Origin of the sequence: Yersinia alsatica, from assembly GCF_025133195.1 — a bacterium.
GTDB classification, from domain to species: Bacteria; Pseudomonadota; Gammaproteobacteria; order Enterobacterales; family Enterobacteriaceae; genus Yersinia; species Yersinia alsatica.
This window is the reverse complement of record NZ_CP104006.1, coordinates 115,343-173,013: the sequence shown is the minus strand read 5'-3', so window position 1 is coordinate 173,013 and position 57,671 is coordinate 115,343. Positions and strand designations below refer to the sequence as shown.

Here is a 57,671-nt window from a genome sequence, read left to right as displayed (position 1 = left end):
TTCCGGCAGGAGCAAATAACATGTCTATTGCACAAAATCGTTTCTGTATTAATCGCAAAATAGCCCCCAACTTAAGTATTGAGAACTTTTTCCGGCTGGTTAAGAAGTGCGGGTTAAATAAGGTTGAACTGCGTAATGACATGGCAAGTGGCAAAGTCACTGATGAGTTAACGACAGAACAGTTGAATGCACTGGCCAACGAATATGAAATTGAAATTGTTACTATCAACGCGTTGCAATACTTTAATTTGCCAGAGTACCGTTCTGCGCTGCTGCAAGAGGCAGAAAGCATGCTAAAACAAGCGCAAGCAATTCATTGCCATGGCGTTATTCTATGCCCAAATTGTAGCGCCAGTGACCGGCGTTCAGCCGGGCAAAAAGAGCAAGACACACTAGATGCCTTGTTGTTGCTCGCCCCACTCTTTAAAAAATATCAGGTCACTGGGCTAGTGGAGCCTTTGGGCTTTGGTATCAGTTCATTACGCTCTCATCTACTCACACAATCCATCATTGGTAAATCGGCAGCCCCTTACAAAATGGTGCTAGATACCTTCCATTACTATTTGAGTGATATTGCTCAAGCCGAGTTTGATGCACACATTGACGTCAATACTATTGGTCTGGTGCATCTTTCTGGTGTCGAAGAAACACGGCTAAAATCCACACTCACTGATGAAGACCGCATCATGCTAAGTGAACAGGATAAGCTCAACAGTAAACAGCAAGTCATCAATCTTGAGCGGCTAGGCTATCAGGGAATATATGCTTTTGAACCATTCTCATCACAGTTAAATACCTGGTCAGAGGCTGATATTGAAAGAGAGATTCGCCACAGCATTGCTTACCTACAAAACTAACAGGCAAAGGTAGTCTCGATAGCAAATATCAACGGCCAAATTTAGTGTTCTGTATGGGAATTGAAAATGTGACATCGGGGTGCCTGGTTGTTAGGCATCCCGAAATATACTGGGTAACGTTTCTCTATGTATTACCGCTAAAAATCCTGTTATTGGATACTTCGACCGCGCCATCGAACAGCCAGACTTGCGGCGCCCGCTAGTGTAATCAGGGCAACAACACCGGCCCAGCCCATTTTTTCCAGCATCAGGCTGCCCAAGGCGGAGCCGGCAGCCATCCCAACAAACACGCCGGTAAATAACAGTGCATTGAGTCGGCTACGGGCTGCGGGTTCAAGGCTATAAATAATGGTTTGATGCGCGACTAATGTGGCCTGAACACCAAAATCAAAACCAACGGCGCTGACGACAATAAGCCCTATCTGAAGCTGGAATGGCAACAAAGGCAAAAGAAACAGCGCGGCAAACGATAATGTTGCCAGGCCTGCGCCAATTAAAGTAACCACTTGTGGTCCTCGGCGATCAGCCAATGATCCCGCTAATGGAGCAGCCAGCGCACCCGCAGCACCGGCAAGGCCAAACGCCCCTGCCACTGCGCTACCAAGGTGATAAGTATCCTGTAGCATCACTGCTAAAGTTGACCAAAATGCGCTGAATCCTACAGATAATAGTCCTTGTGATAATGCAGCCCGACGTAACTCTTTAAACTGTAGCCACAAATGGCTCATTGAGGTGAACAGAGCCGGATAACTCAGTGTTGAGGTTGCTGGCAACCGTGGTAAACCGCGCCAGATCACCAGAGTGATTAAAATTACTGACAGTGCGGCGCCCATATACAGTGACCGCCAACCGAAGTATTCAGCGACAAAACCACTCAATACCCGTGACAACAAAATGCCCAGCAGCAAACCCGTCATAACTGTTCCGACTGTTTTTCCGCGTTGGGCCGCCGAGACTAAGCTAGCGGAAGCCGGAACAATGTCCTGCGCCATAGTTGCCGCAATACCGATAACAAAACTGGTGACAAGTAACCCACTGATACCTGGGGCAAAGCCGCTAAATAACAATGCCATAGTCAGCAGAATACCTTTCAACAAAATGATAATCCGACGATCATGGCGATCCCCCAAGGGGGCCAGTAATAAAATGCCCAAGGCATAACCAATTTGTGTCAATGTCGGCACCATCCCTACCGCACCTACGCTGGCATGCAAATCACTACCCATAACGCCCAATAATGGCTGGCTATAATAAATTGATGCAACGCTAAGACCTGCGCCGGTTGCCAACATAAGAACTGTCCGTCCGGATAGGCTTTGCTCAATGCTTTCTGTGGGGCTTGATGTGGTTTGAATGACTGACATGATGGCTACCTGTAATGTGATTGAGGCTATATTTTTGCCTGCACAGACACATCGTGGTAGTCGCCCGAAGAGTAAAACTGTTATACGCTGTACGTATGACTGAAACTAATTTATCTGGCATTGACCGTATAGAGTTGATGCAAACATTTATTCGCATTGTCGAGGCGGGAAGTTTGTCCGGGGCAGCAGCACGTCTGGGCACAAGCCAACCAACAATTAGCCGCCGCTTGCAAACACTGGAACGTTTGCTGGGTTTGAAGTTATTGCAACGTACCACGCATATTATGAAGTTGACTGATGATGGCGAGCGTTGTTATTCCCACGCCAAAGAATTAGTTGCAAGCTGGAATGCCATGGAGGATGACCTACGTGCCGCGACAGATGAACCTAGGGGCTTATTGCGTGTATTGGTTCCGCACGCTTTTGGGCAAGATCAGTTAATCAAACCACTTAAAGACTATCTATATCGTTACCCGAAAATGTCGGTTGAATGGACGCTAAACGACCGTCGCCCAGATTTTATTGCTGAAGGTATTGATTGTGCCATTCAAGTTGGGGCAGTAACCGACCCTTCGGTTGTCGCCATTCTTCTCGCGGAAGTACCGCGCATCGTCGTGGCCGCACCGGAGTTATTAAACAACAAACCGCTGCCCACACATCCCGAACAATTGCTGGATTTTCATTGGATAGCATTAAATTCGTTTTACCGTAATGAAGTCGTTCTTAGTCATAAAACTAATGGCGAAATCCAGCGTTTTTCCATTGAACCACAGTTGAGTACCGACAGCCTGTATGCATTACGTAACGCTGCACTGGCAGGATTAGGAGCAGGGATTGCATCAACATGGGTAATCAGCGACGACCTGGCACAAGGACGATTAGTCCATCTGGCACCAGACTGGCACGGATTACCTTTACCCATCTATTTAGTTTACCCCCACGCCAGTTTTTACCCGGCCAGATTGCGCGCGTTTCTCGATATCATGCGCCAAGCCATGCCAAGTCTGGCGGGAACACAACTTCCGAGTAAGAAATCTAGAAGTACACCAAGGTAACGGTCATATTCAGATGAATCAGGGGCCAAATGCTCCCTGTTAAGATAATGCGTAATAAATAGTGTCAGGGTTCGCACGTTGAATAAAAATCACTAAAGTGTAGTAATTTCAAGCCGATAGTAACCAGTAAATTTCCTACTGGACGTATTTCTATGCATAAAATTTTGGCCTTTACACTGCTCGGTACGACGTTAATTTCTACGGGCTGCACTTCTCCTTTTCATTCAGCCCCGGTATATCAAGACCCCGTGGGAGAAGGGAATAATATCGCCCGCATTCGCTTTGTCAGTAACGTGACTGGCACATCAATCAAGGCAAAAGAAGACAACATCGATCGAGAACTAGTCCCGCATACTGCACTGGGGTTTTATAACGATACCCGCGATATAAGCATGCCCAAGCTGAGTTATCGCCAGCAGGATTATAAAAGTTATTATTTTGAAGTTCGCGTCAAAACCCAGCCAATAATCATCTCGATCACAACTGATGCAACCTTTCGGGGCCAGTGCCAAATGTCGGTATTGTTCACCCCAGAAGCAGGCAAGGATTACGACGTAAATTTTGATACAGGAGAACGAATTGGGAAGTGTATTTTTCATTTAAATCAAATTGTAACCGATCCTTCGACCAGTGTGGCGATTCTAAAACCAGTCCAATTTAAAAAGGTATCTACTTTTGTTGAAAATCCTTTTGAATAAGCGGGCTGCCTTCTTAGTTATTATCTTGCCTTTACTCCAGGGATGTCTCTTCGGTGAGGAACGCTCCCATGAGCAGGCTCTGGGAAATTACGACCAGGCGGCGCTGAAACATTGGTTAGTGCCAGGCAAGACAACAAAGAAGGACGTCCTAACACGCCTAGGGCCGCCGAAGGAACCCAGCAATTTTAGTCTTGCATTCACTTGGCACTATAGCTGGAATGAAAAAACCTCCACCTTGCTATTCCCCATACCAATTGTGATGAATCGTGGAACTCAACGCACTCTGGATCTGAGGTTTGCAGATAATAACACCCTAAGTTCTTTCACCGTCAACGAGGGTAAGCCTTAACTTAAGTAGAAGTTAACCACCCACTTAATGATGAAACCACTAAGACTGAGGCTACATCTCTACTTTCTCAGATTTCATCTCAGACAATAACCATAGTGAAAAATCCCGCATAGCCACTGTTTCTGTGCGGGATTGCAGACGAGTTAACCAATATCCGCCCAAGTTAATCGCCGTGCTAAAAGGTTGGATAATACGTTCGCTTAGTAACAGGTGTGCAAACATCGACGGTGGAGCCAGCGCAATACCTATCTCTGCTTGTGCCGCTTCCAGCATACTTACCGACGAGTCGAACATCATTATTTGCTGGGAGGGTGAAGGCACACATCCTCCAGCAGCAGCAAACCATGCCGACCATTCATCACGCCGATAAGAACGCAGTAAGGTAAATTTTTGCAGGTCATTAGGGTGGCGTAAACTCCCCGCCAATGTAGGAGCACACAGTGGAGCCAGTGGCGCATCGCACAAAAATTGCGACTCGGTATCATGCCAAGCTCCATTGCCATAACGAATAGCGTAATCCAGCCCTTCAGCCACGACATCAACACGATTGTTGTGCGTTGAAAGTAAAATATCGACATGTGGATAGCGCTGTTGAAAACTCTTCATACGCGACAATAGATAGCCGGTTGCAAAGGTTCCAACAACACCAACTCTGACTTTTTCGCGCATCACCCCAGCGGAAAAACGGTCGAGTGTGTCTGCGATACGATCAAAGGAATCATTAAGAATTGGTAGCAGATTTTCGCCTTCGGTTGTTAACACTAATCCACGAGAAATCCGAATAAAGAGCCGACAATTAAGGCGTTGTTCCAGCGCTTTGACCTGCTGGCTTATGGCTGCATGGGTAACATTTAATTCGATAGCAGCCTTAGTAAAACTTAACTGTCGGGCGGCGGCTTCGAAGGCACGAAGTGAATTTAAGGGAATATAACTGCGTACCATAGATTTATCTGTTAGTTTTTCTATTATTAAGTATCAAATATAATCGATTGTTATCCATAGTCAATCATCGCAGAATCGGCAGCGCAAAAGGAGCCACACTGCTTATCGCTTATTATAATTTATGGAAGATATCCCCATGTTAAAAAAGTCTATTATCAATACTTTGGTCTTTACCGCTATCGCAGCTTCCCCACTTTATACCTCGGCACAAACCATACTGACGGAACAGCAGGTTGCGGCTATCGTCAATAAAACTCTTAAGCCATTGATCGAACAACAGGAAATTCCCGGTATGGCCGTCGCCGTATTTTATGACGGCAAGCCGCAATTTTTTAACTATGGTGTAGCGGATATAAAAGCCGGTATTCCGGTGACTGAAAATACGCTGTTTGAACTGGGCTCGGTCAGTAAGACCTTTACCGGAATAGCTGGGGAATATGCCGCGCAAACCGGCATCATGAATCTTAATGATCCAGTGACTAAATACGCACCTGAGCTAACAGGACGTCAGTGGCAAGGTGTGAAAATGCTGCATCTGGCGACCTACACTGCAGGTGGGCTTCCTCTGCAGCTGCCTGATTCGGTTACAGACCAAAAATCACTGTGGCAATATTATCAGCAGTGGCAGCCAGAGTGGGCGCCTGGTGTAATGCGAAATTACTCTAATGCCAGCATTGGTTTATTCGGGGCGTTAGCGGTGAAAAATAGCCCATTAACCTTCGAAAACTACATGAAAGAGTCTGTGTTCCAGCCATTAAAACTGACACATACTTTTATCACTGTCCCTGAATCTATGCAGTCAAACTATGCTTGGGGATATAAGGATGGTCAGCCGGTACGCGTAACCTTGGGCATGCTGGGTGAGGAAGCCTATGGGGTAAAATCCACCACGAAAGATATGGTGAGATTTATGCAGGCCAATATGGAGCCAAACAATCTATCGGTCGAAAACGATAAGTTAAAGAAAGCGATAGTCGCAGCTCAATCTCGCTATTTTCAGGCTGGAGACTTGTTCCAAGGATTGGGTTGGGAAATGTATAACTGGCCTATCAATCCACAAACAGTCATTGCCGACAGTGGCAATGATATCGCCTTGAAACCACGTAAAGCCGAGGAATTGCTGCCACCACAGCTGGCAACACCGGCATCCTGGGTGCATAAAACTGGCGCGACCAATGGCTTTGGCGCCTATATCGTCTTCATCCCAGAGGAGAAGATCGGCATAGTGATGTTAGCTAACAAAAACTACCCGAATCCTGTCCGCGTGCAGGCAGCCTATAATATTCTTCAGGCACTGCGTTAAGGGTCATTCCGCACTGATTTCTTTATTGCCTCTTGCTCGGATATACCGGGCGAAGAGGCTTTATTGCACCATCGCAGTGGTTTTAGCGGGCTAATTTCATTGTGCCTGCTTCGCGGCCAATGCCTGCGCACAAGCCCAGGCCGAGCTCCAGGCCCATTGGAAGTTATAGCCACCTAACCAGCCAGTAACATCAACAACTTCGCCAATAAAGTACAATCCCGGCACTTTTTGGGCCTCCATTGTCTTAGAGGAGAGCTCTTGAGTGTCTACACCACCGATAGTGACTTCAGCGGTGCGATAACCTTCAGTTCCATTGGGCTGTACACGCCACTGCTGCAAGTTCGCCACTAACGTGGCTTGCTGCGGAGCATTTAATTGCTTTAGGGTCACATCTGGTAGCTGCTCCAGAGTCTGGAGACACTCTACTAACCGCTTCGGCAGCAGTTGAGCCAAGGTATTTTTCAATGTCTGATTCGGATGCGCCTGCCGCTCATTGTTCAAAAATGCATCTAAATCGGCATCAGGAAGTAAGTTAATGCTCACATACTCGCCAGCCTGCCAGTAGCTTGAAAGTTGCAAAATTGCCGGGCCAGAAAGTCCACGATGAGTGAATAAAATACTTTCCCGGAAACTGGTACCATTCTCTGCCGTGACCACTGCGGGCACTGAAACACCGGAGAGAGTTTGCAGATGCTCCAATAAAGGTTTGTGCAAGGTAAAAGGCACCAAAGCCGCGCGGGTCGGCAACACTTTCAAGCCAAACTGTTCGGCCAGCTTATAGCCGAATGGCGATGCGCCCAAACCAGGCATAGACAGCCCACCAGAAGCCACAACAAGTGAGTTAGCGCTCACTTTCATATCGTTGATATGGAGCAGGAAGCCACTCTCGTTTTTCTCGACCGACAGAACATCACTGCGCAGTCGAATGGTCACTTGCCCCAATTCACACTCTTTCAGCAGCAACTCAACCACTTGTTGTGCCGAGTCGTCGCAAAATAGCTGCCCTAATGTTTTTTCATGCCAGGCGATACCATAGCGATTCATCAGGTCGATAAAATCCCATTGGGTATAACGCGCCAAAGCAGATTTACAGAAATGAGGGTTTTGTGAAAGATAGGCGGCGGGTTCTACAAACATATTAGTAAAATTACAGCGGCCACCGCCAGACATCAGAATCTTGCGCCCAGCTTTTTTACCGTTATCCACTAATAGCACCCGGCATCCTGCTTGCCCGGCCTGAGCCGCACAGAATAGCCCCGCGGCACCTGCACCTATCACTACCACATCAAACTGTTCCACACTGAGCCTCATTGAGTCAGAAAATCATTGCTGCAAAATCGTCCGCTTTTAGTCGGTTTGCGTATTATTGAGTTCATTCGACCGACAAATTTGCGGCGAGAGATTGTAAGTCGCCCACCGACAGGAAGCCATAGTAAGAAAATGTCTCATACGGTAAAACTAAGTAACCTGCTGATATAACATGCATATGTTGTGCAAAAGGACGATCTAGTCCGCGGTCATGTCAAAAAAAGGTCATATTTTCCTTTTCCCCACCCCCCATTGTCACTGATAATGCGCCGCGTTCATGTCCACAAACTGGCGTAACGCTTATGCTACATCTTTTCGCTGGCCTGGATTTCCATACCGGCCTAATGTTAGTTCTTGCTTTGTTGTTCGTGCTGTTTTACGAAGCCATCAATGGTTTTCATGATACAGCCAATGCGGTCGCGACCGTAATTTATACCCGTGCCATGCGTTCCCAGGTGGCTGTCGTGATGGCAGGGGTGTTTAACTTCCTCGGCGTGATGCTGGGCGGTTTGAGCGTGGCGTATGCCATTGTTCACCTATTGCCTACTGATCTGCTGTTAAACGTCAGTTCGGCACATGGGTTGGCCATGGTCTTCTCTATGCTGCTGGCCGCGATTATCTGGAATTTGGGCACTTGGTATTTTGGTATCCCAGCGTCCAGTTCACATACGCTGATTGGTGCAATCATCGGTATTGGTTTAACCAATGCATTAATGACCAGTACATCTGTAGTAGATGCGCTGAACGTTCCTAAGATGATTCAAATCTTCCTGTCATTAATCCTGTCCCCGATTGTGGGTCTGGTTATTGCTGGGTTGATGGTGTTCCTGCTACGTCGTTACTGGAACGGAACCAAGAAGCAGCAACGTATTCACCTGACTCCCGCTGAACGTGAAAAGAAAGACGGTAAACGTAAACCGCCATTCTGGACCCGTACTGCACTGATCTTATCGGCTATTGGCGTGAGTTTCTCTCACGGCGCTAACGATGGTCAGAAAGGGATTGGCTTGATCATGCTGGTATTAATCGGTGTGGCTCCGGCTGGGTTTGTCGTGAATATGAGTGCTACCGGCTATGATATTGCCCGCACCCGCGATGCAGTGACTCATCTGCAACAATATTATCAGCAGCATATTGAGGCCTTACCTCATGCTGTCGCGCTGAAGCCATTGGTACCGACACCAGAAACATTGCCGAATACACCAGCACAGTTCCACTGTGATAGCTCACGCGCCATGATAGCCATTGACCAAGCACAAACACTGCTGGCTAATCTGCAAAGCTATGACGACCTGACGGTTGACCAACGCAGCCATATGCGTCGCTTGCTGATGTGTGTCGCCGAAACCGCAGGAATTGTGGCTAAACTGCCAGAAACCAGTGCTCAAGACCGTCGTTTCCTCAACAATCTACGCACAGATTTGTTGGAAACAGTGGAATATGCACCAACCTGGATTATCGTTGCCGTCGCTCTGGCCCTCTCTTTGGGTACCATGGTTGGCTGGAAACGTGTTGCAGTGACCATCGGTGAGAAAATCGGTAAGAAAGGCATGACCTATGCCCAAGGGGTTTCTGCCCAGATGACTGCTGCGGTCTCGATTGGTATTGCCAGTTACACCGGTATGCCAGTGTCGACAACCCAAGTGCTCTCTTCCGCTGTTGCCGGTACCATGTTGGTTGATGGTGGTGGTGTACAGAGTAAGACGGTGAAGAACATTATGTTGGCGTGGGTGTTAACCTTGCCAATCTCTATTCTTCTCTCCGGCGGGTTGTATTGGATTGCATTGAAGTTTATCTAAATCCAGCGAATGTATTACTGTCATAGTGCGCCTTAGCGCGAAACTGTGATGATACTGAACGGTAATAGCACCGTGCAGTAATGGTAAATAAAAGGCGGCCTTATTAGGTCGCCTTTTTAAATACTGTTATGCCAAGATTTCATACTAATACCACAACATTAGTCCCACCAGACTGACCACGACCAAACCACAAAGTGCACTGGTCAGTATAAATTGCCCACGTAATCTCTCACAGCGGCGGATAAACTCCGGATCATGGTGATCAAGATAGCGTTGAGCAAAGATATAACCGACTAATCTAATCTGTTTGCTCGGCTGGCCATGGGAGGTAAAAAATCCACCGCCATCAACATATTGATACAGCAACGGGTCGCAACCACGCAATACCACCAACAAAGCACGTAGTGATGAATAATAACGTGCCATATTAATCACACATACCACACACAGAGCCCAAAAAAGCGCGACGGTACTGATCATAATCATCCTCCCAGCGATATCACACGCATTAGGTCAGTGACCTGAACCTGCTACGCCATCGCTCACTCTAGCCGATATAAACACCCCCAGGGCCTCAAAAGCCACCCCCTATCGTTCGCTTTTTGACTGTGGTTCGATGCATTTTCGCACGACACACGATCCGAACGTGTAGGACTCCCTTAATGAGTGTAGGAAATGAAATGAAAAATAGCCTGATAATCGCTAAATTAAGCCAATTTTGGCCTTTGTTAAGTATCGATTAGTATTAACTTATATCGAATTTTTCTGGCTAGAGAATACAATTAGTCCGCACAAACCTTGCCTAAATATTAATCTTTCTTAACTAAATTATCTGAATTTCACCTCTGATATTCGTAAGCTACATTTGCATCACAAATATGAAATTCCGTCCCTCAGGATGCTTTTTCGGCGCTATACTTGACGTAATGATCTGCTTTAAATTCAATCAATATAGCAATGTGCCAAGGTAATCAGCGGTAGAATTTAGTCACCGCTTGGTGTAAAAAGACATACGCCTACTTTAGTGATCATCATCAAAACAGTGTGTTGTGATCCGTGAAACACTTCAGTTAAGGGTCATAATGCTACTATGTAGATATCGCGTTAGCACCCGTTCAACAGGTTGAATGTTTGCTTACCCATTAATTAACATTATGGAAGGAGTTTACTTATGGCTTACAAACACATTCTGATTGCGGTTGACCTATCTCCGGAAAGTAAGGTGTTGGTGGAAAAAGCGGTCTCCATGGCCAAACCGTACAATGCCAAAGTTTCCCTGATCCATGTTGATGTTAACTACTCAGATCTCTATACCGGTCTGATCGACGTTAATCTTGGCGATATGCAAAAACGCATTTCTGAAGAAACTCACCATGCATTGACCGAACTTTCGCAAAATGCAGGCTATCCGATCGAGCAAACCCTGAGTGGTAGTGGCGATTTGGGTCAGGTATTGGTTGATGCAATTAAGAAATATGATATGGACTTGGTATTATGCGGTCATCATCAGGATTTCTGGAGCAAGTTGATGTCTTCAGCACGCCAACTGATCAATACCGTCCATGTTGATATGCTCATCGTGCCACTGCGCGATGATGAAAATGGTGAAGACGATTAAGCATCAATAACGTCATCCCCCTCGCGCCCGCCTTTTGCGGGCGTTTTTTTTTGCATGTTTTAGAGTAAAGCCCCGCCCACCGCAGCTAACCACTCATTGATAACCCTGCTAAGTTTTTTGTCAAAATCCCTTGCTGTGTGAATATAAACCAATGATATAGTCAAGGATGCACAACATCGTCTCCTCACAGTTTTAATAATAATAATTCGTCAGGAGAGTCTTAATTGGTACAAGGAATTATTAGTGATGAATGGTTTAACCTCTCTGGAGTCGTTTTTAGAATCTTTACAACAACGTGATGCCAACCAACCAGAATATCTCCAAGCCGTCCGTGAAGTATTTACGTCACTTTGGCCCTTTCTGGAGCAAAACCCGCATTACCGTGAACAAAGCCTGCTGGAGCGTTTAGTCGAGCCAGAGCGCGTCATTCAATTCCGTGTGGCCTGGACTGATGATCAAGGTAAAGTTCAGGTTAACCGTGCTTGGCGTGTTCAATTTAACTCGGCGATCGGCCCTTATAAGGGCGGGATGCGTTTCCACCCTTCAGTAAACTTATCAATTCTTAAGTTCCTGGGTTTTGAACAGACATTCAAAAATGCCCTGACCACATTGCCAATGGGTGGCGGCAAAGGCGGCTCTGATTTTAATCCGAAAGGAAAAAGCCAGGCTGAAGTGATGCGTTTTTGCCAGGCACTGATGACCGAACTTTTCCGTCATCTTGGCCCAGATACTGATGTTCCTGCGGGTGATATTGGTGTTGGCGGCCGTGAAGTGGCCTTTATGTCCGGTATGATGAAGAAATTGTCCAATAACACCGCCTGTGTTTTCACTGGCAAAGGGCTTTCTTTCGGCGGCAGTTTGATTCGCCCAGAAGCAACCGGTTACGGTTTGGTTTATTTCACTGATGCCATGCTAAAACGTCATGGTTTAGGTTTTGAAGGTAGAAAAGTCTCTGTTTCCGGTGCCGGTAACGTTGCTCAATATACTATCGAAAAAGCCATGGAACTGGGTGCTCGCGTGATTACGGCTTCCGACTCAGGCGGTACCGTGGTGGATGAGGCCGGTTTCACACCAGAAAAATTAGCTCATCTGGCTGAGATTAAAAACAAACGTTATGGTCGCATTGAAGATTATGCCCGTGAACGTAATCTGGTCTATTTAGCTGATCAACAGCCGTGGAGCGTGCCGGTTGATATCGCTTTACCTTGTGCAACCCAGAACGAGCTGGATTTACCTGCCGCTCGCCAGCTGATTGCTAATGGGGTTAAAGCGGTTGCCGAAGGCGCGAATATGCCGACGACGATCCAAGCCACCGATGCTTTCCTGGAAGCTGGCGTGCTATTCGCTCCGGGCAAAGCAGCCAATGCCGGCGGTGTTGCCACATCTGGCCTGGAAATGGCACAGAATGCGGCTCGACTGAGCTGGAAGTCAGAAAAAGTTGATGTGCGCTTGCACCACATTATGCTGGATATTCACCAATCCTGTGTTGAATATGGCGGTGAAGGTAAGCAAACCCACTATGTACACGGCGCAAATATTGCGGCCTTTGTCAAAGTGGCGGATGCTATGCTGGCTCAAGGCGTGCTGTAAATAAATACCCACTCCCATATTCTTTGAGAAAGTAATAAAAAGAATATGGGATGTTTAATTCATTTAGATTAAATATGATTAATAAAATATCATAAAAAATCCACTGTATTATTTAAGAAAATACTCATTTAAATAATAAGCGCCATCAGTAAAATCATCCGCCTCATATTAATAACTTTAAAAGTGAATAATTTTCATTCATTAAGAGGTAATGATGGCCACCGAATCGCTCAGAAAAGCCCCCTCACCCATATATAAAAAGAATAATATAATATCTAAACATAAGTTAAAAAATGAAGAGATTGATACAGCAACCTCTGACGCTACATGGAGAGAAAGCAATAATAACGATACCACCATTTTATTTTATTCATTTAATCAAAGCTATTTACTCTGGAGCACTGATATCGAAAAGCAGCAAGGTGCGCCAATATTTGCATTCAATCAAGAACAAATTCGTCAAAGCAATATTGCAATGCAAAGCATTGCAGATGTCGCGAATATCCGATTTATTCAAGCCTCTCAAGATAGCTCCGCTAACCTACTATTTTTAAACTACGACCAGCGAGATACCGGTGATGCTGGATATGCCTATTATCCAAACCAAGGGGGGTTCAGCCCAATATGGATTAATTACGTGACACAGGATATTCAAAATCCAACCCAAGTAAATTTTGGCGGGTATGCTGTCATTCACGAACTCGGCCATGCTCTGGGCTTGATGCATACTCATTCCCATGGGCACACACGGCAAATCAGCGTCATGAGTTATTTATCTGAGCAAAACTCTGGGGCAGATTATGGCGGAAACTATCCATCAACACCGCAACTACTTGATATAGCGGCACTCCAAAACCTTTATGGTGCCAATATCAGCACCCGTACTGGCGATACTACCTACGGCTTCAATTCCAATAGCAACCGCCCGTATTTCACTGCAAAGAAAGCCAGCGATATATTAATATGCTGTGTATGGGATGCTGGCGGTATTGATACGTTTAATTTCTCCGGCTATGGGCAAAATCAAAATATTAATCTGGAGGAGCTGAGCTTCTCTGATGTTGGTGGATTAACAGGAAATATCTCAATTGCTGCTGGAGTTTGTATTGAAAATGCCATCGGTGGCAGTGGTGATGATAACATTTTGGGCAACAGTGCAAATAATAGGATAGCCGGTGGGCTTGGAGCTGACCAGCTTTGGGGGCGAGGAGGCAGTAATACCTTTGTCTATTACAGTGTTAGTGACTCTTTAACAACCTCGGCGGATACCATTCACGATTTTAAAGCCAATAAAGATAGCATCGATTTATCTGCTTTAGGATTAGACAAAAATAAAACCAGGCTAGTGAATAAATTCAGTAAAAATAGCGGAACAGAAATAATGCAGAAATATGATTCCGTGAGAAACATTACCCATTTGATGATTGACTTTGATAATAACCAATATGAAAGTGACATGTTGATACAATTTACCGGCAAACATCAGCTTTCATTAAATAATTTTATTTTTAGCCCACAAGCTATCGCATGATTATTATACTTCACACACATCAACTACAGAGTTCTCACCCATATAATCTCACTCTATATGTTTATTAAACTCACCATAACATTGATGAATAAAGACTAAGAGTGTGAACGCAATATGTAATACACAGGTTATATCAACAACATTAAAATTAATTAATTTATAAGAAGCCATTATGACTAAAGAAAGAAATAATCATGACATAAAAAGTGAGACTATTGAAAAAATAACCACATCCTACACATATAAAAACGTCAACAATAAGAAAGGAAAGACAATATTATACTATTCATTTGACCAAGAATATTCATTATGGAAAGCAGATAAAGAATATCAACAAGGTGCCTCAACATTTTTCTTCACCAAAAAGCAAAGGCGTCAAACCAAACATTCAATGAGATGCGTTTCGGATGTCGCCAATATCCGGTTCAAAGAGGCCACTGACGATAAGACGACTAACCTATTATTTTCAAACTTCGAAGATGATAATATAAGCATTAGCGGTTATGCATATTATCCAAATAAAAATAAATTTAGTCCGATATGGATTAATTACGCTACTGACAACTCTGAAAAAGCCATAAAATATAATGGAAAAACTATCCTTCACGAAATTGGTCATGCTTTAGGGCTGCAGCATACACATGACCATGGCCATACACAACAAACCAGTATTATGAGTTATTTGTCTGAGAAAAAGTCTGGCGCAGATTATGGTAGATACTATGCATCATCATTGCAAATGCTTGACATAGCAGCACTCCAACAAATCTATGGTGCTAATATGAAGACTCGCACCTGTAATACGACCTACGGTTTCAACACCACTCTTAAGCGGGCGACTTTCCGCGCAAAAGAAGCCAGTGATATATTAATATTCTGCATTTGGGATGCTGGTGGCATTGATACACTTGATTTCTCTGGCTATGGGCAAAATCAAAATATCAACCTGAATGAAGGCAGCTTTTCTGATGTTGGCGGATTAACTGGCAATATCTCAATTGCACTGGGGGTTTGTATTGAAAATGCCATTGGCGGTAGTGGCGATGATAAAATATGGGGCAACAGTGCAAATAATACACTCATTGGTGGTGGTGGTGCCGACCAGCTTTGGGGAGATGGCGGTAATAATACCTTTGGCTACCGCAGGATTAGCGATTCGTTAGTGACAGCTGCCGATACTATTCACGACTTTATATCAAGTAAAGATAAAATCGATCTCTCCCATATCCTATCTGATGGTCTTGGTATTAAACTGGTTGATCAGTTCAGCAATGGCAAACAGACGGAAATAATTCAGTCATATGATGATATAGACGACATTACATATTTGATAATTGAATTTAATAATGAAACCTATGGACACGAAGATATGTTGATACAACTTACCGGCAGACATCAACTTTCATTAAATAACTTTATTGTCAGCCAACCACTCGTGGCATGATTTTTATCTTTTTTATACTTTAGACCACTAAATTCAAAATCATTGGTATTGCTGGTAGGTTATGAACTAACTCATTCCTACCAGCAATAAACCAGCCCGCTTCCCTACAATTTCAAGGATGAAGGATATATATCAAAACGGTGACTTTTCGTCGTGACAGCAGCCTGTGTTGCTACTCCCGCCAGTGGTTCGGCATAATCAGGGCGTTTAACCACCACGCGCTTGGTGGCCAAAGCGCGGGCTGGTGCCAGTAAGCCATCGGCATCGTCATCAGCACCCACCAATGACTGGAACACCCGCATTTCCTTTTTAACCAGCGCACTTTTTTGCCGATGCGGATACATGGGGTCGAGATAAACCACGTCAGGCCGGGGTTCAATCTCGGCCAGTGCCGTTAAGCTGGAAGCATGCAATAAAGTTAATCTTTCGCGCAGCCAAGGGCCAATTTCAGCATCCTGATAACCTCGGCGCAAACCATCATCCAGCAATGCGGCGACCACCGGATTACGTTCCAACATTTGCACATGACAGCCCAGTGCAGCTAGCACAAAAGCATCTCGCCCTAAACCTGCGGTCGCATCGACAACCCGTGGCAGATAGCCTTTTTTGATGCCCACCGCTTTTGCTACCGCCTCACCGCGCCCACCACCAAATTTGCGACGATGAGCTTGCGTGCCAGAAACAAAATCAACATAGATGCCGCCGAGTTTTGGCTCATCCCGCTTGCGCAGTTCGAGACGTTCAGGTGTCAGTACCAACGCCATGATCGCCTGCTCGTCAGACAGCAAACCCCAGCGCTCAGCCAGAATAGACAAGGCGCCGGGATCGGCGCCTGCTTCAGACAATAAACAAATACTTACCTGTGACACATTCTAGCCCTTAATACCGTAATGGCGCAGCATAGCATCTAACTGCGGCTCACGACCACGGAAGCGCTTGAACAGGGTCATTGGTTCCTCGGAACCGCCACGGGACAGAATATTATCGAGGAAGGATTGGCCGGTCGCCGCATTGAAAATCCCTTCTTCTTCAAAGCGCGAGAAGGCATCAGCCGAGAGAACTTCTGCCCACAGGTAGCTGTAATAGCCTGCCGCATAGCCACCGGCAAAGATATGGCTAAAGGCATGTGGGAAGCGGCCCCATGTTGGTGACGGCACCACTGCGACTTGTTTTTTGACTTCATACAAGATAGGTAGAATTTGCGCCCCCGTCAGCGGGTCGAACTCATAATGCATGCGGAAATCGAACAGACCAAACTCCAGTTGGCGCAGAATAAACAGTGCTGCCTGATAGTTTTTCGCTGCCAGTAATTTATCCAGCATCTCCTGCGGCAATGGCTCATTGGTTTCGTAATGGCCCGAAATGAAAGCTAGCGCCTCTGGCTCCCAGCACCAGTTCTCCATAAACTGGCTTGGTAACTCGACTGCATCCCACGGCACACCATTGATACCAGAGACTCCCGCAGTATCAATTTTGGTCAGCATATGATGCAAACCGTGGCCAAACTCATGGAATAAGGTGGTGACTTCATTATGGGTAAACAGCGCCGGTTTACCGCCGACCGGTCCATTAAAGTTACAGGTTAAGTAAGCTACCGGCTTCTGCAATTGACCATTTGCCAGACGCAAACTCCCGACACAATCATCCATCCAGGCTCCGCCACGTTTGTGTTCACGGGCGTATAAGTCTAGATAGAAGCTGCCGCGCAGTTCACCATTAGCATCAAATAGCTCGAAGAAACGCACATCTGGATGCCAGGTATCTACATCGTGGCGCTCTTTGGCGGTAATGCCATAAATACGTTTCACTACCTCGAACAGCCCTTCGACTACGCGCTGCTCAGGGAAATAAGGTCGCAATTGTTCATCACTAATCGAGAACAGATGCTGTTTTTGTTTCTCGGAGTAATAAGTGATATCCCAAGCAGCCAACTCACTGACGCCATAATGTTTTTCAGCAAAAGCACGTAATTGGGCCAGCTCTTCTTCTGCTTGCGGGCGAGCGCGTTTCGCTAAATCATTCAAGAAACCCAGCACCTGTTGCGGGCTTTCGGCCATCTTGGTTGCCAGTGATTTATCCGCATAGCTGTTAAAACCCAGTAACTGAGCCAATTCATGACGTAACGTCAGAATCTCAGCCATGATTTCGCTGTTATCCCATTTGCCGGCATTCGGCCCCTGATCAGAGGCGCGAGTCGCAAAAGCGCGGTACATCTCTTCGCGCAATTGAGCATTATCGGCATACGTCAGCACCGGAAGATAACTTGGCATATCCAGCGTCAGCAGCCAGCCATCCTGCTCTTTGGCCTCTGCCATGGCTTTGGCGGCGGCCAATGCGCTTTCCGGCAACCCTTTAAGTTGCTCAACATCCGTAATCAGCTTGCTCCAACCCATAGTGGCGTCGAGCACGTTATTGCTGTACGTCGAACCCAATTCAGAGAGACGGGCAACAATTTCGCCATAACGTTTTTGCTGCTCGGGTTCCAGACCAATACCGGATAACTGGAAATCACGCAGCGCATTTTCTACCGCTTTGCGTTGTGGAGCCGTCAAGGCATCAAATCCCGGCCCCTCTTTTAGACTGACATAAGCCTGATACAGGCCTTTGTGTTGGCCCACCCACGTGCCGTACTCCGACAACAGCGGCAGACTTTGCTCATAAGCCGCACGTAACTCCGGGCTGTTCTTCACCGAGTTCAAATGGCCGACGGGCGACCAAATGCGCGATAAGCGGTCATCGGACTCAGCCAACGGCTGGCACAGGTTATCCCAGGTAAAAGGGCCTGGCTGGGCAACAACCCGCTCCACCGCTTGACGGCATTCATCCAGAGCGGATTTCACCGCCGGCACGATATCTTCAGGGCGAATAGCAGAAAATGGCGGCAGGGAGAACGGGGTCAACAGCGGGTTTGTCATAGAGTTGTCCTGATTATTTTTAAATTTCATTCACGTTGTGAATATCAGCGCCAGAACAGATCCGGCCGCAGAGAATAAATAATGTATGAACAATTAACATGAGGTCTGTCAGCATGAAAATCAATGGCTGACGGCTTAATCAAGCACCTCAACCAGCTTAAATTGCTCAAACACCAGCAACATATCAGGGGAAAAATCCCCTGCACGTTCAAAAAACTCCTGATGCCCTTGCTGCCAGTACGCCAGACTTTTATCGCCCTCGCCTTCTTTGGCGGCCATCTCGGCGCTGACATCGCAATAACGAATCAGTGTTAAGCTGACCGTCCTGATCACGCAAACCGGCTCATTTCGGCCATTGAGAATGACGTTGTAATCGCCAATGCTCGGCGAAACCTCAGACTTATAAGCATGATACGAGCAACATGAGGCCGTTTTAACCCCACGGATCACCAGTTGTGCCAGTTCATCCGCCATTTCAGGGCTATCGCCAAATGACCAATGCAGGGCGTCAGGGTAGCGTTCGGCGAGAGTCTTTTTATTCATTATTTTATCCATTCTTTTTTATACCCATGGCAGCAAGGTGAAGTATTCGCTACAAATTAATGCTTTTCACTTTTTATCCACCAGACAGTTTATACTAGTTGCCATAATGTGCTGACTGCAGTCTCTGACCAGGGTGTTTATGACATCCACAGAGAGAAAGCGCTGCCACAATCTACAGTATATATTCTCACTAAATCACTGATTTATATTAGAATATCAATTGGTTAAAATAAAATGTTAAGTTACCGCCATAGCTTTCACGCCGGCAACCATGCCGACGTTCTTAAACACACGGTTCAAAGTCTGATTATTGAGTCTTTGAAAGAAAAAGAGAAACCCTTACTTTATCTGGATACTCATGCCGGTGCCGGTCGCTACCAGTTAAGTGGTGAGCATGCTGAACGTACCGGTGAATACCTCGAAGGTATCGGCCAGCTGTGGCAACGCGATGACTTACCTGCTGACTTAGCCCCGTATATGAGTGTTATCAATTACTTTAACCGTGGTGATAAGTTGCGTTATTACCCTGGCTCACCTTTGATTGCACGCCATTTACTGCGTGAATACGACAAAATTCATCTGACGGAACTGCACCCAAGCGATTACCCGCTATTGCGCAATGAGTTCGCCAAAGATGAGCGAGCTAAAGTGCAACGAGCTGATGGTTATCAGCAACTTAAGTCGCAGTTACCGCCGCCATCGCGCCGTGGGCTTATTCTGATTGACCCGCCTTATGAAATGAAAACCGATTATCAAGATGTGGTGAAAGGCATTCAGGAAGGTTATAAGCGCTTTGCAACCGGTACATATGCATTATGGTATCCGGTGGTATTACGCCAACAGGTCAAACGCTTATTGCGTGATCTGGAAGCCACTGGCATCCGCCGTATTTTACAAATTGAATTAGCAGTACGCCCAGACAGCGACCAGCATGGTATGACCGCCTCTGGCATGATTGTTATCAATCCGCCGTGGAAACTGGAACAGCAAATGAACACCCTGCTGCCATGGCTACATAAAGCATTGGTGCCTTCAGGCCATGGTCATACATTAGTGAAGTGGGTAGTCCCTGAATAAATGGTGCGGTGCCTATGCCCAATAGATTTCGAGTTGCAGATAGGCGACAACTAAATAAACTCAATGACTTGGGTGCATGATGTTAGCCAACAATTCTGCGACTTGAAAGATGATGGGTATAAATCAATTGGTCACGTGAATCAGAGCAATTGATGCAACCTTTGCGACAAAACTCGAGCAAGGGGTAAACTCTTAGGCAATTTTTAAACGATTCTTGATGGAAACGACCCTGATGACTAAACATTACGATTATCTAGCAATTGGCGGTGGCAGTGGCGGGATTGCGTCGATCAACCGGGCAGCCATGTATGGCAAGAAATGTGCCCTGATCGAAGCTAAACAGCTTGGTGGTACCTGCGTGAATGTGGGTTGTGTGCCGAAAAAAGTGATGTGGCATGCCGCACAAATCGCGGAAGCTATTCATTTATATGGCCCGGATTACGGCTTTGACACCACAGTAAATAAGTTCGATTGGAAAAAGCTGATTGCCAATCGTACTGCTTACATCGATCGTATCCATCAGTCTTATGAACGCGGCTTAGGTAATAATAAAGTTGATGTTATCCATGGTTTTGCGCGTTTTGTTGATGCTCATACTGTGGAAGTTAACGGCGAGAAAATCACCGCAGATCACATCCTGATTGCCACCGGTGGCCGCCCAAGTCATCCAGATATTCCGGGTGCTGAATACGGTATCGACTCTGATGGTTTCTTTGAATTAGACGAGATGCCAAAACGGGTTGCCGTGGTGGGCGCCGGTTATATCGCGGTTGAAATCGCGGGTGTGCTCAATGGGTTAGGGACAGAAACGCATCTGTTTGTGCGCAAACACGCCCCACTGCGCACCTTTGATCCATTGATTGTTGAAACCCTGCTGGAAGTCATGAATACCGAAGGGCCGAAACTGCATACCGAATCAGTGCCAAAAGCGGTCATCAAAAACGCCGATGGTAGCCTGACACTGCAACTGGAAAACGGCACTGAAGTGACTGTCGACCAACTGATTTGGGCTATCGGCCGTGAACCGGCAACAGATAACCTCAATCTGCCTGCCAGTGGTGTCAAAACCAATGAAAAAGGCTATATCGAGGTTGATAAGTTCCAGAATACTAACGTCAAAGGTATTTATGCCGTTGGCGATAATACTGGCGCAGTTGAACTGACCCCAGTAGCGGTGGCAGCAGGTCGTCGTTTGTCTGAGCGCTTGTTCAATAACAAGCCGGATGAACATCTGGATTACAGCAATATCCCGACCGTGGTATTCAGCCATCCGCCAATCGGCACTATTGGTCTGACTGAGCCACAAGCGCGCGAGAAGTTTGGCGACGATCAGGTGAAAGTGTACAAATCTTCATTCACCGCCATGTACAGCGCGGTGACTCAGCACCGTCAACCATGCCGGATGAAGTTAGTCTGTGTGGGTGCGGAAGAGAAGATTGTCGGCATTCATGGGATTGGCTTCGGGATGGATGAAATCCTGCAAGGGTTCGCCGTTGCCGTGAAGATGGGCGCAACTAAGAAAGACTTCGACAACACAGTCGCTATCCACCCAACTGCCGCGGAAGAATTTGTGACGATGCGCTAAGGTCTAACCAACCGATCGATAAAGGCTATAAACCGCAGGGTTTATAGCCTTTTTTATCGTCAACTCGATACGCTGACTTAGAAACCGATCTTCACCCCTAGGTTTCCAGTGTAACCGTCCATTTTCCCGTCAAAAGCACGTTGGTATTTAATATCGCCATAGATATCAACGTTATTATTCACTTTAGCAGTGACACCAGCCCCACCTTGCCAGTAGGTTTTAGTAAACTCTGGGCGGAGGCTAGCAGTATCAATGGTAACCTGCGGATTCTGACCCAATTGATGGACAACATCAGCAGAGAAATAAGGCTTAATAACCTGCTGCTGGCTAGTTTCGCTAAATACCCGCATCCCAGCACGAGCCTGCCCGACAGAATATGACGTCCCGCTCACCCCAGAAACATCATCGCTGAAACTACTCAGATTCAGATATTGATATTTCAGTTGCCCTTGAGGTTCTATTTTCCAGTTTCCGATGAGGGGATATGACTGGCCCACTTCGGCAGAGATTGCCACACCATAACCATTCTGTTTGGCATCATGCTGACTTTGGTAGTTATTGCGGTACAACGTCCCCTGCCCGACAATATCAACATAGCCGCCTTGCTGCGTTTTCAGTGTGTAGTAGCCCCCCAGACCATAGGCATCGGTCTTAATTTTGCCGGTATCGACGGAGAGATCCGCACGCACGGCCCGAGCTTTATCTTGAGCATCAGTTTCCTGCTTACCCAGCGTAACCATCACACCGGCTGTCGCCTGAGTTCCGGCCGCATTTTCAGCCTGATAGAGGTCATGGCCTAATTGCGCAAACCAGATATCCGAATCGTAACTAAAACGCCCGGCCTCAAATTTATTATGTTGCCCACTGATTCGCCCCCAAGAGCCCTCATTAAAGCCATTCGCGGCCCCTTTTACGTCGCCCTGGCGCTCATGCAAGCTCCCCAGAGTCGTGAAACCATAGAAGGCATTTAACCAAGGTGCGGCAATATAGCCCGGCACTTCACGACGGTAAGCCGTTTCCGGGACTGGCCTCACTGGAGTAACCGAAATAATCTCACCCGGATCTGTTGGATCTGTTGGATCTGGAATTATCGGCGTTGGGGGGATAACCGCAGCCAGATTAGATTGTAAATTCCAGCTGTGCTCATCTAGCTGATATAGAAAATACTCATAAGCCCCTGCAACAACAGAGCCGTTCATCGTGAAGCTGCTGGTATTGCTATTCCCGTCAACAGTAATCAGGTTAATGCCGGTTCCGGTCGTCAATGCCCCCAGCCCGCCCTGATTAGTCACCTGAACAGTATGGCTGCCATCTGCATCCCCGGTCACATGCAGTTTATCTGCTGGTGAGCTGTCATCACCTAATTGGGCATTAAAGCTCAGCAGGCCACTGCCGGTTAAATTGCCATTTATGGTTAAGGTACTGAAGCTGTTACCCGGTGTGCGTGCATAAGGATTATTGCCAGCTGAAATAAAGTTCAGCTGGCCCAATATCTTCATAGACTCAACATCAGCATCTCCGGTTAAATTCCAAATACTGCTGGCATCAACATCAACACTTTTGGCGTTACGAGCAGCCCCGTTCCAAACTGAGCCGTTTTTCAGTGTTAGGTTAACATTGTTGTTTTCATCCGCCTGAATATCCCCCACCAGCACCGAGTGGTTATCGGCATTCAGATTGACGTTACTGACAAGGGGTGATGACGTGCCGGTATTGGTCGAAGCATTCACCAGTAACCCATTACCGCCGGTCAGTTGCGAGCCGTTGATCACATCAACATTAATGCTGGCACCATAGGCTCGAATACCCGCTCCCTGCTCACTGATAATCTGGCTGTTATCTAACGTGGCCTGGCTGTAATCTGTCGTCGAGCTGGTGGCATAAATACCCCCGGCATTGGTGCCAGTGGTCGTTACTTGGCTATTTGCCAGTGAAATGATGCTTTTTGTTTGTAGCCACAAAGCATAAGCACTGGCACCGGAGGACGTCCCGATAATATTTTTAGCATTGATTGATGAACTGGCGAACGTACCAAGCACCATACCAGAGTCCCCGGTGGTATTAATGCTCGCGCCATCCACATTCAACTGGCCCCCACGCGCAGCGCTAGCACCAAAACTGTTAACACCGGCAGTCGAGATAGTCATATTTGTGGCATCAAACATCGACTGTGAATAGATGCCATGGGAACTATTACCCATGGTGACAACCCGAGTATCATCGACAATAGCAGTCCCCCGGTTATCAATAGCCGTAGCACCATCACCCTCAGTAATGATTTCAGAATTATAGACTTTTACCGATGAGGTCGTATCCGGCACCCAAATGCCCGTGGCGTAGGTACCTTTAGAATGGTAGGAGCCGCCATTGAGGGTGACATCAGCATTCATATTAACGTCAACCATGGTTGCATTACCGCCGTGGGAAACCGCATTGACGTTATTGAATATAATCACTGCTTTATTGGTCGAACTGTTCCCCATGGCGCGTAATACCCCGCCAGAGGCAAGGTCAATATCTGCATTAGTGACAGTCACCGCACCTGTAACATCAAAAACCTGAGCAATAGTCCCCGTGGCAGTGAGGCCATCCATGGTAATAGAAGACCCTAGCCCCACGCTGACCCCCGCATAACCGTTGGTCATATTAATCGTGGTGTTATCCAAGTTGGCATTTAAACCACCAGAGCCAATATAAATACCCGTACCACCGCCAACAGCGGTATTATTAATAACATTATTTGCACCGGTTAATGTACTGCCGAGGCCACTCAGATAAACACCATAGCTCCCGCCACCGCTGCTATTCAATATGGTATTGTTCAATGTTAATGCTGCACCTGCGGTGCCTGATACCGTGTAAGCAGATCCGCCACTGGTGGTTATTTCAGTACCATTAATATTTGCATTGCTGCCTAAACCAGTGGAGTAAACACCATTTCCCTGCTGGCCCGTGGTGGTAATTGTTCCACCATTTAATATCACCGAACCTTTACTATTATTGATGCCATAAGCAATGACACCATTGGTTTTAATGGAGGAACCGTCCAGATTTAATGAACCGCCGTTGGTTATAGCCACGCCATTTGCGCCGCGTGCCGTGGTCTCAATACTGAGATTTTCATCGCCGGTGACGGTGCTACCGGCACCTTGCACAACCACTGCGGGCTGGTTCTCACCGTCGGTACCATATTCACCAGAAATAGACACCGTGGTGCCGTCAGTGACATTGACGGTTTGTGCGGCCCAGCTATAAATAGGGCTGAACAGGGGAATGAGTAAGCTGGCTAGCAATGTCTTACGAAAACGGGGAGCGATGACTGTTCTGTTTATTTTCATGATGATAGCCTGGAGTTTTACAAAAATGATACAAATGGGGAAAGCTTTAACTTATTAGTTAATAATTTATTTCTTTGTCTTATTTATATTTAGACGCCAGGCTTAATTTTTAAAAAATAAACGACCCAACTTATTAACAATATAAGTATTAGTGAAAATATTTAATATGGGATTGAGCCTTATGATTTGTAGGCAATTTCCTACTAAATATAAATGCAGGATATAATCAATCAGTTAAGGTGGGATTAATCATAAATATTATTAAGAATATTCTTGTCGCTGCAAACCACTGGAATGTAACAAGCACGGTTGTGATGGGCGTCGAGTCTGCTATTATCAACAGATTAGTCATCGTTTTGTGTCATATTCTGTAGAATAATCATCTGCATAAGGCATGGATTAACGCAATTGAGGAGAATTATGCCGAGCGCACCGCGAGATAACTCAGCCCCACTGACTGCGGGAATTGAAACGGGTAAAAAAGCCATTTCTTACATGGCGCGGATAAGTGATCGTGTTAAAGCGTTCCCTGCTGTTGCCCATATTATCCGTGCTACAGATCGTTTTAATGATCGACTTGGCAGCCAATTTGGTGCGGCTATTACTTATTTTTCGTTTTTGTCGCTGATCCCTATTTTGATGGTTTCTTTTGCCGCTGCCGGTTTTGTATTGGCATCTAACCCTGACTTATTAGCTGAATTAATTAATAAAATCGTTAATACCATCAGTGACCCAAGCTTAGCTGCCACCCTTAAAAATACCGTTAATACCGCCATTCAGCAGCGCACCACTGTCGGGTTGACCGGGTTAGTCATTGCGCTTTATTCCGGTATCAGTTGGATGGGGAATCTGCGTGAAGCTATCCGCGCGCAGTCCCGCGATGTATGGGAGCGCAACCCACAGGATCAGGAAAAATTCTATTATCGCTATGCCCGCGACTTTATCTCACTCACCGGGTTAGTTATCGCGTTGATTATTACTCTTTCGCTGACGTCTATCGCCGGCGCTGCACAATCTGCAATTGTTAATGCATTAGGTCTGGGCGGTATCGAGTGGTTAAGGCCAGTAATGACACTTATTGCACTGTCGATATCTATAGCCGCTAACTATCTATTATTTTTATGGATATTCTGGATTCTACCGCGTCATAAACCAAAGAAAAAAGCGCTGCTGCGTGGCACCCTCATTGCGGCCATCGGGTTTGAAATCATCAAATTTATCATGACCATGATGCTGCCACGTCTTGCCAGCTCTCCGTCTGGTGCTGCCTTTGGTTCCGTGATTGGCTTGATGGCCTTTTTCTACTTCTTCGCGCGCCTCACTCTATTTTGCGCCGCCTGGATAGCCACTGCCCGCTACGCCGAAGATGGAACCCTACCCCAAGAGGCAGACAATAAGGCGCCACAATAACTTAAATATGCCAGTTAAAATCTAATTACTGGCATATTATTCTTTGTAATCAACAACAAATTAGAATTAAAAACCAATCAAGAAACTTCTTAATGCTAAAAACCAGCATAACTCACTAATGCTAATTTTTTTATTTATCACATTATCAGCAATAAAATCTGCATTTTATTTCTTATGTGGTGCTATTTAGCGCCGAAATTACTGTTGTAAACAGATTGTTCTTATTTAGCTATCAGAGGCCGAATTGTTCATTTTCTATCCGTTGAAAATGCCAATTTCTGTGACTAAGATAACTTTTCGCTAAAATTAACAAGTAAGAAATAATATGCCGTCAAGCATCGCACAAACCATCGAATCAGACAGTCTGCCAACTCCCGTAAATTCGCGATCAAAAGTCATTGTTGCCTCACTGATTGGAACAGCAATTGAGTTTTTTGATTTCTATATTTACGCCACCGCAGCCGTCATTGTTTTCCCCCATATCTTCTTCCCACAGGGCGATCCGACGGCGGCAACCCTGCAATCGTTAGCGACCTTTGCCATCGCCTTTATTGCCCGGCCTATTGGCTCTGCGCTGTTTGGGCACTTTGGTGATCGTGTAGGCCGCAAAGTGACCTTGGTCGCCTCACTGTTGACGATGGGAGTCTCCACCGTGCTCATCGGCTTACTGCCGGGCTATGCCACTATTGGCGTATTTGCGCCGCTATTGCTGGCTCTGGCTCGTTTTGGTCAGGGTTTGGGGCTAGGCGGTGAATGGGGAGGTGCGGCATTGCTGGCGACAGAGAATGCACCACCGAAAAAACGTGCGCTTTATGGCTCCTTCCCACAGTTGGGGGCGCCAATCGGCTTCTTCTTTGCCAATGCCATGTTCCTGGCGCTATCTTACTTACTGACAGATGAACAGTTCCTCAGCTGGGGCTGGCGGGTGCCATTCTTGCTGTCTGCGGTATTGGTGTTGATTGGCTTGTATGTTCGGGTGTCGTTACACGAGACACCGGTATTTGCCAAAGTCGCGAAAGCCGGTAAGCAAGTCCGCATCCCTATCGGGACACTGTTTAGTCAGCATATGAAAGCCACTATTTTGGGGACATTCATCATGCTTGCCACTTATACACTGTTCTACATCATGACAGTCTATTCATTAACCTTTGGCACTACCGCGGAACCACTGGGGCTGGGTTATTCACGCAATGACTTCCTCTTGATGCTGATGATTGGTGTCGTCGGTTTTGGTGTGATGGTGCCGATTGCCGGGCAAATGGCCGACAGTTTTGGCCGCCGCAAGACCATGATTTGCATCACCCTGCTGTTAATTGCTTTTGCACTGATATTCCCGAGCATGTTGGGTTCCGGTCAACCGGCGCTGGTAATGGCTTTCCTCGCCTGCGGTTTCATCATCATGGGGCTGACTTTCGGGCCAATGGGTGCCTTGCTACCGGAGCTATTCCCGACCGAAGTCCGCTACACCGGCGCATCATTTTCCTATAATGTCGCGTCAATTCTTGGGGCATCGGTTGCACCCTATATCTCAACCTGGCTGGCAACTCACTATGGCCTATTCTATGTCGGTGTCTATTTGGCCTCTATGGCAACAATCACCTTGATAGCATTGCTATTTTCCAAAGAAACTCGCCATATCTCTCTGTAAATCCCGCTCGATCAGGTCAACACCCCATAATGATAAATAAGCATTATGGGGTTTGCTCAGCCCACTGATTTCTCACTACACTGATGGCTCGTCATTGAAAGTGAAGGGAAGCCCATGCCACGTTATATAAAAAAGCCTTGGTTTTTACTGACTCTACTGGCCATAGTCCTGCTTGCTGTCGGATATAAAATGCGCTTCAGTAATGCCGATGCATTGTGGAATATTGTTAACCAACAATGTGTTCCCCATATGGAAGCAGAACATAATCCACAGCCCTGTATTGAAGTCGATACCCAAGCTGGTTTTGTGGTGTACAAAGACATGCACGGGCCATTGCAGTACCTGTTAATGCCAACCGCCAAAATCAGCGGTATTGAAAGCCCCAAATTATTGACGCCCACCAGCCCCAACTATTTTTTTGCCGCCTGGCAAGCTCGCCACTTTATGGCCGATAAATATGGCGCACCGATTAATGATGCTGATATCTCGCTGGCGATAAACTCAAAATACGGGCGCAGTCAGGATCAACTCCATATCCATATTTCTTGTCTAAAACCACAAGTAAAAACCACCTTGGCGGCGCAGGAAGCGAATTTTCGACAACAGTGGCAGCCACTGCCTGGGGGCTTACTGGGACATGATTATTTAGTACGGCGCACCACCGCAGCGGAATTACAGCAATCTGGGGCGTTTCGCCTGCTAGCCGATGAAGTACCCGCAGCAAAAGAGGAGATGGGCCGTTATGGTCTGGCAATGACTGCTTTGCCAGACGGGGAGTTCTTACTGTTAGCCAGCAAAGTCAATCCATTGAAATTGCATCCTGCCTCGGTGGAGGAGTTGCAGGATCACAGTTGTAAGCTGCTTCCCCAACCACCGGTACCTTAATCGGTTATTTCTTTTGCTTCATTTTTTGCAGGAAGGGGGTGCACTGATTTTCTTCAGCTTCACTGGGGGAAATCAGTGCCAGTAATGCTGCCGCCGGTGTTAACGCCACACCCAATACGGCAGCAACAGCACCACGAGCAATCAATGGCCCAGCTTTGACACCGGCATCCGGCGTCTTAAAGGTGCCTTTGACGTAGAGTGGAGAACGTAAGGTCAGAATACGCAGCCCCTTACTTTCTGGATCGATGGATAAATCCAGCCGCTCAGTGGCGAAGTTGATATTGCCGGTAATGTTGATAATGGCATTTTCGGTATCAATGACAAACAGGCGCGGGGTCGCTAAGCCATTTCGCAACTGAATATCAGCCACCGCACAGTTAATTTTCACCTCATCGTCACCAAACAACTTAGCCACAATATAGTTACCCACATTCAGGCCAAGTAACTCCATCAAGCTGCGGCTAATGAGCCCCTGATTCAGCAACAGGCGCAGGTTGCCATTACTGGTTGCCAGCAGGGCAGCCACCGAGTTACCGGTAGCAGTAAATGACGCATCGCCATTCAGTTGCCCCAGACTGTTACGCATCGCCTGAACCTCAGGTAACAAGGCTTTCAATTGTAAGCGGCGAGCATGTAAATCCACCTTGCCATGCATTGGATCTTGGTTGCCGTTTAGGCGCAACGTGGCATTGAGATTTCCCCCCGCCATACCGAACCGCAATGGATCCAGCAGCAGCTCGCCCTTATTCAGCACCACATGGGTAGACAGATCCGTTAATGGTAATGATTTATCCCGATCGATACGTTTGGCGGCATAGGTGACATCGGCGTCCATCACCCCCCAGCTTTTGGTATCAAACTTCTCAGTTGGTAACACCTTATTCGCAGGCTGTCGGCTTCGTTCACCACGATTGGCTTTTTCCTGATTGGAGTCTGCACCAATCAAGGGTGCCAAATCAGCAAAGCGCAATTTATCTGATGACAGCTTGCCGACTAATTTCGGCCGCGGCTTACTGGCGGTATAGGTCAGATTGCCATGAATATCGCTGTCACCAATTTTGCCATTAAAGTTTTCATAGCGATAAATGGCACCACCGGCTTGTTTAAGGCTCGCAATTAAGCGGCCATCAGTGTTGTAAGGAGGGGTGGCTGGCAGTAGCACGCCAATCAGTGGGTAAAGGTTATCCAGACTGGCACCGGAGAATTTCAACCCCAGATCCAACCCTGCCAAATTACCGGGATCAGTTAATGTACCCACCACCGCGACCCGCGTCGTGCCTGAGCGCACATCGGCCTGTAATGGGAATGGCACGGACGCATCACTCATCGACAACATGCCGCCAATTTTACCACTGCCGGTTAATGGCTGGCCCTGATACTTACCGTCAATTTTCCAGCCAAAAATATAATCCGGCGTGCTGTTAACTTTATCAGCTGCCTGTTTATCTTTTTTCTCATTACGCGCCCCCGTCACCTCAGCAAAGGGCAGCGGCTTGCCTAATGGGTCGATGACCGCATGAAGGTCAGCTTTTAAAATCGCATCCTTCAGGTTTATCTCGCCACTATCGAAAACGATATCATGGATATTCACCGACCAAGATGAAGTCGGAGTCTCGCCGTCAGTCGGGCTATTGGCCAGATTAAACGTCCAGTTATTCTTGCCATTAGCCAGACGCTGCAAGGTGGCATTAGGTTGTGTCAGCCAAATACGGGGTATCAATACTTCCTTACCCAGTAATGCCAACGGCGCAATGCTGGCGTCTACCCGTTTTAGAGTCACCATTTCGCCAGTGGGGAATGCGGTGGATTCGCGCTTGTCTTCTACGGTTTTGGCGGCTTTATCACTGACAAGATCCGGTGGGTTGCCCAACACTAAATCTTCAGCATGGATATTCGGCCAGGGTATCCAGCCACGCCAGCCAGGTTCATCACCTTTGCGTGACCAATCCACGCCCAGATTACCGCGAATAGCAAAGGGTCGTTGCAGCTCGGCGGAGACTTTTTCGTTAATCGTCGGCTTCAGACGGTTCCAGTCAAAAGTCATAACAAACACTATCGCTGCTGCCACTAACAGCACAATAATCCCGCCAACGACAGTCAGCACTTTTCCGGTTTTGGTCATAACAGCTCCATGCCAGTACTCATGATGTATAAAGCTAAATCCACACCAAAGAGGTGTTCAGGTCAGAGTCAGTTCACGGTATTTTAATTGAAAAATCGGTTAGAAAAAGGGTTAACCGATTATGAGTGCAGATTCAGAAGACAACGTTAACTATAGTAGATGAGCTGTTTCTCAGGAAATATTAACCACAAAACAGCATTGGGAGTGTTTGTAATCGATCAAATGGTGTCGGTCGGGAGAGATAATAACCTTGTGCCGCTGCTGCATCAGAGCGTTGCACCATGGCCCACTCTTGTGAGGTTTCCACCCCTTCCACAATCACCCCTTTGCTATAGCGGTCCATTAAGGTGACCAAAGTGAAAAACAGTTGGTTCCCGACATCACTTTCTTGCAGCACGATAAACAGATCTCTGGCAACTTTGATGTACTCATAGCGCCAGCTAATGAATGAAGTGAAATTCGCCAGTCCACTGCCAAAATCATCCAGCCACAATCGGTCAGCTTCAGCAATGCGGGCAAAGGGGGTATCGAGGGAGGTATCAACATGTTCAAGCAATTCAAAACGAATGTATGGCATGGCATCGATTAACAACTTGGCCTGCCGGTCATCCTGCATCGCCATCAGCGCCTGACCATCAATATTGATAGACACCAATACCGAGTGATGGACAAATATCGCGTGCCACTGCTTAACCATATTCAGTTGCTCCAGCACCACATCCAGCCGGGCGCGGATACTGATAGCATTAAAGTAATCTTCCGGATTCAAACGGGTATCCGGCGATGAAGGATGGAAAACAGCCGTCAGCAACTCGATCGCCAGCAGCGCACCAGAGGTACGATAGATAGGTTGAAAAGTGTACCGACGCTGACATTGCCGCCAGAAGCTCTGTCCTTTATTACGATCAATAGCGGCAAAGGATGGCGCAAGTAAACCTGATACTTTATTGGTCATCATCAGTTTAGTCGCCATGTTTCAGGGCACCAGACAGTTGTGACAATCTACATTGCCGACGGCCTGATGACATCCTGTTATAAACGGTTTTCCTTCTGGAGATGTTATCGACTCGCGCGACCAGAACTTTATATAGCGTCATAACAGATTATTGCTCCCAAGCGTGCTGGCGCGGCACATTAAAGCCATCTACAGTAGTTAACTCAATAATGCCATTAGTGTTAATGGAGATGAACATGCCTTATGTAAATATTAAAATTACTCGCGAAGGGGCAACTGCGGAACAGAAAAAACAGCTGATCGCCGGAGTGACCCAACTTTTAGTCGATACTCTGGGGAAAAATCCAGCGACCACCGTCGTCGTGATTGATGAGGTGGATACGGATAACTGGGGTATTGGTGGACACAGCGTGACCGACCTACGAAAATCGTCATAATGCGCGTCTGAATCACGGGAAACTTGCCAGTTTCCCGACCTATATCATAAAAAATTTAAAACGTCGTTTTAATACTATTGACTCTGACTAAGCCAGCAGTGAGACTAACCCTATTTCGTTCCCACCACTGATTCACAATTCAGGAATAGGCCAGCTTTCCATGACCAGCAAAAATATTGCCGTTATCGGCGAATGCATGATTGAACTGTCACAAAAAGGTACCGACCTTAGCCGGGGCTTTGGCGGTGATACGCTGAATACAGCGGTGTATGTTGCCCGTCAGGTGTCACAGCAAGCCCTGAATGTGCATTATGTGACCGCATTGGGTACCGACAGCTTTAGCGAAGAGATGCTGGCCGCCTGGCAGCAGGAAAAAATCCACACTGACCTTATTCAGCGCATGGATAATAAATTGCCCGGGTTGTATTTCATCGAAACCGACAGCACCGGCGAGCGCACTTTCTATTACTGGCGTAATGATGCTGCCGCGCGTTTTTGGCTGACCAGCCCAGAGGCTGATGAAATCTGCCAACGTCTGGAAAAATTTGATTATTTATATCTCAGTGGCATCAGCCTGGCGATTCTCGATAGCGCTTCACGCCAGCGTTTGCTGAAATTGCTTCGTGCCTGTCGTGCTAATGGCGGCAAAGTTATCTTTGATAACAACTATCGCCCGCGCCTGTGGCAAAGCAAAGAAGAGACGCAGGAAGCTTACCGCGACATGTTGGCCTGCACTGATATCGCATTCCTGACATTGGATGATGAAGACATGCTGTGGGGCGAGCAGCCACTGGAGCAGGTCATCGCTCGGACTCAGGATTTAGGTGTAAGTGAGATTATTATCAAGCGCGGCGCGGACTCTTGCATCGTCTGGGTGAAAGAGGGTTTTGAAGCTCACCAATATGATGTGCCGGCAGTGAAACTACCGAAAGAGAAAGTGGTCGATACAACAGCGGCTGGGGACTCTTTCAGCGCCGGTTATCTGGCGGTTCGTCTGACTGGCGGCAGTGCCCACGACGCAGCAGTGCGGGGCCATTTAACTGCCAGCACTGTCATTCAATATCGTGGTGCCATCATCCCACTGGCAGCAATGCCCGCAGTCTGATTAAACGTCATCTGATAGCAGCTACTGCCCATCCTAAAAAGGCAATGTGCAGTAGCCGCTCAGAAATTTATTGCGCCGTGGTTGGTGTTGGCGGTACAGCCTCCGCAGCACTGACCGCAGGAGCCGCATCTTCTGCCACCACGGTGTGAGGTGCCATAATCGCGTTATACGCATCTTGCAGCGCCTTCACATTCACTTCCGGCTCGCCTTTGGGCTGCGTCAGAATCAGCGTAGTATCTTGCGATAACTGCTGCTTCAACTCTTGGTTCAGTTCGGTCAACGTCAGGCCGGATAAGAATGCTTGCCGAAGTTTCTGATACTGTTCTGGAGCAATATCCACCACCCCACTTTGCTGAGAACGCAGACGTTGGCTCATCAGAATATCGGTATCTGTACGGGCATAGGTAGCAAACAACTTACTGAGTTGGTCATTTTTTTGCACCATTAACGCATCAAACTCAGCCTGACTCAGCCCATTTGTCCGCAGGTTAGCCAATTCACGGGCAACGAAACTCATGCCCGGTGTCAGATTTTCAGTCGGCGTATTCAAGTGAATAGCACATTGAGCACGTTGATATTGCACTCGGCAATCAAAGCCCAGTTTCAGGTTCTTCTGATCACTTTTATCCAACACTTGCTGGATATGCCAGAACAGCGCCTCACGGGCCAAATCACTACGCCAGTAACGGCTTAGTGCCACTGAGTCCTGAATAGGATGCCATGGAGTATCCCATGTCAGCGATAACGTATCTTGGGTCGCCTGCTCACTCATCAAGCTCACGGGCTCTGGTGGCAGTGGCGCTAACATCGCGATGGATGCTGGCGTAGTACGTTTCCCTTTCAGCTCGGCGAAAGTTTTGCTGATTTGCGCCGCAATACTGCGGCTATCTACATTGCCAACCACATAAAGTGTCATGGCATCAGGGGTATACCATTGCTGATAAAACTGTTTCAGCTTCTCGACATCGACTGGCCTTGCTACCGGTTGGCCCGGATCATGCCCAATCAAAGAGGAGCCTTTAAGCCGGTAGCGCCACCAAGGCTCCTGAATATTTTGCGGGAATGTAGCGATAGGATCGGTCGCGCTATTTAATGCCGCATTCACGGTCTGTTCACTGATGGCCAGCTTGCCACTGGTATCGGATAGCCACGCTAATGCTTCTTTCAGCAAATCAGGGCGATTATTGGGCAAGCTCAAGCTATATAAAGTGAAATCATAAGATGTAATCGCCGGTGGCAAAGGGCGTTCGCTATCGACCCCTTGCTGCCACAGCGACTGAAGTTGGGCAGGAGTAAAACTCGCGCTGCTCATTAATGCCAAGCGAGGTAACAGATGGGCAAAGCCAACTTGTTGTGCGCTTTCAGATAATGAGCCTGCATTAACCACCAGACGTAATTCGATCCGATCGCTAGGGCGCTGCGGCGTCGCCAGCAACTGCCATGAAAACCCGTTTTCTAATTTCCCCTGCTGCCAAGCAGGGTCGGGTTGTAGTGCTTCAGCCTGCACATTACTGCTGGCGGCGGCCAACAATAATCCACCAACTATAAGACGAATTCTGGTGCCCTGCATGTGAACCCCTACTTAATAAACTATCCAATCTTAACCCTTATAACTTTGGGTATAAACGATACAATTTTGCGTAAGTCACTCGTGAGGTGGGAGTGTACCATTCTGTTAGACCGCATGCTTTTGCCGATGTCACTCATCAGAGTAAAAAATAGTATCTAAATGGTAATTTACACAAGAAATAGTATCGCGGAGCGTTCTGGCAGGGGGCTACCGGTGACCTAAGCCACCGGTATTCATTTGAGAACTAATCGTTATTTTAGGAGTAATCGTGGTGTGACCCGACAAAAAACTTCATTCTTTGTTACGGTTTTCAAGAAGATGAAACACCAGGTTTTACCTCACTATGAGGCGGGGTTTTATTTGATAGTACCGCTTGCAGCTGGTCGTTATCCAACTGGTTGCACCATTTAGCGACCACGATGGTTGCAACGCCATTCCCGACCAGATTGGTCAAAGCGCGGGCTTCAGACATAAAGCGGTCAATACCCAGAATCAACGCCAGCCCTGCTAATGGCAAATGACCCACGGCAGAAATGGTGGCCGCCAACACGATAAAGCCACTACCCGTCACCCCTGCTGCCCCTTTCGAAGACAGCAACAGCACCACCAGCAAGGTAACCTGGTGAATAACGTCCATGTGGGTATTGGTCGCCTGCGCGATAAATACTGCCGCCATAGTCAGGTAAATCGAGGTACCGTCCAGGTTAAATGAGTAGCCGGTCGGGATAACCAAACCTACCACTGATTTCTTACACCCGGCTTTCTCCATCTTGTCCAGCATGCGCGGCAACACAGACTCCGAAGAGGATGTCCCTAACACGATCAGCAACTCTTCTTTTATATAGCGGATAAATTTGAAGATGTTGAAGCCATTGAATCTCGCGATAGAGCCAAGCACCACCACCACAAACAGGATACAAGTTGCATAGAAGCAGATAATCAACTGGCCCAGTTGCACCAAGCTGCCCACACCGTATTTGCCGATAGTAAAGGCCATCGCACCAAAGGCACCAATCGGAGCCAGGCGCATAATCATATTAATGATGCCGAAGATAACCCGTGAGAAGCTCTCGATAACATTAAAAATAAGCTGGCCTTTCTCACCCAGACGATGCAGGGCAAAACCAAACAGCACTGCGAACAGCAACACTTGCAGAATATTTCCGCTAGCAAAGGCACCCACTACGCTGCCAGGAATGATGTCCAGCAGGAAGGGTACTATTCCTTGTTGCGAGGCTTGTTCGGCATAAAGTGCAACCGCTTTAGCATCCAGTGTCGCCGGGTCGATATTCATGCCCGCACCGGGTTGCACCACGTTAACAATGACCAAGCCAATCAGTAACGCAATGGTACTGACAATCTCAAAATAGAGCAGTGCTATCGCGCCAGTCCGGCCAACCGCTTTCATACTCTCCATACCCGCAATGCCGGTTACGACGGTACAGAAAATCACGGGTGCGATAATCATTTTAATTAGTTTAACAAATCCATCACCCAGAGGTTTCATTTGAGCGCCGAGATCAGGGTAAAAATGGCCCAATAGAACGCCCAGTGTAATCGCCGTTAACACCTGAAAATAAAGACTTTTAAATATTGAAGCTTTCATAACCTATGTCCTTTTGGAGAAATGCACGGCAGCCTGTCGCTTTGATCTCAGTGATAATTGAATGACACTTCTTTTTATCCGTGCTTGCGCGGAAAATAACACCCTCATAACAATATGGAAATTATTAGTTGCACTGGATTGCACCCTAAATGCGAAATTAAGAACTGAAACGCTTCAAGCGCAAGCAATAGCGGGAATACAGTCAGATCAACCAGACAATTAACCCAAAATGGTTAACGGCGGAACAAGAGAGAAAAGGAGTAATCAGTGGGAGTGGGAATCAGAGGGCAGTAGATGGATTCTTGAGCGGAATATTTTGCCAGCAGTAGCCCCCTTTTTAGCCTGAGGAAAGGGGGCAGATCGGCGTTACTTAATGGCCCGGCTAGGTACAGCGGCGGCACTATTAATGGCGATTTCGTTAATTGCGCTCCACTTATTGACATCAGTACCGAAGGTATCCAGTTTGATGTATTTGGCCGTAATAGGGGCAAAAGTCAGTTTTTCACCATTCTTATCGGCAGTAGAGGTTTCCAATCCTTCAGCCAGCGGGTGCCAGCTCTTACCATCACTGGAATAGGCGATGGAGAACTTCAACTTACGCTCTGTTGGTTTGAAAGGGACGATGAGAATATTTTCAATGGATTGCTCTTTATCCAGCTCTAGTTGGACCCAACTTTCACCGGATGCTGCCCAACGTGTTTTAACATCGCCATCGGCGATATTGGCTGGCACATGGCCTTTTTCGCTGTCATAACCGGATGCCGTCACAGCAATAATCTGTGCAGCATAGCCAGATGCGCAGAACAGCGAACCGAGCAGAAATGTGGCTAAAACCTGTTTTTTCATCAACCTATCCTTTTTATCACGACAATGAGAACCCGTGGGTAAAAGCGCCGGGCATGCGACCCTGGGAAGCCGCTGCTCGGCACTTTTTACTAACAGCGGCCCCAGCACGGGCCGCTGTCGGGACTATTTACGGCCGTTCGGTTGCAGCTTCTCACCCACATTGAGCAAGAACAGTTCATTATCACGGGTTGAGATCCGTGCTGAACCATCGTCCATTCGGTAAGCACCTTCGGTAAATCCAGCACCATTAAGGAAAGGTGCAACTGCCTGTGGTTTATTACGTAGTGAGGCCTCTAGTGCCAGTAAAGCGTAAGGTTCTATCGCGTCAACATCGGCATATTGACGATCGGGAGATGCCATAAAGAAGCCATCGATATAGCGAGTTTTAATGATGTTATCGCCGATTTTCTCTGCCAATAGCCGGTAATCAGCGACCTGACTGGCACTATAGAGATCGAGCAAAGCGAACACCGCGTATGGGTCACTGTTGGTGGTGTCCAACTTGACCTTCACATCTTTACCCGGTGCAGTACCGATATCACCCAGCCCCTGGTCGTTGGCAATACCGCGAGCGACTTTCCACAGTAATGGGTCATTATCGATGGCGTAAGCACGCGCATAGGAAATCAGGAATTCATTGCCAGCTTTGTACGGCTTGAGTACCGCACCTTTTTTACCGTAATAACCATCACGCGGGAGGGTGTAATTCGATAGATCCTGCCCGTCAGCGATCATTGGGCGGAAAGTATTGTCCTGATCGTTATAAGCATATTTAGCAAAAGCTTTCAGGCCATCCACCGTCCACTTCAGTAAGTCCTGCCCCTGCGGCCCTAAATCTTTACCCAACTGCAACTGCATCAAGGCATTTTCAGAATAAAGGGTACTGGTGCGCCCTTTGAGCATCATATTGCCTTCCAGTGCTGCCGGGCCAAACTCGGGCCCAAATTGGCGCTGAGCACGATCACCAAACTTGGAATGGGTGTCGGCGTCATCGGTTGGCTCTTCACGTTTCAGAGCTTGAGTAAACTGATACACCCCCAAGCCGGTTTTGGCATCGCGCGGCAATACATATTGATCGGCCAAACGCTTAGCCCATACCAGTGCGCCCTGGTCTTGCTGGTGCTTGTAGAGTAAGGACGCCGAATAAATCAGGTCATTACCCGCATTCAGAAAACTCAGGCCTTTAGTGGCGAAGAACGGCGGTTGCTGCTCAAACTGACTTTTCCACAACTCCCCCATCGGCTTGCCATACTCGCCGTGGCGGCTGGTTTCAAGAATGCGCCAGTCATAAACATGGGCATTCCAAAAGCCGCGAATAAACCGAGCGGTGGCGTCACTGTCGACACTGAACATCAGGTCATAGTAGGGATAGGCATTTTTCAGCTCATGCACCATCTCTTTTTCACTTGGCCCTTCGGGTTGCAGTGTTTTTAAATCAACAAATCGGTGGCCGCCCCAATAAAGTAAACCACTTGGATCTTGATAGTTTTGGAAATGATAACGAACAATATCTTCAGCCCGTTTCTGATAACGCTCATCGCCACTCAACTGGCTTAAGCCACTCATCACGCGCATCAGATTTTGTTGAGCAGAGAAGTTCGATAATACTGCCCGGCGGCCATCGGGGAATATCCACTCCAATTGCTGCCCGGTACGGGGGTCAACACCATCCGCCAATAGCGGGCTGGGCTTATCACCGTGGTAAGTATCTGATGCCTTATTGAGCACATTATCGACATACTGCTTTACCACAGTGAGGCGGTCAGTATCCGCGGCCTGTCCGGCGGGTATATACAGCGCTGCCAGCGCCGCCATACTCAAAAATAACGCTCTTTTTTTCATTACGTTGTTACCTGTCAAAAATCGTTATAGCGAGGTGTGACCCCTGAGGTCAGAGTTTTATTACTTCAAGTCGATTAGAAGCTGTACTTAACCCCTACGCGATAACGGGTTTGGCGCTCGTCAGTTGTTTTACTGCCGGAAACATTACCGATAGCCATATAAGGGGACCAATTCTTATCCCATTTATAAGTTAATTTAAAATCATGGCTCAAATCGTAATTCTCGTTATCCGATAAGACGACACCGGCTTTATTGGCTTGTTTGTAATCCAATTCATAGTCTAATTGGAAATCTTTGTTGATTTTATAGCTGAGAACACTCGTCAGGTTATAACCGTGTTCAGAGGTGTCTTTCTTGGTATTAATATTGGCGCTGGTGCGTTTATAATAAGGACGATAACGTAATGAAATAGAGAGATCGTCAATGATATTTGCCTTGCCACGCAGATAAGGACGATAGCTGTTAGCAGTAGAGCTTGAATCTAATGAAAAGCCAGGTTCAATAGAGAATGTGTTATCAATTTTATAGACATAACTGGCCACCACTTCAGTGCCATTACTCACACCTTCATGGAATGGCTTATCTTTGTCACTACCGCTTTTCCACTTACCTTCAAGAGATAAACCAAAACCATTAGCAAAGCGGTGAGACATTAATAAACGGTCTTTGTGATTGTTACCACTTTGGTCTTGTGTTTCATGACGATAGTCAATAGTCACAGCCATTGCATTGATACTGATAAGTGATGCCACTGCCAGAGATAATAATTTAAATTTCATTACAGTTACCTTATTTTAATAAAGGGCATTAATTATTATGATAAGTACAAAAACAACAATGAAACGTTATTCTATTTATTTTGATATTAAGTTCCGAGATCCATAACCAATAGTTCGAAATTAATAAAACAAATATCCATTTATGTGACAAGGTTCAAAGTAAATAGTTTTAACTAATGTCTTATCTTTGTAATATTTCTGTTATATCGTAGGTGTGGCAATGGATTGAGCTTATTTCCAACAGGGTATTCTGTGAAATAAATAGTCTTGACGAGTTGAGGATAATATTGTAGGGCCAGTATTAACTAGCGGTATTGATGTTAATCTAATATTTTCTTGTCGTTATTATTATCAATTTTAATGACTGTTATATAATAGAGAATATTCTCTCTATTTCCGATAAAAATAAGCCATAAATATACTGCTCAGAATAGATATATTCGGGGTATTTGGGATGTTAAATAATCTACATTTAATATAAGGAAATATAATGCTTTGAATATGCCTACTTAGATGAAAACACTGATATCCAAGCCTATTGCAGTGGTTGAGGCAGAAAAATCCATAAAAATAAGGAAAAAGAGTGAATCGCGATGAGATGGCGACAGTATGTGTAAGAGTTGCTAACGCAAGTCAGCGATTCGAATGGGTCATAACCATGCAGCATATCGCCCTATTAATGCTGAGGGGTATAGCGAGTTTCAAACTCCTCCCGTGGCAATGGTTCTGAAAACAAAAAGCCCTGCCCACAATGAATACCATGTTCCAGCAACCACTGGCGCTGTTCGTCGGTCTCAACGCCTTCCGCCATGACTCGTAGCTGCAAGACGTCAGAAATAGTGCCAATGATGCGCGCCATTGCATCATCTTCTGGCAAATGCTTCACAAAAATTTTATCCAGCTTAATCATATCGATTGGCAGGCCTTTCAGATGATTAAGATACTGTAGGCTTGAGTACCCGGTACCAAAGTCATCCAAAGCGATAGACAAACCAAGCGCGCGTAATTCGCGCAGTAACCTCAGTGCCTCATCAAGATTATTAATGCGGGCCGTCTCAGTAATTTCCAGCACCAATTGGCGCGGATCAATACTATAGCGGCTGATGATGGCTGTTAGATGCGTCAGTATACGGTCACATTGTACTTGCAAGCCGGAAATATTGACTGCCAGTGATAGGGTAATGCCTTGAGTCTTCCAATCAGCCAGAATGCGGCAGGCCTCTTCCAGCACCCAACTGCCCAGCGGGATCATCGCGCCGTTTTCTTCTGCATCCGGGACAAATTCTGAAGGCAAGAGATAGCTACCATCTGCCTGACGCCAGCGCAATAATGCTTCTGCACCAATAACTCGCGGCTCTTGCATATCCCATTGCGGCTGTAAAAACAGGACGAACTCGCGATTTTCAATCGCCTGTAAAATGTTATGTTCCCGCATCAGTTGCTGTTGCGCTTTATGCCGCGCAGGCGACTCCATGCCATTGATACGACTCATATCCGTATAAGCCTCAGCTAACAGTTGTTGGTTACGATTATAATTATGCACCAACACACCCAGTTCATCATCTTGATGATGAGCAGGTAACGTCAGCTGATGATGCAACACCCCTTGATTACCTATCTTTTCCAGCTCTTTTGCCATTGCGCGTAATGGGTGAATAATCAGGCGATTAATACACCAGGCAATAGAGACCGACAAAACTAACGCCAGCAATAAATAGGTCGAGAGCATCGCCGACAATGCGCTGAGAATAAACTGATACATGCGGAATGAATCCGCCCGTAACACTAAGTGCGCCAGTGGCTGCGGATTAGCAGAGACTCGCTCGAGTGAATAGAGCGGTACTGTTATCTGTACGGGTAGGGAAAAAATGCGCTTCGCCCAGCGGGGTACTGGCCGCTCGGTGGGGAAATTGGCGTGCAACACCTGAATTTGGTTCGGTAATATCACTTCAGCACGGCTGAGAATACCAATGGGTAACAAACTGTTGAGGATTTTCTTAGCTTGTGGGACATCAACGCTCAAGATTGCTTCGGACAGCGGCTGGCGAACTGAATAAGCGATACTCTCCAACTGCTTGGCGTAATCATCTTTGCGCTGCTGCACAAAGTGGAATAACTGAAGGACGATAAAAATGCAGATGGTAACCAGTGCCACAACTGCCACTGCCGCCATTTGCTTAATCGTTAATGAACGCCTTACCCGCAAACTCGCTCTCCGCCAATTCCGACTGAATAAAATAAAGTGGTTGCCACAGATTGGTGGCTACTTGTCGATTCGGTCTGAGTATACTCGATCGCTTTCAGATTTTATCGGTGATAACAAACCGGAGGGCAAGAATACCGTGGGTTTCGGTCTTTTCCTACCGAGAAAGCAGCGCCAGAGAGGGATTTCTCTCTCTGACGTTGCTTTTTTAATGCAAATCAGCGCTGGCAGCTCATTATTTAAAGTCTGCGTATGGCACTAATGGCTGTGGCGGCATATCCAAATCACCCTGCCATCCCGCCATTGAGTAGCGCAAATAGATCAGGGCGTGACTTGGGGTATAGTCCTTAGCTTGCTGGATATCCACCCCGGCACCCAGTGTCCAGTGCGAACTCAAGCGGCGCTCAATCAAAGCTCGCAGCGTGTAACCGACGCCATTACTACTGTCCCCAAAATCAGATTTACCACGATCGGGAATAGTCTGGAGGCTATTTTCCAGCAGATTTTGCAGTGGATAACGCGCCCGATCATTGGTTGCGGAATGTGAAACTGACACTGAACCGCCAAGCTCCCACGACCAATTATCAGTTCGCTGCCGATAGTTTACCGGGATGGCCAATGACAGATATTTTTGCGGGCTGTAGTAGCCCCCTTGCCCCAGAGTATAGCCGCTGAGATCTTTTTGATAATGCCACCACATGCCATTCAAGCCGACGGTAAAACGGCGATTACTTTCATTTATCAGCTTGTAGTAATAACCCGTCATAAAGCGCAGCCGCTGGTTATCAGCCACGTTTTGCCCGGTCAGATAATGATAGCTTAAGTCACTCCAGACCCCGTTAGCTTCACCGCGGTCATAACTGGTTCCCAAGCTGACCCCGCTGGCACGAACGCCGCCCCAAGTGACATTGGTATTCGGATCTACCGAACCGGCAAAAGCCAGTAATGAGCTGGATATTGGCCGCCGCGAGGCCGTGGCCGTCCAACCGATATGGTTCCAGCTATTGCTGTATGCCAGCCCGCCCACCACATCGACAACCTCAAACCCCATCGGGGTGGTACCGATATCTGTAGCCCAGTGATCATTCTGCCAACCCGCCGCCACACTGGTGCCGGTTGCCCGCTGATGCATATTCGCCTGGCAAGGAACTAGCGTTTGATAACAAGTACCGGCTTCATATCGTGTGTTTTTATCAAAGGTACCGGCATCCATCTGAATGGTATCGGTTCGGAAGAACGCCCGACCATCAGCCAGTGAAGTATCCACTTGCAGCATAGTGTTATGCGCACTGAGATCAGAAATCCCCTCGGTGCCACTGGAGTGCAGATAATCATGATCCAGTGTGACGCGGGTATCCTGCTGGCGATAAAGGTCAGCGGCATCAGCACGAATGCCCCGCTTGAGCCAATCATCAGTAACCTGATTACGCGTCAGTAAGGTGTAGCTATCATTATCTGCCGGAAGTGTTGGCGTGATACCACTGGCAACCATGGCGTGTTTGAAATCATCGTGCGCATCCGCGGGTTGCCCTTGCAATTGAGCCAAGTGCGCCGAGTCACGAAATACCAGCGCGTTATCTTGTGACGGCGCTTTAGCCGCTGCGGGTTTCAAGCGCTGGAAGATATCTGCCGCCTTTTGTGGCTCCCCAACCCCACTCCAGGCATTGGCTAACCGACGTTGGGTATTTAAGGTTGCCCCTTCACCGGTCAGTGACTCACTTTGTAACTGCTGACGCGCATCACTGAGATGGCCTTCTGCGATATAAGCCTCTATCTCACCCAAACGTGCATCAGGGTTTTCCGGCTCACGGGCACGAACACGCTGATAGCCCGCCAGCGCTTCACTGTAATCACCGCGCTCCAGCGCCCAATCGGCGAGTGTCAGGTCAATTTGCGTGTTGGCCGGTTGCTGGCGCAGTGCTGCAATTGCTCCGGCTTCATCGCCATTGTCCCGCAACTGGCGAGCCAATGTCAGCACTTGATCTAATTTCAAGCGCTGGTCTAATTCACGGATATTATCGTTCCATTGTGCTCTTGGCAGGGTGTCCAAATGCGCCAGTGCCTGACTGTCGCGCTCAGTGCTGGAGAGATAAAGTGCATAGGCGTAGACCTGCTCAGGATCTCCCGGCTTACGGCTTGCCAGTTGATGGAATTGAGCATCGGCTTGCGCCAAATGACCATCTTGCTCCAATGCTTGCGCCAGTCGGTAGGTTATCCAGACATCATCTGGTGCTCTCTGTTGCGCTGCCAGATATTTCTCTGCCGCCAGATGCCACTGTTGCCGTGCTGCCAAAGCCTCAGCCTGCTGTTTCAACATATCCAATTGCAGGCTATCTACTGTGTCACGCAGTTTAACTTGTTGGCTACGTGGCAAGTTATTCAGGTAGTTCAGCGCTTTTTGTGGTGATTCGCGTTGGTAAATATTGGCTAATCCGCGCACGGCACTGCTGTTGGTCGGCTCCAGTCGTAGCGCCTGCTGATAGTGCTGTTCTGCACTCTTATCATCATGGCGGGCAACAGCCACATCACCCAAACCAATCAATGCATAGCTGTCGCTGCCATCGATTTGTCTCGCCTGCTGGTATCTTTGTTGGGCCAACGCGGTATCACCGGCTTTCAGTGCCTGATCGCCTTGATCATTGAGTAACCAGTAGCGATTAGTCTTGATCAAACTGATCCATTTATCACTTTTCAGGCCATCGGTATCGACTTTTTGTGCCTGCTCAAACAGACGCAATGCTTGTGCTCGATCGCCACCACGGGCATACGCCAAACCTAGCGCCCCCAGCAGCTCAGGGTCATTAGGCGAAGCAGTCAGCGCTTGTTTCAACGCCGGGATTGCAGTTGTTCCTGCGCCACTGTCTACTTTTGCCAAGCCACTTAAACGTGCCCGATAAGTTGGATCAGCCAACATAGCTTGCTGATTAGCCAGCTCTTTTCGCGCAGAATCTGCCTGTGGGCCGGTAGAAAAGATATCAAGGAAGTGAGTCAATGCAGCCACACTTTGTGGGCTGACCGTCATCGCTTTAATGGTGTCCATCCACAAATCGGCAGCATCTGACGCCCCCGCAGGATCGGCGGCCACTTTTGCCAACATGGCATAGCCAAGATCGGCTTTCTGTTGGTTGAAATACATGCGCGCCAGTGCCATACGCAGTGCAACGTTGCCGGGAGATTGTTGATCAAGTGCAGCAAGCTTCTGGGTGGCAAGTGCTTCCTGGCCCGGTAAGCGCGCCACCAGCCGCCAATACTCCACGGCGAGATCCAGTGTTGGCGGGTTGCCTTGCAGCAGCTGGTCGTATTTCGCTTTGGCTTCATCGACTCGCCCGGCAGTTGCTAGCAGACGTGCCTCTTGCAACTGTTGGCGCACTTCCGGTTTGGTCAGCGCCAACAACAGCTTCGCCCGCCGATAGACGTCGGAATCCGGTGCCAATTGTTGCAGTTTATCGAGCTGTGTTTGTGCCGCAGCCAGATTACCTTGCCGCAAAGCCTGACGCATTCCCGCCGCCACAACATCAGGGTTATTCGGATCCATCATGTTCAGGCGATACAGTGATTGCTTAACCAATTCATCTTTGTTGGTTGCTTCCCCTAACCGCACCTGTTCCAACAAAAACTGAGTCGGCGAGACAGATTCTGCCCCGACAGCAGCACCGATAAAAGCTTGAGGCAACAGCGCCAAGCTTAACAGCCAGTTTATTTTAATGTTGCGCATTGACTGTTCCATGAGGGTTGAAGCTCCCCCTGCCGATTAAAACGATAACGCTGTTGCGCCCATCCCTGACCAAATAGTGTCAACACCGCACTGTAGTAGGCATCTGGGCCCGGAGGTGAATCTTGCACTCGTTTTTGTTGCTGGCTAAATGTCTGTTTATTAAACGGAGCTGGACTACTGGCTAAAAAAGGCAGTAATGCAGCTGAAAACCCTATCGGCCCATCACCACTGGTTTTGCCATTACTGGTATCGGTTTTCTCTGGTGGCACGCCCTGTTGTTCGGTAACGGCGGCCATAGGCTGAAAATGCTGAATAAGTGCGGCTTTTTGCGGGCTATTATTGGACAGCAAACCAGCCCACAGATAGGTACGAATGGCATCGTAACTACCCACGTTGGGATGTGTTTCATCCGGCTGCCAGCCTTTCCCTTCTTGCCACACCACCCAGTCGGGGCTGAAACCATGCGGTGCTGTTTCCAGCCATAACCGCTGGTTGACTTTAATCATCTCTTTCCATGGCCCGGTCAAAGAAGAAAAACGCGCCAACAACTGGGGTGGCAAATAACTGGGATTGAGCCGCCAGCGATCGTCATCACTAAAACCAATTTTGCCCGGCAATAGCATCTTACCCAGCCCTGGAATATCGACCACTTCTTCCTTGGCAATGCGCTGTAACAGCAAAGTGCCCATGGTCTGGTAGCGGCGCACATCCCATAAGCGTCCGGCTTCCAGTAAGCTGTAAGCAATCCATAAATCGGCATCAGAAGCCGAATTTGGGTCCAGAATGCCCCAATTATGCTGCTGGTGTTGCCCCCATAACCATGCAGGCAGGCGAGCAGTTAAATCGCCCGCCGACAGGTTATTCTCAGTCCAACTGAGTAAACGCTCGAATGTCTCTCGATCATCAGCCACCAGCGCAAAGAACAACCCATAACTCTGCCCCTCGGAAGTGGTTATCTGCCTTGGGCTGCTGGGGTCGATAACCCGCCCACCATCACTGATATAGTATTGTTTAAACTGCTGCCACTCAGGCCAATCACAGGCAGCCATCGAAGCAAAACTGGCCAGCAACAGCAGGGTGCATACCAGTCGTTTAACTATCACGACCATCAAAATTAATCTCTCTCATCAGGGGATAGCCGACGACGACTGATCAAGCGTAACAAGCGCCAGGCCATCATTGCAGCCACAACGACCACCAACACCGCCACACCAGCCAGCAGTACCGGATGGGTAGATAAGGCGTGCCAAACGCGCTCCCACCATGGTAAATGACCGACATTATAGGTATCGCCAACACGCAAACTATTGACGCCCGACTCACGAATAACCGCAACCGAGCCAAATACGGCCTCACGTTTACCGGTATCCAGCAAGGCATCATTCAGCAAGTTATAGCCACGAGGGCTATCAGCCAATAGCGCCACAATGCTGCGTTGCGGGAAGTTAGGTGACTGCACGCCGATAATGGCCGACATCGCCCCTTCAGAGCTCACTGTCGCCTTGCTGTCGGCAACCCAGTCTGACGCAGGTGACATCATGTCTGGCAACCCTGTCTGCCGGTTGGGCATTTTTACCCAGCTCTGCGTTTGATCCACCAGCAAGTTAATCTTCTGGTCATTGCGCAACTCCGGCGGGATGGTGCCGATAATCAGCACGTCGACATCTTGGTCTTTCGCCTGTGACCAATCATCAGTGATATTGATACCCACAGCCGGATACCCTACCTGTGCCCCGATATTCCCCACCGTATTTAACAATGTGGTCAGTTGTGACGGAGCCGGTTTTGGTGGCACCAACACCAGTGTTTCGGAGAGGTCGGCCATGCGGCTAAACGGGAAACCGGCATTGGCAAACGCCCGCAAATCAGGCATTTCCATAAAGTGGCGGTAGCCGGAGAAGTCGATAGTCGAATTACCATCAATCACCGCGTGGTTCGGTGCGCTAGAGTAGGTTTCACACCGTCCTTCTGCGCCACTCGCCAGCAAGGTGCTGTAATCAAAATCAAAGCGGAGTTGGTTAGTCGCTCCCAATTTTAATGCCGGAATGGTTAGCCGCTTCGCCGCATCTTGTAAGCCTTGCAGCAACGGCAGCCGCAGGATTTTACTGTCGTCCGGAGTATTAGGCGACAGTGGGTAGTCCTGCACAAACTGATTATTCAGGCTGATACTTAAGCGAGAACCATCCATCAGGCGCGTTGAGGTATAGCGATATTTCAAGCGCATATCGATACCGGCGCTGCGGATCAGGAACAAGTCCGGCGGTAAATTCATGGATAATGAAATTGGCGGCGGTAACAACCCCGTGGTTTGCAGTTGATCCGGATATTGCTGCAACTCGGCAAATGTCATCGGGCGATCGGTTCGCACCCAGTTAGGGGCATCATAAGGCAGGCGCGGAGCCAGTTGATCCACCTTATCCACAGTCACATTCTGCCCACGGAACAAGATGTTGCCTTGCGCGATCCCCTGTGCCGCCGTAATCAAATCATTATCATCGCGACCCAAAATCAGCAACAGCTTCACATACGGGTTATCCGGGTGACTGATTATCTCGACTGTCGGTGCTTTAACCGGCGGATAATCTTTTAGAAAATCAGGGCGCTGCGCATTGGTCGCGAACACCACAGCATGCTGAGTGGGGAGCTGGTTATACAAAACCGGGAAATTCTGCCCACGCCATTGCGCTTTATCACCAAACCATGACGCCAAAATAGAGGCGGCGCGCTGTTGCGACACATCAGGCGAGGCGGCAAAGACCACCGGCAATGTTAGCGGGCGAGTATCTCTGGTATCCAAGAATGGTTCAGGGAAATGGGATAAATCATTTTTGACGGCCAGGGATTGATAACGTAAATCCAATGAACTGGACTTACTGATATCCAACCACAGCGTATTGCTGGCCGGATTCTCACAAATATTTTGATAATGGCCGACAAACACTAATCGCAACCGGTTGAAATCACTGATATAGCGCGCATCAATCGGTATCTGGATTTTAGTCGGCTTACCCAGTTGCTCTTGGGTGATGGCCGTGACGCCCATCAGTTCATCATTAAGGAAGACTTTTACCTGCGACTCTACCGGGATCAGCGAAGGTGATGGGGTGAACTCCAAATTCAACATCGCATCGGTGACCACTTCATCACTGCGCACGCCGAACTCAATCACCCCTTCCGGATTGGTGCCGCGCAATGAGAATGTCCCCGGCGGCGGGGCAATTTTTGCAAAGGTGTAGGCCACATCGCGAACCGGCACATCGGCAAGTGCCGCCGGAGCAACTGGTGCCAACTCTGCCGTTGGATCTGAGCCAAGAGTTGAAAGCGCCGATTGAGGCGACGGTGTGGCCGGCGTTTGTGCATGGGTGAATGGCGTCAATCCCAAAGCCAGTGCGGTAAACCAGGTTATTTTTCTCGTCATCATATCATCATCAATGTTGAGCCACTGTCTGGCCCTGGCTACTCGGAGCCTGATTTTTATCCACGCCATGGGGTACAAATGATGCAATCCAGGCAATCAGGGAGGTAAATCCTACCAATGCATTTCGAATTACCGGTGGTGCATAGCTGGCCATACGGACATAACCTCTAAAGCCGAGCGCCAGCACATCGCGCAAGCTCTCAATCGGTTTATCTTCCGGGAAGCTATCCTGCCACAGCGCCCACGTATCAGCGCGGGCAAAGGTACACTGTATAAAATCAATATGTTGTGCCACTGTCAGCTGATGCATCCGCATCCCGACTTTGCTACCGAAAGCACGGGTGACTTCGCAGGGGAAGGTATACTCTTGCGCCCCTCGTTTCAGTAGCAATTGCACCGCTTCGCCATCTTTCAATAACCCGGCTTCGCGCATCTCAATCCCCACCCCGCCATCAGAATAGTCGCGCAAGGTACAAGAGAATAAGTGCCCATCAGCACGTGCTACGGCAGCAGGCATGGCAATTTCTACTCGATGTGACTGACGCACTTGCTTAGCTTCAACCGCCACCGCCACCGCGCCGCCTAAAATCGTCATATTGTAGATAACCCACACCAGGCTGATAACCACCGTCATGATTTCAGTACTCGGGCCATTGCCCAAACGCCATAAACCGGCAATCAGACCTGCCAGATTAAGCAGCACCAGCGTCATATACGGGCGGGTAATCACCCAGTCCACATGCTGCTCTTCAACCAAACCACCTTTGGACGTGACATTAAACGTCCCTTTATGTGGGTTAAGCAGCGCCACGGTGGTTGGGCGGGCGATATACCAAGCCAGCACCGTTTCATAGATTTCACTCCAGAACGAATGGCGGTATTTCCCTTGCAGGCGGGAGTTGGTCAGGCTGGCGTGGATCATATGGGGTAAAACATAGAGCGCAATCGCCAGTGCGGGGGCAAAAATAATGTATGCATGCAACAGCAGGAAAGCCAACGGCGCAGTCAGGAAGATCAGCCGCGGAATACCGGATAAAAAGTGCAGCATGGCATTGGCATAACATAAGCGCTGGACCAATTTCAGTCCTTTGCCAAGCAGGGGGTTATCCAGCCGGAAGATTTGCACCATGCCCCGCGCCCAGCGAATACGTTGCCCAATGTGGGCGGATAAACTCTCGGTTGCCAACCCTGCAGCCTGCGGAATGCGGATATATGCGGATGTGTAGCCTTTGCGATGCAGCCGCAATGAGGTATGGGCATCTTCCGTGACCGTTTCTACTGCAATCCCACCCACTTCATCTAAAGCGCTGCGGCGCAGAACCGCACAGGAGCCGCAGAAGAAAGTGGCATCCCACATATCATTCCCGTCTTGCACCAAACCATAGAACAGCGTGCCTTCATTTGGTGTTTGACGAAAACGCCCTAAATTGCGCTCAAAAGGATCGGGGGAGAAAAAGTGGTGTGGCGTTTGAATCATGCCCAGCTTTTTATCTTTAAAGAACCAGCCAACGGTTAATTGCAGGAAAGAGCGCGTCGGCACATGGTCGCAGTCAAAGATAGCAACAAACTCACCGCTAGCCTGCTTCAGGGCATTATTGATATTACCCGCTTTGGCGTGTTCATGAGTCGGCCGGGCAATGTAGTGCACCCCCACTTCGGCAGCGAACGCTTTAAACGCTGGCCGGTTACCGTCATCCAAAATATAGATATTGATTTTGTCTTTCGGCCAATCAATCCCCAGAGCAGCATAAATCGTCGGTTTCACCACGCCGAGATCTTCGTTGTATGTCGGAACCATCAAATCAATGGTGGGCCAGCTATTCATATCATCCGGCATAGGAACCGGCTGACGATTGAGCGGCCAGATAGTCTGGAAATAACCCAACACCAGCACGACCCAAGCATAAGTTTCGGCTAACAGCAGCAATAAACCGCACACTAAACTGACCGGATCATCCCAGTTAAGGGTTTCGGTATAACGCCACCACAGGTAGCGGCAGGAAACCGTCAATGACAGCACAATCAGCATCAGAGTCGGCAAACGGCCCGGCACACGCCGCACCACCATGGCAATCGCCCAAAGCAGCAGAACAAAGACAAACTGTGCGACCATGCCGAACGGCTGCGAGATACACAGCAAAGCCAAGATGCCGGTGAAGATACCCAGAATAATAAATAAGATACGGCGGGTTCGCCTTGAGAGCTGGCTTAGCCGCGTCGCGACCGATTGCTCTATCCGCTGCAGCTCAAAACGCTCAGGGACACTTCCCAGCCAGCTGATGTAACCCTGTCTTTTGTTTTTGACCCAACCTTTGCTAGCAGCAGCAGGCCGACGCCGCTTCTCATGAACTGAGGCGGGACGGGTTAATAATAACCAAATTCCTTGCAGCAGATAGCGCAAACCATCACCCAGACGTGGGCGATGAGGTGAAATCTGTGGGAACCAGTAAGTGCGATGTTGTATCACACTCTGCCAACTGGGAGATTCAAGGCGCAAAAACACCCAACACAATGGAACAGCCACGGTGGTCAGGAACGCAGTGAATACTGTGCAGCCTTGCTGCATATATTGATGATAGCGGCGGCGCATCCCCTGATAAACCGGGGTGAGGAATAACATCCGCATCAGGCGATTCATAGGCTACTTTCCGCAGCATTAATCAGGCACCAATTCGCCAGCGTCATGACCTCTTCAGCGGCCAGACTTTGCGCACTGTATTCACCCAAAGGCTGTTTGGCTGCCAATGCTTCCGCCATCGCTTCATCACGATGAATAAATGTTGGTAATAAGCGACCAAGACTTTGTAGCCAAAGCTGATGCAAATCCTGCTGTAAACGACTGCCGGCAGAGAATTGGTTAAGTAGGAAATGGCACCCAGCAGGTAAATCTTGCTGATGCAGACGAAGGTGACAACTGGCATCGGCATGAATCAGAATGAGCACCAGATCAGCCAGCGCCAAGGCCTGACGAGTTAACTCGCTATCACCGGCTGGAATATCCAATAAAATCCAGCTGTAGTTATTGCTAGCCTGTAACTCGGACAGATTATTCTGCCACTGATGCGGCTGTTGCTGTAACAATGTGACGAGTTGCTCATTTTCCGTGCGAGTTAATTGGCCGAACGGCAAGAAATCCAGCTTTTCGGTATAGCGCATCGCTCCTTGCTGCCAGCCTTCACCGCCAAGCTCAGCTTTAGCCCAACCACGGGATTGCTCGAAATGCATGTTAAAATGCAATCGCAGTAAATTGTCCGGTGAAAAATCAATAACCAGAACGGACTCATCCAGTTGCTGTAACGCCCAAGCAAGAGCGGCGGTAACCGATGTGGTACCAATGCCACCTCTTACTCCTTGTAACGCCAGTACCGGCATAAACTATTTACTCCGAGTAGATTGTGCCAGTTCGGCTAGCAATGGCCAGCGCGCCATCATTTGTGTTAATCGTTCCTGACGGACAATATCGATATAACTTAATGTGGGTAACGAAAAAGCCTGACTTAATGCTAGTAGATCATCCTGAGCCTCAAGTGAAGTTTTCTCATGAAATCGATTTATTATAGTCTGCATTTATCCGCCTTCAGAAAATAGGCTATGGTAATTAAGTATAACAAGGATAGGAGTATACTTTGCCCCAGTAAGACGAGTCTTAGATTAATATCAAGGTCAGGACATTGGTTAATACTTATTGCAATGTTACAATTGTTCTTTGAATTTATCCAGCGATTGGCCCAATAGCACTTTAACGAAAGCAGATAAAGAATCTATGTCACGATCTTTCTCATTAGGTGTCCGAAAAATCTGGGATGAATTAGCCGTAATGCAGGCTCCTGGATTCTATTGGGTCAATATTGAACGTCAAATTGATGCCAATTTATTTTGTCAGCAACTTATTCGTAGCCAGTCTGAAAATACCCGTGCAGCTTTGATTTGCTCGGGACTAAAACCCGAAAAACTATTAACGAACATCGATCATTCTGGCCCTCAAAAATTACCACTGTTTACATTACCGGCGCAAAAAAAAGCCTTACAGCATTTGACCAATGACTTAATGCGCGCGCTACGCCCACAGCAACGGCTTTTCATCCTGTTTGCACCCGCGAGTTTGTGGCAAACATTTACTAGTGAAGAGATGCAGCAATGGTTACAGCATATCCAGCAATGGTTGGATGCCCAGAACTGCACGTTACTCGTGCTGTGCCACAGCGCGGGCATCAATAAAATCAAGAATCAGCTGGTCAGCCAGCACCGCTATCTGCAAGGTTTGGCGAGCCTACAATGGCAGCAGGATAATGCGCAGTATGTGGTTTCTTGGTGGAGTACTGAAAAAGGGGTGACGGCCAATCAACTGGTGTTGCTGGAAGCCGACGAACAAGGCTGGATCATGGCGGATGAAGTCCAGCAAGCGCTGCCGCAATCACGTAATGATGAACATCTGTATCTAGCTGAAACCAGCATTCTGGAAGGCGCACCACCGCTGTCCACCAACTGGCAATTGTTCGAGAGCAATGCAGCGCTATCTCAGCGGGCCATGAGTGCCCACGCCGCGACAGTGATTTTCGCCTTGAACCAAAGCGAACACATTGACGAAATGGCTCATCAAATCCATAACATGCGCCGCCAGCGGGGTAATGCTGTAAAAATTGTTGTGCGTGAGATGAACGCCAGCCTACGTTATAGCGATGAGCGCTTATTGCTGGCCTGTGGAGCCAATCTGATTGTGCCTCACGTTGCGCCACTATCACGTTTTCTGACCATGTTGGAGGGCATTCAGGGGCAGCGGTTTTCGCGCCATGTTCCTGAAGATATCAATGCGTTATTGGAGGCATTGCGCCCGCTACAGCTTAAAGGCTATCTGCCGTCCGTGGAGTTCAGTCAGTCGGTCTTACAACTGATGAACAACACCTTGCTGCCAGAAAATGGCAAGGGCGTATTGGTAGCATTGCGGGCCGTTCCTGGGCTACAGGCGCGTCAGGCGCTGACACTGTGTCATTTGCGCCGCTATGGTGATGTGGTGACGGTATCTGATAATCGTCTGGTTTTGTTCCTGTCTACTTGCCGAGTCAATGACTTGGATACCGCACTGAGCCATATTTTCCGCTTACCGGTGGCCGAAGCATTCAGCAACCGGCTGGTGTGGTATCAAGATCAGGAAATTATCTCTGAAATGAACCGGATGAACTCTCCCAACAGCCAGTCGGCCACTGGTGATAAGAAAGCCTATACCCATGAAACAAGCCGGCCTGAGCAATCTGAAGTCATCCAACGTATTCCCGTGCCACTGACACTGGCTACCGGTCATCACAAGGAGAATGCTCAATGAATCTCAACGATATTTGGCAAATCCTGTTGCTCGGTGCGGTGATTTTTTTCCCGCTCGGTTATATGGCGTGCCGCCGATTCCCGCAATGGTGGGAGAAAAAACAACATTTATTCTTATCCGCGCGCTATTTAAAATCAGAAGGGATCTGGTTGCGTGATGGCTCCTCTTCACAGACTAAGAAATAACCATGAACGCAAAAAATAAACAGCAAGAGTCGCAGAGCCCATGGCGCTATTGGCGCGGTCTGGGCGCGTGGAACTACTATTTCCTGCTAAAGTTTGCCCTATTGTGGTTTGGTTATCTTAACTTCCATCCATTGGCTAATCTGGTGTTTCTGGCCTTCCTGCTATTCCCGATCCCTGCGTATAGAGTCCATCGCTGGCGTCATTGGATTGCGGTCCCTATTGGTATCGGCCTGCTCTATCACGATACTTGGCTACCGGGCATCAACAGCATTATGAGCCAAGGCTCACAGGTGACCGGCTTTAGTCTTAGCTATCTAATTGAATTATTTAACCGTTTTATTAACTGGTCGATGATCGGTGCCGCCTTTGTCATTCTGGTCGGCTACCTGTTTATCTCACAGTGGATTCGAGTCACTGTTTTTATTGTGGCGGCCATGATTTGGCTGAATATAGTTAGCATTGCTGGGCCGGCGTTTTCACTGACACCTGCCGGTGAAACCGCGACAACCTCCGCACCAGCAACCTCGACGACAGCCGACACAGGGCAAACCGCCTCCGGTAGCAGCCCGGTCGTTGCCAGTGGTCCGCCAACAGATGCAAATTTAACGGCTTATCTGAATGCATTTTATGAGCAAGAGAAAACGCGTCACACGACCTTCCCGGCATCACTGCCAGGCGACGCGCAACCTTTTGACTTATTAGTTATTAATATCTGCTCACTCTCATGGTCAGATATTGAAGCGACTCAGTTGGATAAACATCCGTTGTGGAAACAGTTCGATATTCTGTTTAAGAATTTTAACTCCGCCACCGCCTACAGTGGCCCAGCCTCTATCCGCTTGCTGCGCGCCAGTTGCGGCCAGTCATCTCACAAAGATCTGTATCAGCCACAAGACCAACAATGCTATCTGTTTGATAACTTAGCAAAACTAGGTTTCACCTCCCAGCTGATGATGGATCACTCCGGTGTCTTTGCCAGCTATCTGCAAAACATTCAGGATGACGGCAATATGCGGGCGCCACTGATGTCGCAGAAGGGTATCAGTAACCAATTGGCCTCCTTTGATGGTGAGCCGATTTACAATGATCTGGAGCTGCTTAACCGCTGGCTGGAACAGCAAAAGAAAGGGGGCGATGCCCGCAGCGCAACCTTTATGAATATCATTCCATTACATGATGGCAACCGTTTCGTCGGCACCAACAAAACGGCTGATTATCGTACTCGCGCCCAAACTCTATTTGACCAACTGGATACTTTCCTTAATGAGCTGGAGCAATCAGGTCGGAAAGTGATGGTCGTCGTGGTGCCTGAGCATGGTGCCGCCTTGGTTGGCGATAAAATGCAGATGTCTGGTCTGCGGGATATCCCAAGCCCTAGCATCACTCACATTCCTGTGGGGATTAAACTGATTGGGATAAAGGCTCCACAGCCTGCCAGCCCAGTAGTGGTTAGTGCACCAAGCAGCTATCTGGCAATCTCTGAATTAGTGTCGCGGATGGTTGATGGCAAGGTCTTCACCGCACCGAGTATTGATTGGCAAACGCTGACACAAGGGCTGCCAGAAACTGCGGTAGTATCAGAAAATGATAATGCCATCGTGATGCAATATCAGGGTAAACCCTATATTCGGCTTAATGGCGGTGACTGGGTACCTTACCCACAATAAATATCAGTTTATTTATGGCGTAATTGGCTTTTCTAAGGGTGCATTTATTGCACCCTTTTTATTCACTATTGAATAAGAAATGAATCAAGCAAGATAATATGGGTAGCAGCTAAGAATAAAATGCCATTTTATTTAGCCGAAAATGCGATCAATTTCATTCTAAGCCAAATCTTACAGATTTAATCATAGATATAGTCTACGGCATTATTTCACCTACCAATGACCGCTTAATTTATTATTCCGTAATTATTTATTTACATGACAAATAAATATATTTACAGGCAACTATTTGACTGATTTTTTTATAACCTGAATGGCAGTATTTTTATTTCTTTATAAAAAAACGCCGGATTTCCGGCGTTTTTATTATAGATATAGCCACACTGTCTGGCAGTATGTGGTGGCGGCTTTAGCTACTTTTCTCTGCTTCATCCTGATCAACAGCAAAACAGGCTACCATTTGGTCACCGTACTGCTTTAGTTGCGGTTGCAGCTGAGTACAAGTCCCGAATGCTCGGCGGCAACGCGCATTAAAGGCACAACCTGGCGGTGGGCTCATTGGGCTGGGCAACTCACCCGTCAATTTAATACGCTCACGACGCATATCTGGATTCAGCCGTGGTGTCGCCGATAACAGCGCCT

At 47.9% G+C, this 57,671-nt stretch carries 43 protein-coding genes (2 of these 43 running past the window's edge); 20 read left to right on the top strand and 23 right to left on the bottom strand.

Annotated elements, in window-relative coordinates:
- Together N0H69_RS00700 and N0H69_RS00695 are read left to right on the top strand one after the other, a co-directional pair.
- Positions 1 to 19 carry the final stretch of a sugar porter family MFS transporter gene (locus tag N0H69_RS00700; RefSeq protein WP_050152318.1) on the top strand. The gene continues 1,421 nt to the left of window position 1, outside the view, so only the last 19 of its 1,440 coding nucleotides appear in the window; its start codon lies off the left edge, out of view; it ends in the stop codon at positions 17 to 19.
- A gap of 1 nt (position 20) precedes the next feature.
- A complete protein-coding gene (locus N0H69_RS00695) occupies positions 21 to 857 on the top strand; it encodes a TIM barrel protein (protein ID WP_050152317.1) in 837 nt (278 codons plus the stop codon).
- 149 nt (positions 858 to 1,006) lie between these two features.
- Here the strand turns inward: N0H69_RS00695 and N0H69_RS00690 are convergent, their stop codons facing one another.
- Positions 1,007 to 2,221: an MFS transporter gene (locus tag N0H69_RS00690; protein WP_050152316.1), complete on the bottom strand. Its 1,215-nt coding sequence runs from the start codon at positions 2,219 to 2,221 to the stop codon at positions 1,007 to 1,009.
- A 95-nt stretch (positions 2,222 to 2,316) separates the two neighbouring features.
- On the opposite strand from N0H69_RS00690, the gene N0H69_RS00685 reads away from it, so the two are divergent.
- Together N0H69_RS00685 and N0H69_RS00680 are read left to right on the top strand one after the other, a co-directional pair.
- A complete protein-coding gene (locus tag N0H69_RS00685) occupies positions 2,317 to 3,276 on the top strand; it encodes a LysR family transcriptional regulator (RefSeq protein WP_050152315.1) in 960 nt (319 codons plus the stop codon).
- Between the two features lie 152 nt (positions 3,277 to 3,428).
- Positions 3,429 to 3,974 (top strand): hypothetical protein, encoded by a 546-nt coding sequence (locus N0H69_RS00680; RefSeq protein ID WP_050152314.1) that lies wholly within the window; start codon positions 3,429 to 3,431, stop codon positions 3,972 to 3,974.
- A 400-nt stretch (positions 3,975 to 4,374) separates the two neighbouring features.
- Here N0H69_RS00680 and ampR read toward each other — a convergent pair whose 3' ends face one another.
- Positions 4,375 to 5,265, bottom strand: coding sequence for a LysR family transcriptional regulator AmpR (ampR, locus tag N0H69_RS00675; RefSeq protein WP_050152313.1), 891 nt, complete (start codon positions 5,263 to 5,265; stop codon positions 4,375 to 4,377).
- A 136-nt stretch (positions 5,266 to 5,401) separates the two neighbouring features.
- Here ampR and ampC point away from each other — a divergent pair, with 136 nt between their 5' ends.
- Positions 5,402 to 6,568, top strand: a complete 1,167-nt coding sequence (gene ampC, locus N0H69_RS00670; protein ID WP_072077720.1) for a class C beta-lactamase — start codon at positions 5,402 to 5,404, stop codon at positions 6,566 to 6,568.
- A 96-nt stretch (positions 6,569 to 6,664) separates the two neighbouring features.
- Here ampC and N0H69_RS00665 read toward each other — a convergent pair whose 3' ends face one another.
- Entirely contained in the window at positions 6,665 to 7,867 is a 1,203-nt protein-coding gene (locus tag N0H69_RS00665) for a BaiN/RdsA family NAD(P)/FAD-dependent oxidoreductase (protein WP_050152311.1), read from the bottom strand.
- 311 nt (positions 7,868 to 8,178) lie between these two features.
- Here N0H69_RS00665 and pitA point away from each other — a divergent pair, with 311 nt between their 5' ends.
- Positions 8,179 to 9,675, top strand: coding sequence for an inorganic phosphate transporter PitA (gene pitA, locus N0H69_RS00660; protein ID WP_050110708.1), 1,497 nt, complete (start codon positions 8,179 to 8,181; stop codon positions 9,673 to 9,675).
- 144 nt (positions 9,676 to 9,819) lie between these two features.
- Here pitA and uspB read toward each other — a convergent pair whose 3' ends face one another.
- Positions 9,820 to 10,155 carry a universal stress protein UspB gene (gene uspB, locus N0H69_RS00655; RefSeq protein ID WP_005187112.1) on the bottom strand — a complete coding sequence of 112 codons (336 nt, stop codon included), beginning with the start codon at positions 10,153 to 10,155 and terminating at the stop codon, positions 9,820 to 9,822.
- A gap of 691 nt (positions 10,156 to 10,846) precedes the next feature.
- On the opposite strand from uspB, the gene uspA reads away from it, so the two are divergent.
- The 4 genes from uspA (at position 10,847) to N0H69_RS00635 (ending at position 15,858) form a co-directional block, all read left to right on the top strand.
- Positions 10,847 to 11,293, top strand: coding sequence for a universal stress protein UspA (uspA, locus tag N0H69_RS00650; RefSeq protein WP_050110710.1), 447 nt, complete (start codon positions 10,847 to 10,849; stop codon positions 11,291 to 11,293).
- 246 nt (positions 11,294 to 11,539) lie between these two features.
- Positions 11,540 to 12,883 (top strand): NADP-specific glutamate dehydrogenase, encoded by a 1,344-nt coding sequence (gdhA, locus tag N0H69_RS00645; RefSeq protein ID WP_050110411.1) that lies wholly within the window; start codon positions 11,540 to 11,542, stop codon positions 12,881 to 12,883.
- A 211-nt stretch (positions 12,884 to 13,094) separates the two neighbouring features.
- Entirely contained in the window at positions 13,095 to 14,414 is a 1,320-nt protein-coding gene (locus tag N0H69_RS00640) for a M10 family metallopeptidase C-terminal domain-containing protein (protein ID WP_151419931.1), read from the top strand.
- Positions 14,415 to 14,586: 172 nt separating this feature from the next.
- Entirely contained in the window at positions 14,587 to 15,858 is a 1,272-nt protein-coding gene (locus tag N0H69_RS00635) for a M10 family metallopeptidase C-terminal domain-containing protein (RefSeq protein WP_072077717.1), read from the top strand.
- A gap of 104 nt (positions 15,859 to 15,962) precedes the next feature.
- On the opposite strand, the gene rsmJ is transcribed toward N0H69_RS00635, so the two are convergent.
- From rsmJ to N0H69_RS00620, 3 genes are all read right to left on the bottom strand, one after another.
- The gene (gene rsmJ, locus N0H69_RS00630; protein WP_050135268.1) at positions 15,963 to 16,727 is read right to left on the bottom strand and encodes a 16S rRNA (guanine(1516)-N(2))-methyltransferase RsmJ; all 765 of its coding nucleotides are present in this window, start codon (positions 16,725 to 16,727) and stop codon (positions 15,963 to 15,965) included.
- Between the two features lie 3 nt (positions 16,728 to 16,730).
- A complete protein-coding gene (prlC, locus tag N0H69_RS00625; RefSeq protein ID WP_050135266.1) occupies positions 16,731 to 18,773 on the bottom strand; it encodes an oligopeptidase A in 2,043 nt (680 codons plus the stop codon).
- A gap of 135 nt (positions 18,774 to 18,908) precedes the next feature.
- Entirely contained in the window at positions 18,909 to 19,316 is a 408-nt protein-coding gene (locus N0H69_RS00620) for an ASCH domain-containing protein (RefSeq protein WP_050152309.1), read from the bottom strand.
- A 234-nt stretch (positions 19,317 to 19,550) separates the two neighbouring features.
- Between N0H69_RS00620 and N0H69_RS00615 the strand changes: the two genes are divergently transcribed.
- Positions 19,551 to 20,393 carry a 23S rRNA (adenine(2030)-N(6))-methyltransferase RlmJ gene (locus N0H69_RS00615; RefSeq protein ID WP_050135264.1) on the top strand — a complete coding sequence of 281 codons (843 nt, stop codon included), beginning with the start codon at positions 19,551 to 19,553 and terminating at the stop codon, positions 20,391 to 20,393.
- A gap of 232 nt (positions 20,394 to 20,625) precedes the next feature.
- Positions 20,626 to 21,978 (top strand): glutathione-disulfide reductase, encoded by a 1,353-nt coding sequence (gorA, locus tag N0H69_RS00610; RefSeq protein ID WP_050110415.1) that lies wholly within the window; start codon positions 20,626 to 20,628, stop codon positions 21,976 to 21,978.
- Between the two features lie 77 nt (positions 21,979 to 22,055).
- Here the strand turns inward: gorA and N0H69_RS00605 are convergent, their stop codons facing one another.
- Entirely contained in the window at positions 22,056 to 25,316 is a 3,261-nt protein-coding gene (locus tag N0H69_RS00605; protein ID WP_050152308.1) for an autotransporter outer membrane beta-barrel domain-containing protein, read from the bottom strand.
- Positions 25,317 to 25,736: 420 nt separating this feature from the next.
- On the opposite strand from N0H69_RS00605, the gene yhjD reads away from it, so the two are divergent.
- The 3 genes from yhjD to N0H69_RS00590 all read left to right on the top strand — a co-directional run bounded on the left by yhjD (position 25,737) and on the right by N0H69_RS00590 (position 29,259).
- Positions 25,737 to 26,726 (top strand): inner membrane protein YhjD, encoded by a 990-nt coding sequence (gene yhjD, locus N0H69_RS00600; RefSeq protein WP_050135260.1) that lies wholly within the window; start codon positions 25,737 to 25,739, stop codon positions 26,724 to 26,726.
- A gap of 325 nt (positions 26,727 to 27,051) precedes the next feature.
- Entirely contained in the window at positions 27,052 to 28,374 is a 1,323-nt protein-coding gene (locus tag N0H69_RS00595) for an MFS transporter (RefSeq protein WP_050110403.1), read from the top strand.
- Positions 28,375 to 28,488: 114 nt separating this feature from the next.
- Entirely contained in the window at positions 28,489 to 29,259 is a 771-nt protein-coding gene (locus tag N0H69_RS00590) for a CDP-diacylglycerol diphosphatase (protein ID WP_050110402.1), read from the top strand.
- A 4-nt stretch (positions 29,260 to 29,263) separates the two neighbouring features.
- Here the strand turns inward: N0H69_RS00590 and N0H69_RS00585 are convergent, their stop codons facing one another.
- Together N0H69_RS00585 and pdeH are read right to left on the bottom strand one after the other, a co-directional pair.
- Positions 29,264 to 31,381: an AsmA family protein gene (locus N0H69_RS00585; RefSeq protein WP_050152307.1), complete on the bottom strand. Its 2,118-nt coding sequence runs from the start codon at positions 31,379 to 31,381 to the stop codon at positions 29,264 to 29,266.
- 181 nt (positions 31,382 to 31,562) lie between these two features.
- The gene (gene pdeH, locus N0H69_RS00580) at positions 31,563 to 32,354 is read right to left on the bottom strand and encodes a cyclic-guanylate-specific phosphodiesterase (protein WP_050110400.1); all 792 of its coding nucleotides are present in this window, start codon (positions 32,352 to 32,354) and stop codon (positions 31,563 to 31,565) included.
- 218 nt (positions 32,355 to 32,572) lie between these two features.
- Between pdeH and N0H69_RS00575 the strand changes: the two genes are divergently transcribed.
- The gene (locus N0H69_RS00575) at positions 32,573 to 32,773 is read left to right on the top strand and encodes a 2-hydroxymuconate tautomerase family protein (RefSeq protein ID WP_004388926.1); all 201 of its coding nucleotides are present in this window, start codon (positions 32,573 to 32,575) and stop codon (positions 32,771 to 32,773) included.
- 160 nt (positions 32,774 to 32,933) lie between these two features.
- The gene (gene kdgK, locus N0H69_RS00570) at positions 32,934 to 33,878 is read left to right on the top strand and encodes a 2-dehydro-3-deoxygluconokinase (RefSeq protein ID WP_050110399.1); all 945 of its coding nucleotides are present in this window, start codon (positions 32,934 to 32,936) and stop codon (positions 33,876 to 33,878) included.
- Positions 33,879 to 33,945: 67 nt separating this feature from the next.
- Here kdgK and N0H69_RS00565 read toward each other — a convergent pair whose 3' ends face one another.
- From N0H69_RS00565 to bcsR, 12 genes are all read right to left on the bottom strand, one after another.
- The gene (locus N0H69_RS00565; RefSeq protein WP_050110398.1) at positions 33,946 to 35,448 is read right to left on the bottom strand and encodes a M16 family metallopeptidase; all 1,503 of its coding nucleotides are present in this window, start codon (positions 35,446 to 35,448) and stop codon (positions 33,946 to 33,948) included.
- Positions 35,449 to 35,758: 310 nt separating this feature from the next.
- Entirely contained in the window at positions 35,759 to 37,054 is a 1,296-nt protein-coding gene (locus tag N0H69_RS00560) for a dicarboxylate/amino acid:cation symporter (RefSeq protein WP_050110397.1), read from the bottom strand.
- Between the two features lie 366 nt (positions 37,055 to 37,420).
- Positions 37,421 to 37,900 (bottom strand): discoidin domain-containing protein, encoded by a 480-nt coding sequence (locus N0H69_RS00555; RefSeq protein ID WP_050152306.1) that lies wholly within the window; start codon positions 37,898 to 37,900, stop codon positions 37,421 to 37,423.
- A 123-nt stretch (positions 37,901 to 38,023) separates the two neighbouring features.
- Complete coding sequence (locus tag N0H69_RS00550) at positions 38,024 to 39,742, bottom strand: pectate lyase (RefSeq protein WP_050110395.1); 1,719 nt, start codon at positions 39,740 to 39,742, stop codon at positions 38,024 to 38,026.
- Positions 39,743 to 39,816: 74 nt separating this feature from the next.
- The gene (locus N0H69_RS00545) at positions 39,817 to 40,521 is read right to left on the bottom strand and encodes an oligogalacturonate-specific porin KdgM family protein (protein WP_050110394.1); all 705 of its coding nucleotides are present in this window, start codon (positions 40,519 to 40,521) and stop codon (positions 39,817 to 39,819) included.
- A 676-nt stretch (positions 40,522 to 41,197) separates the two neighbouring features.
- Positions 41,198 to 42,727, bottom strand: a complete 1,530-nt coding sequence (locus N0H69_RS00540) for an EAL domain-containing protein (RefSeq protein ID WP_072077716.1) — start codon at positions 42,725 to 42,727, stop codon at positions 41,198 to 41,200.
- Between the two features lie 232 nt (positions 42,728 to 42,959).
- Positions 42,960 to 46,439, bottom strand: a complete 3,480-nt coding sequence (gene bcsC, locus N0H69_RS00535; protein ID WP_050152304.1) for a cellulose synthase complex outer membrane protein BcsC — start codon at positions 46,437 to 46,439, stop codon at positions 42,960 to 42,962.
- Positions 46,421 to 47,548: a cellulose synthase complex periplasmic endoglucanase BcsZ gene (bcsZ, locus tag N0H69_RS00530; protein ID WP_050152328.1), complete on the bottom strand. Its 1,128-nt coding sequence runs from the start codon at positions 47,546 to 47,548 to the stop codon at positions 46,421 to 46,423. The genes bcsC and bcsZ overlap by 19 nt, the downstream gene beginning before the upstream one ends.
- Before the next feature lie 5 nt (positions 47,549 to 47,553).
- Positions 47,554 to 49,860, bottom strand: coding sequence for a cellulose biosynthesis cyclic di-GMP-binding regulatory protein BcsB (bcsB, locus tag N0H69_RS00525; protein ID WP_072077715.1), 2,307 nt, complete (start codon positions 49,858 to 49,860; stop codon positions 47,554 to 47,556).
- Between the two features lie 7 nt (positions 49,861 to 49,867).
- Positions 49,868 to 52,495 (bottom strand): UDP-forming cellulose synthase catalytic subunit, encoded by a 2,628-nt coding sequence (bcsA, locus tag N0H69_RS00520; RefSeq protein ID WP_050152303.1) that lies wholly within the window; start codon positions 52,493 to 52,495, stop codon positions 49,868 to 49,870.
- Positions 52,492 to 53,229: a cellulose biosynthesis protein BcsQ gene (gene bcsQ, locus N0H69_RS00515; RefSeq protein ID WP_151419932.1), complete on the bottom strand. Its 738-nt coding sequence runs from the start codon at positions 53,227 to 53,229 to the stop codon at positions 52,492 to 52,494. Before bcsQ ends, bcsA begins: the two co-directional genes overlap by 4 nt.
- Before the next feature lie 3 nt (positions 53,230 to 53,232).
- The gene (bcsR, locus tag N0H69_RS00510) at positions 53,233 to 53,424 is read right to left on the bottom strand and encodes a cellulose biosynthesis protein BcsR (protein WP_050099477.1); all 192 of its coding nucleotides are present in this window, start codon (positions 53,422 to 53,424) and stop codon (positions 53,233 to 53,235) included.
- A gap of 196 nt (positions 53,425 to 53,620) precedes the next feature.
- On the opposite strand from bcsR, the gene bcsE reads away from it, so the two are divergent.
- The 3 genes from bcsE to bcsG are packed head-to-tail and all read left to right on the top strand — an operon-like array spanning position 53,621 to position 57,029.
- The gene (bcsE, locus tag N0H69_RS00505) at positions 53,621 to 55,177 is read left to right on the top strand and encodes a cellulose biosynthesis protein BcsE (RefSeq protein WP_050151893.1); all 1,557 of its coding nucleotides are present in this window, start codon (positions 53,621 to 53,623) and stop codon (positions 55,175 to 55,177) included.
- Complete coding sequence (gene bcsF, locus N0H69_RS00500; protein ID WP_050110389.1) at positions 55,174 to 55,362, top strand: cellulose biosynthesis protein BcsF; 189 nt, start codon at positions 55,174 to 55,176, stop codon at positions 55,360 to 55,362. The genes bcsE and bcsF overlap by 4 nt, the downstream gene beginning before the upstream one ends.
- Before the next feature lie 2 nt (positions 55,363 to 55,364).
- On the top strand, positions 55,365 to 57,029 hold the full coding sequence (bcsG, locus tag N0H69_RS00495) for a cellulose biosynthesis protein BcsG (RefSeq protein WP_050151892.1): 1,665 nt from the start codon (positions 55,365 to 55,367) through the stop codon (positions 57,027 to 57,029).
- A 409-nt stretch (positions 57,030 to 57,438) separates the two neighbouring features.
- Here the strand turns inward: bcsG and dppF are convergent, their stop codons facing one another.
- On the bottom strand, positions 57,439 to 57,671 hold the 3' end of the coding sequence (dppF, locus tag N0H69_RS00490; RefSeq protein ID WP_050110412.1) for a dipeptide ABC transporter ATP-binding subunit DppF. 772 nt of this gene lie beyond the right edge of the window; the window shows 233 of its 1,005 coding nt (coding positions 773-1,005); its start codon lies beyond the right edge, outside the window; it ends in the stop codon at positions 57,439 to 57,441.

Excerpts from the sequence above, each read along its gene's own strand:
- N0H69_RS00695 (WP_050152317.1), top strand. The coding sequence starts at position 21 with ATGTCTATTGCACAAAATCGTTTCTGTATTAATCGCAAAATAGCCCCC.
- N0H69_RS00690 (WP_050152316.1), bottom strand. The coding sequence starts at position 2,221 with ATGTCAGTCATTCAAACCACATCAAGCCCCACAGAAAGCATTGAGCAA.
- N0H69_RS00685 (WP_050152315.1), top strand. The coding sequence starts at position 2,317 with ATGACTGAAACTAATTTATCTGGCATTGACCGTATAGAGTTGATGCAA.
- N0H69_RS00680 (WP_050152314.1), top strand. The coding sequence starts at position 3,429 with ATGCATAAAATTTTGGCCTTTACACTGCTCGGTACGACGTTAATTTCT.
- ampR (WP_050152313.1), bottom strand. The coding sequence starts at position 5,265 with ATGGTACGCAGTTATATTCCCTTAAATTCACTTCGTGCCTTCGAAGCC.
- ampC (WP_072077720.1), top strand. The coding sequence starts at position 5,402 with ATGTTAAAAAAGTCTATTATCAATACTTTGGTCTTTACCGCTATCGCA.
- pitA (WP_050110708.1), top strand. The coding sequence starts at position 8,179 with ATGCTACATCTTTTCGCTGGCCTGGATTTCCATACCGGCCTAATGTTA.
- uspB (WP_005187112.1), bottom strand. The coding sequence starts at position 10,155 with ATGATCAGTACCGTCGCGCTTTTTTGGGCTCTGTGTGTGGTATGTGTG.
- uspA (WP_050110710.1), top strand. The coding sequence starts at position 10,847 with ATGGCTTACAAACACATTCTGATTGCGGTTGACCTATCTCCGGAAAGT.
- gdhA (WP_050110411.1), top strand. The coding sequence starts at position 11,540 with ATGAATGGTTTAACCTCTCTGGAGTCGTTTTTAGAATCTTTACAACAA.
- N0H69_RS00640 (WP_151419931.1), top strand. The coding sequence starts at position 13,095 with ATGATGGCCACCGAATCGCTCAGAAAAGCCCCCTCACCCATATATAAA.
- N0H69_RS00635 (WP_072077717.1), top strand. The coding sequence starts at position 14,587 with ATGACTAAAGAAAGAAATAATCATGACATAAAAAGTGAGACTATTGAA.
- prlC (WP_050135266.1), bottom strand. The coding sequence starts at position 18,773 with ATGACAAACCCGCTGTTGACCCCGTTCTCCCTGCCGCCATTTTCTGCT.
- N0H69_RS00620 (WP_050152309.1), bottom strand. The coding sequence starts at position 19,316 with ATGAATAAAAAGACTCTCGCCGAACGCTACCCTGACGCCCTGCATTGG.
- N0H69_RS00615 (WP_050135264.1), top strand. The coding sequence starts at position 19,551 with ATGTTAAGTTACCGCCATAGCTTTCACGCCGGCAACCATGCCGACGTT.
- gorA (WP_050110415.1), top strand. The coding sequence starts at position 20,626 with ATGACTAAACATTACGATTATCTAGCAATTGGCGGTGGCAGTGGCGGG.
- N0H69_RS00605 (WP_050152308.1), bottom strand. The coding sequence starts at position 25,316 with ATGAAAATAAACAGAACAGTCATCGCTCCCCGTTTTCGTAAGACATTG.
- yhjD (WP_050135260.1), top strand. The coding sequence starts at position 25,737 with ATGCCGAGCGCACCGCGAGATAACTCAGCCCCACTGACTGCGGGAATT.
- N0H69_RS00595 (WP_050110403.1), top strand. The coding sequence starts at position 27,052 with ATGCCGTCAAGCATCGCACAAACCATCGAATCAGACAGTCTGCCAACT.
- N0H69_RS00590 (WP_050110402.1), top strand. The coding sequence starts at position 28,489 with ATGCCACGTTATATAAAAAAGCCTTGGTTTTTACTGACTCTACTGGCC.
- N0H69_RS00585 (WP_050152307.1), bottom strand. The coding sequence starts at position 31,381 with ATGACCAAAACCGGAAAAGTGCTGACTGTCGTTGGCGGGATTATTGTG.
- pdeH (WP_050110400.1), bottom strand. The coding sequence starts at position 32,354 with ATGGCGACTAAACTGATGATGACCAATAAAGTATCAGGTTTACTTGCG.
- N0H69_RS00575 (WP_004388926.1), top strand. The coding sequence starts at position 32,573 with ATGCCTTATGTAAATATTAAAATTACTCGCGAAGGGGCAACTGCGGAA.
- kdgK (WP_050110399.1), top strand. The coding sequence starts at position 32,934 with ATGACCAGCAAAAATATTGCCGTTATCGGCGAATGCATGATTGAACTG.
- N0H69_RS00565 (WP_050110398.1), bottom strand. The coding sequence starts at position 35,448 with ATGCAGGGCACCAGAATTCGTCTTATAGTTGGTGGATTATTGTTGGCC.
- N0H69_RS00560 (WP_050110397.1), bottom strand. The coding sequence starts at position 37,054 with ATGAAAGCTTCAATATTTAAAAGTCTTTATTTTCAGGTGTTAACGGCG.
- N0H69_RS00555 (WP_050152306.1), bottom strand. The coding sequence starts at position 37,900 with ATGAAAAAACAGGTTTTAGCCACATTTCTGCTCGGTTCGCTGTTCTGC.
- N0H69_RS00550 (WP_050110395.1), bottom strand. The coding sequence starts at position 39,742 with ATGAAAAAAAGAGCGTTATTTTTGAGTATGGCGGCGCTGGCAGCGCTG.
- N0H69_RS00545 (WP_050110394.1), bottom strand. The coding sequence starts at position 40,521 with ATGAAATTTAAATTATTATCTCTGGCAGTGGCATCACTTATCAGTATC.
- bcsC (WP_050152304.1), bottom strand. The coding sequence starts at position 46,439 with ATGCGCAACATTAAAATAAACTGGCTGTTAAGCTTGGCGCTGTTGCCT.
- bcsZ (WP_050152328.1), bottom strand. The coding sequence starts at position 47,548 with ATGGTCGTGATAGTTAAACGACTGGTATGCACCCTGCTGTTGCTGGCC.
- bcsB (WP_072077715.1), bottom strand. The coding sequence starts at position 49,860 with ATGATGACGAGAAAAATAACCTGGTTTACCGCACTGGCTTTGGGATTG.
- bcsA (WP_050152303.1), bottom strand. The coding sequence starts at position 52,495 with ATGAATCGCCTGATGCGGATGTTATTCCTCACCCCGGTTTATCAGGGG.
- bcsQ (WP_151419932.1), bottom strand. The coding sequence starts at position 53,229 with ATGCCGGTACTGGCGTTACAAGGAGTAAGAGGTGGCATTGGTACCACA.
- bcsR (WP_050099477.1), bottom strand. The coding sequence starts at position 53,424 with ATGCAGACTATAATAAATCGATTTCATGAGAAAACTTCACTTGAGGCT.
- bcsE (WP_050151893.1), top strand. The coding sequence starts at position 53,621 with ATGTCACGATCTTTCTCATTAGGTGTCCGAAAAATCTGGGATGAATTA.
- bcsF (WP_050110389.1), top strand. The coding sequence starts at position 55,174 with ATGAATCTCAACGATATTTGGCAAATCCTGTTGCTCGGTGCGGTGATT.
- bcsG (WP_050151892.1), top strand. The coding sequence starts at position 55,365 with ATGAACGCAAAAAATAAACAGCAAGAGTCGCAGAGCCCATGGCGCTAT.